This is a genomic window from Cupriavidus numazuensis (genome assembly GCF_905397435.1).
GTDB lineage: Bacteria > Pseudomonadota > Gammaproteobacteria > Burkholderiales > Burkholderiaceae > Cupriavidus > Cupriavidus numazuensis.
The window spans coordinates 1-57,052 of the sequence record NZ_CAJPVI010000054.1 but is presented as its reverse complement, the minus strand read 5'-3'; the positions used below and the strand labels follow the sequence as shown (position 1 = coordinate 57,052).

The 57,052-nt window shown below is 64.7% G+C and carries 50 protein-coding genes and 5 pseudogenes (1 of these 55 cut by a window edge); 26 read left to right on the top strand and 29 right to left on the bottom strand.

Annotation, left to right across the window (positions count from 1 at the left end):
- The 4 genes and pseudogenes from KHO41_RS32195 to KHO41_RS42015 all read left to right on the top strand — a co-directional run.
- Positions 1–1,978: the 3' portion of a type VI secretion system Vgr family protein gene (locus tag KHO41_RS32195; RefSeq protein ID WP_211957287.1), read on the top strand. 803 nt of this gene lie to the left of the window's left edge; the window shows 1,978 of its 2,781 coding nt (coding positions 804–2,781); its start codon lies beyond the left edge, outside the window; the stop codon is at positions 1,976–1,978.
- Positions 1,979–2,036: 58 nt separating this feature from the next.
- Positions 2,037–6,929, top strand: a complete 4,893-nt coding sequence (locus tag KHO41_RS32190; protein WP_211957286.1) for an RHS repeat-associated core domain-containing protein — start codon at positions 2,037–2,039, stop codon at positions 6,927–6,929.
- The gene (locus KHO41_RS32185) at positions 6,926–7,426 is read left to right on the top strand and encodes an Imm21 family immunity protein (RefSeq protein WP_211957285.1); all 501 of its coding nucleotides are present in this window, start codon (positions 6,926–6,928) and stop codon (positions 7,424–7,426) included. The genes KHO41_RS32190 and KHO41_RS32185 overlap by 4 nt, the downstream gene beginning before the upstream one ends.
- Before the next feature lie 81 nt (positions 7,427–7,507).
- Positions 7,508–7,761: pseudogene (locus KHO41_RS42015) on the top strand (PAAR domain-containing protein).
- On the opposite strand, the gene KHO41_RS41730 reads toward KHO41_RS42015, so the two are convergent.
- Positions 7,743–7,877, bottom strand: a complete 135-nt coding sequence (locus KHO41_RS41730; RefSeq protein WP_280519722.1) for a hypothetical protein — start codon at positions 7,875–7,877, stop codon at positions 7,743–7,745. The pseudogene KHO41_RS42015 and the gene KHO41_RS41730 sit on opposite strands and share 19 nt — an antisense overlap.
- A gap of 98 nt (positions 7,878–7,975) precedes the next feature.
- On the opposite strand from KHO41_RS41730, the gene KHO41_RS41425 reads away from it, so the two are divergent.
- The 10 genes from KHO41_RS41425 to KHO41_RS32130 all read left to right on the top strand — a co-directional run bounded on the left by KHO41_RS41425 (position 7,976) and on the right by KHO41_RS32130 (position 13,674).
- Entirely contained in the window at positions 7,976–8,806 is an 831-nt protein-coding gene (locus KHO41_RS41425; protein WP_244874138.1) for a colicin E3/pyocin S6 family cytotoxin, read from the top strand.
- Positions 8,803–9,060, top strand: a complete 258-nt coding sequence (locus KHO41_RS32170; RefSeq protein WP_211957284.1) for a DUF7683 domain-containing protein — start codon at positions 8,803–8,805, stop codon at positions 9,058–9,060. Before KHO41_RS41425 ends, KHO41_RS32170 begins: the two co-directional genes overlap by 4 nt.
- 251 nt (positions 9,061–9,311) lie before the next feature.
- A complete protein-coding gene (locus tag KHO41_RS32165) occupies positions 9,312–9,593 on the top strand; it encodes a hypothetical protein (protein ID WP_211957283.1) in 282 nt (93 codons plus the stop codon).
- 446 nt (positions 9,594–10,039) lie between these two features.
- Complete coding sequence (locus KHO41_RS32160) at positions 10,040–10,303, top strand: PAAR domain-containing protein (RefSeq protein ID WP_211957282.1); 264 nt, start codon at positions 10,040–10,042, stop codon at positions 10,301–10,303.
- Between the two features lie 240 nt (positions 10,304–10,543).
- Entirely contained in the window at positions 10,544–11,080 is a 537-nt protein-coding gene (locus KHO41_RS32155; RefSeq protein WP_211957281.1) for an RHS domain-containing protein, read from the top strand.
- Between the two features lie 56 nt (positions 11,081–11,136).
- The gene (locus tag KHO41_RS32150; protein WP_211957280.1) at positions 11,137–11,469 is read left to right on the top strand and encodes a hypothetical protein; all 333 of its coding nucleotides are present in this window, start codon (positions 11,137–11,139) and stop codon (positions 11,467–11,469) included.
- Positions 11,470–11,656: 187 nt separating this feature from the next.
- The gene (locus KHO41_RS32145) at positions 11,657–11,896 is read left to right on the top strand and encodes a hypothetical protein (protein ID WP_211957279.1); all 240 of its coding nucleotides are present in this window, start codon (positions 11,657–11,659) and stop codon (positions 11,894–11,896) included.
- A gap of 297 nt (positions 11,897–12,193) precedes the next feature.
- Positions 12,194–12,748, top strand: coding sequence for an RHS repeat-associated core domain-containing protein (locus KHO41_RS32140; RefSeq protein WP_244874137.1), 555 nt, complete (start codon positions 12,194–12,196; stop codon positions 12,746–12,748).
- A 294-nt stretch (positions 12,749–13,042) separates the two neighbouring features.
- A complete protein-coding gene (locus KHO41_RS32135) occupies positions 13,043–13,378 on the top strand; it encodes a hypothetical protein (protein ID WP_211957278.1) in 336 nt (111 codons plus the stop codon).
- Complete coding sequence (locus tag KHO41_RS32130; RefSeq protein ID WP_244874136.1) at positions 13,375–13,674, top strand: PAAR domain-containing protein; 300 nt, start codon at positions 13,375–13,377, stop codon at positions 13,672–13,674. The genes KHO41_RS32135 and KHO41_RS32130 overlap by 4 nt, the downstream gene beginning before the upstream one ends.
- Positions 13,675–13,746: 72 nt before the next feature.
- On the opposite strand, the pseudogene KHO41_RS42010 reads toward KHO41_RS32130, so the two are convergent.
- From KHO41_RS42010 to KHO41_RS32110, 3 genes and pseudogenes are all read right to left on the bottom strand, one after another.
- A pseudogene (locus tag KHO41_RS42010) lies at positions 13,747–14,867 on the bottom strand (CMD domain protein).
- A gap of 31 nt (positions 14,868–14,898) precedes the next feature.
- Complete coding sequence (locus KHO41_RS32115; RefSeq protein WP_211957275.1) at positions 14,899–16,359, bottom strand: SidA/IucD/PvdA family monooxygenase; 1,461 nt, start codon at positions 16,357–16,359, stop codon at positions 14,899–14,901.
- A complete protein-coding gene (locus tag KHO41_RS32110) occupies positions 16,352–17,350 on the bottom strand; it encodes a LysR family transcriptional regulator (protein WP_211957274.1) in 999 nt (332 codons plus the stop codon). Before KHO41_RS32110 ends, KHO41_RS32115 begins: the two co-directional genes overlap by 8 nt.
- 153 nt (positions 17,351–17,503) lie before the next feature.
- Here KHO41_RS32110 and KHO41_RS32105 point away from each other — a divergent pair, with 153 nt between their 5' ends.
- The 4 genes from KHO41_RS32105 (at position 17,504) to KHO41_RS32090 (ending at position 22,535) form a co-directional block, all read left to right on the top strand.
- Positions 17,504–19,021: a glycine betaine ABC transporter substrate-binding protein gene (locus tag KHO41_RS32105; protein ID WP_376989916.1), complete on the top strand. Its 1,518-nt coding sequence runs from the start codon at positions 17,504–17,506 to the stop codon at positions 19,019–19,021.
- A gap of 117 nt (positions 19,022–19,138) precedes the next feature.
- A complete protein-coding gene (locus tag KHO41_RS32100) occupies positions 19,139–19,324 on the top strand; it encodes a DUF2970 domain-containing protein (RefSeq protein WP_140953462.1) in 186 nt (61 codons plus the stop codon).
- A gap of 58 nt (positions 19,325–19,382) precedes the next feature.
- Entirely contained in the window at positions 19,383–20,681 is a 1,299-nt protein-coding gene (locus KHO41_RS32095) for a c-type cytochrome (RefSeq protein WP_211957273.1), read from the top strand.
- Positions 20,682–20,699: 18 nt separating this feature from the next.
- A complete protein-coding gene (locus KHO41_RS32090) occupies positions 20,700–22,535 on the top strand; it encodes a flavin monoamine oxidase family protein (RefSeq protein ID WP_211957272.1) in 1,836 nt (611 codons plus the stop codon).
- Between the two features lie 811 nt (positions 22,536–23,346).
- Here KHO41_RS32090 and KHO41_RS32085 read toward each other — a convergent pair.
- The 3 genes from KHO41_RS32085 to KHO41_RS32075 all read right to left on the bottom strand — a co-directional run bounded on the left by KHO41_RS32085 (position 23,347) and on the right by KHO41_RS32075 (position 25,925).
- Positions 23,347–24,327, bottom strand: a complete 981-nt coding sequence (locus KHO41_RS32085) for a glutathione S-transferase family protein (RefSeq protein WP_211957271.1) — start codon at positions 24,325–24,327, stop codon at positions 23,347–23,349.
- A 178-nt stretch (positions 24,328–24,505) separates the two neighbouring features.
- Entirely contained in the window at positions 24,506–25,510 is a 1,005-nt protein-coding gene (locus KHO41_RS32080; RefSeq protein WP_211957270.1) for an acyltransferase, read from the bottom strand.
- A 91-nt stretch (positions 25,511–25,601) separates the two neighbouring features.
- Positions 25,602–25,925 carry a hypothetical protein gene (locus tag KHO41_RS32075; protein ID WP_211957269.1) on the bottom strand — a complete coding sequence of 108 codons (324 nt, stop codon included), beginning with the start codon at positions 25,923–25,925 and terminating at the stop codon, positions 25,602–25,604.
- A gap of 568 nt (positions 25,926–26,493) precedes the next feature.
- On the opposite strand from KHO41_RS32075, the pseudogene KHO41_RS32070 reads away from it, so the two are divergent.
- A pseudogene (locus KHO41_RS32070) lies at positions 26,494–26,886 on the top strand (c-type cytochrome); the annotation flags it as partial.
- Between the two features lie 64 nt (positions 26,887–26,950).
- Here the strand turns inward: KHO41_RS32070 and KHO41_RS32065 are convergent.
- The 6 genes from KHO41_RS32065 to KHO41_RS32040 all read right to left on the bottom strand — a co-directional run bounded on the left by KHO41_RS32065 (position 26,951) and on the right by KHO41_RS32040 (position 35,515).
- Positions 26,951–27,901, bottom strand: coding sequence for a hydroxymethylglutaryl-CoA lyase (locus tag KHO41_RS32065; protein ID WP_376989917.1), 951 nt, complete (start codon positions 27,899–27,901; stop codon positions 26,951–26,953).
- 1 nt (position 27,902) lies between these two features.
- Complete coding sequence (locus KHO41_RS32060) at positions 27,903–29,927, bottom strand: acetyl/propionyl/methylcrotonyl-CoA carboxylase subunit alpha (protein WP_211957268.1); 2,025 nt, start codon at positions 29,925–29,927, stop codon at positions 27,903–27,905.
- 126 nt (positions 29,928–30,053) lie between these two features.
- Entirely contained in the window at positions 30,054–30,842 is a 789-nt protein-coding gene (locus KHO41_RS32055) for an enoyl-CoA hydratase/isomerase family protein (protein WP_211957267.1), read from the bottom strand.
- Between the two features lie 38 nt (positions 30,843–30,880).
- The gene (locus KHO41_RS32050; protein ID WP_211957266.1) at positions 30,881–32,488 is read right to left on the bottom strand and encodes a carboxyl transferase domain-containing protein; all 1,608 of its coding nucleotides are present in this window, start codon (positions 32,486–32,488) and stop codon (positions 30,881–30,883) included.
- 69 nt (positions 32,489–32,557) lie between these two features.
- Positions 32,558–33,739 carry an isovaleryl-CoA dehydrogenase gene (locus tag KHO41_RS32045; protein WP_211957265.1) on the bottom strand — a complete coding sequence of 394 codons (1,182 nt, stop codon included), beginning with the start codon at positions 33,737–33,739 and terminating at the stop codon, positions 32,558–32,560.
- Positions 33,740–33,778: 39 nt separating this feature from the next.
- Positions 33,779–35,515 (bottom strand): AMP-binding protein, encoded by a 1,737-nt coding sequence (locus tag KHO41_RS32040; RefSeq protein WP_211957264.1) that lies wholly within the window; start codon positions 35,513–35,515, stop codon positions 33,779–33,781.
- 269 nt (positions 35,516–35,784) lie between these two features.
- On the opposite strand from KHO41_RS32040, the gene KHO41_RS32035 reads away from it, so the two are divergent.
- Entirely contained in the window at positions 35,785–36,495 is a 711-nt protein-coding gene (locus tag KHO41_RS32035) for a TetR/AcrR family transcriptional regulator (protein ID WP_211957263.1), read from the top strand.
- Between the two features lie 9 nt (positions 36,496–36,504).
- On the opposite strand, the gene KHO41_RS41725 is transcribed toward KHO41_RS32035, so the two are convergent.
- From KHO41_RS41725 to KHO41_RS32015, 5 genes are all read right to left on the bottom strand, one after another.
- The gene (locus KHO41_RS41725) at positions 36,505–36,639 is read right to left on the bottom strand and encodes a hypothetical protein (RefSeq protein ID WP_280519721.1); all 135 of its coding nucleotides are present in this window, start codon (positions 36,637–36,639) and stop codon (positions 36,505–36,507) included.
- 322 nt (positions 36,640–36,961) lie between these two features.
- Positions 36,962–37,762: an ABC transporter permease subunit gene (locus tag KHO41_RS32030; protein ID WP_244874140.1), complete on the bottom strand. Its 801-nt coding sequence runs from the start codon at positions 37,760–37,762 to the stop codon at positions 36,962–36,964.
- 115 nt (positions 37,763–37,877) lie between these two features.
- Entirely contained in the window at positions 37,878–38,654 is a 777-nt protein-coding gene (locus KHO41_RS32025; RefSeq protein ID WP_211957262.1) for a taurine ABC transporter ATP-binding protein, read from the bottom strand.
- A gap of 122 nt (positions 38,655–38,776) precedes the next feature.
- Positions 38,777–39,775 (bottom strand): taurine ABC transporter substrate-binding protein, encoded by a 999-nt coding sequence (tauA, locus tag KHO41_RS32020; RefSeq protein ID WP_211957261.1) that lies wholly within the window; start codon positions 39,773–39,775, stop codon positions 38,777–38,779.
- 1,202 nt (positions 39,776–40,977) lie between these two features.
- Positions 40,978–41,637, bottom strand: coding sequence for a ProQ/FinO family protein (locus tag KHO41_RS32015; protein WP_211957260.1), 660 nt, complete (start codon positions 41,635–41,637; stop codon positions 40,978–40,980).
- Between the two features lie 115 nt (positions 41,638–41,752).
- Here KHO41_RS32015 and KHO41_RS32010 point away from each other — a divergent pair, with 115 nt between their 5' ends.
- Entirely contained in the window at positions 41,753–42,220 is a 468-nt protein-coding gene (locus tag KHO41_RS32010; RefSeq protein ID WP_376989918.1) for a cupin domain-containing protein, read from the top strand.
- A gap of 6 nt (positions 42,221–42,226) precedes the next feature.
- Here KHO41_RS32010 and KHO41_RS32005 read toward each other — a convergent pair whose 3' ends face one another.
- Positions 42,227–44,236 carry an acyl CoA:acetate/3-ketoacid CoA transferase gene (locus KHO41_RS32005; protein ID WP_211957258.1) on the bottom strand — a complete coding sequence of 670 codons (2,010 nt, stop codon included), beginning with the start codon at positions 44,234–44,236 and terminating at the stop codon, positions 42,227–42,229.
- A 58-nt stretch (positions 44,237–44,294) separates the two neighbouring features.
- Entirely contained in the window at positions 44,295–45,356 is a 1,062-nt protein-coding gene (locus KHO41_RS32000) for a patatin-like phospholipase family protein (protein ID WP_244874135.1), read from the bottom strand.
- A gap of 210 nt (positions 45,357–45,566) precedes the next feature.
- On the opposite strand from KHO41_RS32000, the gene KHO41_RS31995 reads away from it, so the two are divergent.
- Entirely contained in the window at positions 45,567–45,932 is a 366-nt protein-coding gene (locus KHO41_RS31995) for a hypothetical protein (protein WP_211957257.1), read from the top strand.
- A gap of 56 nt (positions 45,933–45,988) precedes the next feature.
- Here the strand turns inward: KHO41_RS31995 and KHO41_RS31990 are convergent, their stop codons facing one another.
- Positions 45,989–47,665, bottom strand: a complete 1,677-nt coding sequence (locus KHO41_RS31990) for a thiamine pyrophosphate-binding protein (RefSeq protein WP_211957256.1) — start codon at positions 47,663–47,665, stop codon at positions 45,989–45,991.
- Positions 47,666–47,972: 307 nt separating this feature from the next.
- On the opposite strand from KHO41_RS31990, the gene KHO41_RS31985 reads away from it, so the two are divergent.
- The 4 genes and pseudogenes from KHO41_RS31985 to KHO41_RS31970 all read left to right on the top strand — a co-directional run bounded on the left by KHO41_RS31985 (position 47,973) and on the right by KHO41_RS31970 (position 51,761).
- Positions 47,973–49,067 (top strand): malate/lactate/ureidoglycolate dehydrogenase, encoded by a 1,095-nt coding sequence (locus KHO41_RS31985; RefSeq protein ID WP_211957255.1) that lies wholly within the window; start codon positions 47,973–47,975, stop codon positions 49,065–49,067.
- Positions 49,068–49,082: 15 nt separating this feature from the next.
- Positions 49,083–49,891, top strand: a pseudogene (garL, locus tag KHO41_RS31980) (2-dehydro-3-deoxyglucarate aldolase).
- Between the two features lie 23 nt (positions 49,892–49,914).
- Complete coding sequence (locus KHO41_RS31975) at positions 49,915–50,814, top strand: 2-hydroxy-3-oxopropionate reductase (protein WP_211957254.1); 900 nt, start codon at positions 49,915–49,917, stop codon at positions 50,812–50,814.
- A gap of 8 nt (positions 50,815–50,822) precedes the next feature.
- Positions 50,823–51,761 (top strand): LysR family transcriptional regulator, encoded by a 939-nt coding sequence (locus KHO41_RS31970; RefSeq protein WP_211957289.1) that lies wholly within the window; start codon positions 50,823–50,825, stop codon positions 51,759–51,761.
- A gap of 93 nt (positions 51,762–51,854) precedes the next feature.
- Here KHO41_RS31970 and catC read toward each other — a convergent pair whose 3' ends face one another.
- The 8 genes and pseudogenes from catC to KHO41_RS31930 form a co-directional block, all read right to left on the bottom strand.
- On the bottom strand, positions 51,855–52,130 hold the full coding sequence (catC, locus tag KHO41_RS31965) for a muconolactone Delta-isomerase (protein ID WP_211957253.1): 276 nt from the start codon (positions 52,128–52,130) through the stop codon (positions 51,855–51,857).
- 40 nt (positions 52,131–52,170) lie between these two features.
- Positions 52,171–52,512 (bottom strand): EthD domain-containing protein, encoded by a 342-nt coding sequence (locus KHO41_RS31960; protein ID WP_211957252.1) that lies wholly within the window; start codon positions 52,510–52,512, stop codon positions 52,171–52,173.
- A gap of 66 nt (positions 52,513–52,578) precedes the next feature.
- Positions 52,579–53,865, bottom strand: a complete 1,287-nt coding sequence (locus KHO41_RS31955; protein WP_211957251.1) for an MFS transporter — start codon at positions 53,863–53,865, stop codon at positions 52,579–52,581.
- Positions 53,866–53,949: 84 nt separating this feature from the next.
- Positions 53,950–54,612: a 3-oxoacid CoA-transferase subunit B gene (locus KHO41_RS31950; protein ID WP_211957250.1), complete on the bottom strand. Its 663-nt coding sequence runs from the start codon at positions 54,610–54,612 to the stop codon at positions 53,950–53,952.
- A 4-nt stretch (positions 54,613–54,616) separates the two neighbouring features.
- Positions 54,617–55,315 (bottom strand): 3-oxoacid CoA-transferase subunit A, encoded by a 699-nt coding sequence (locus KHO41_RS31945; protein ID WP_211957249.1) that lies wholly within the window; start codon positions 55,313–55,315, stop codon positions 54,617–54,619.
- A 126-nt stretch (positions 55,316–55,441) separates the two neighbouring features.
- On the bottom strand, positions 55,442–56,356 hold the full coding sequence (locus KHO41_RS31940; RefSeq protein WP_211957248.1) for a LysR family transcriptional regulator: 915 nt from the start codon (positions 56,354–56,356) through the stop codon (positions 55,442–55,444).
- A gap of 117 nt (positions 56,357–56,473) precedes the next feature.
- The gene (locus KHO41_RS31935; protein WP_244874133.1) at positions 56,474–56,875 is read right to left on the bottom strand and encodes an MBL fold metallo-hydrolase; all 402 of its coding nucleotides are present in this window, start codon (positions 56,873–56,875) and stop codon (positions 56,474–56,476) included.
- Positions 56,876–56,958: 83 nt separating this feature from the next.
- Positions 56,959–57,052: pseudogene (locus tag KHO41_RS31930) on the bottom strand (IS5-like element ISCARN85 family transposase); the annotation flags it as partial.

The following is a 57,052-nucleotide window of genomic DNA, read 5'->3' as shown; positions in this document are numbered from 1 at the left end:
CACGTATGGCCAGTCCTACGTCTTTGGCACCCACCACCTGGACGCGGCGGGCGCGAAGTGGGAGGCGCAACTGCGCCATGAGGCGGCGCTGGCAGGCCAACTCGTCTATGCCGGGCAAAGCAATGTCCTGAGCCTGCGGCCGGCCCGCATCCTGCGCATGGACATCGATTTGCCCGATGCGCCCAATGGGCAGGTGATTACCGAAGTCTCTCACTTCGGCGGCCGCGATCAGGCCTACCGCAACGCCTACCAGGCCATTCCTTCGGATCGGCGCTACCGCCTGCCCGTAGACGAGCGCCAATGGCCGCGCATTGCCGGGACGTTGAGTGCAAGGATCACGTCGCCCAGCCGGTACAAATATGCCTACCTGACGCAGGACGGGCACTACGTGGTGCGCTTCGACCTGGATTTCGACGAGTGGCCCCATGGCGGTGAGAGCGTCCCCCTGCGTCTGGCCAAGCCGTTTGCGGGCGCGCTGCAGACCGGCTTCCACTTCCCGCTGATCGACGGCACCGAGGTCGCAATCGGCTTTCATGACGGCAACCCGAACCGGCCGTACATCGCGCATGCGCTGCACAACAGCCAGACCTCGGACCTGATCACCAGCCAGCGGCGCTGGATGTCGCGCAATGTGATCCGCACGCAGGCCAACAAGCTGCGCTTCGAGGACTGGGAGGGTCAGGAAGGCATCAAGGCGGCCACCGACTACGGCAAGACCCAGCTCAACCTGGGCTATCTGGTCGACAACAAGCTCGGCCGGCGCGGCGGTGGCTACGAACTGCGCACCGATCTCAAGGGCGTGCTGCGTGCCGGCGAGGGCATCTTCATCAGCGCGGACGCGCAGCGCGGCGCCGACGGCCAGGCGCTGGACATGCAGGCGGCAAAGCAGCAACTGGACACGGCGCAGGCACGCATGAAGACCCTCGCCGAAGCGGTGACGCGGGCCAAGGCTGTAGTCGCTGCCTGCGAGGCGCAGCAGGCGCTGCTGGAGCAGCAAGTTGCCGGCCTGCAGGAAGCGGTGCTGCTCGCGTCCGCTCCCCGTGGCATGGCGCTGACCAGCGGTGAGCACATGCAACTGGCCGCAGGCGGGCATCTGTTCACGACGGCGGGCGGCAATGCAGATACGGCAGTCGGCGGCAACTACACGGTCGCCGCTGGCAATGCCGTGTCGCTCTATGCCAATGCGCAGGGCATGAAGCTATTCGCCGGCAAAGGGAAGGTCGAACTGCAGGCACAGGCCGACGGCCTGGAGCTGACCGCGCTCAAGGGCGTCGCCATCGCCAGCACCGAAGACGGCATCACGCTGAACGCGCGCAAGTCGCTCACACTGCTGTGCGGCGGCGCCTATATCAAGCTCGAAGGCGGGCAGGTCGAGATCGGCAGCGCGGGCGCAATCATGCTCAAGGGACCACTGCGCATCGACGGCTCGGCCACGCGCCAGGGGGCTTTGCCGCTGCTGCCCACGCAGCAGGAATCGGGCATGGAGTTGTGGCACACCTACCCGAACGGCCAGCCGGTCAAGAACGCACCGTTCTTGGTCACGTTTGCCGATGGCAGTACCCGCCAGGGGCGGCTCGACGGTAATGGCAAGGCCACGCTCGCACAGGTGCCACGCGGCGGCGGCCAGGTGCAGTACTTCGAGGAAGACAGCCGGATCCAGGACCCCGAGCGCAAATTCGCTGAAGCCAAGGGCGATGCGCAGACAGCGAAGGCGTCCAGCAGTGGCGAGTCGTCGGCACTGCCAAGCATGACCGGGCCGGTCTTGTGTGCTACCCCCGCCTTTGCTCAGGCGGCTATGACCGGTGGCGGCGCAGCGGCGGTGGAACATCTGGCGGTGAACGTGGCAACGAATTTGGCAACGAAAGCCGCGGGCGGCAGCGTTGCCAGCCTTGTAGGCAAGCCCCTCGCCGCTGCGTCCACCGCCTCGCTGGCCAGCCCGACTGCGACCTTCGCTGCGCTCAACAAGAACCTCCTCTGATCGCTTCTGACGCCGCCGTTTCGCCGGCGGAGTACTGACACGTCCGGATTTCCTAGACATGCCATCACCGACCACTGCGCAACCCGCCCAAGTCCCGCGTCCTGTCGCTGCGCCCATTGCCACCAACGCCGAGCAGCGCCGCGTCATCGTGAGCCCGGCCAGGCCCGTCCCAACCCGGCCCAACATGCAGGCCGTTGCCGCCGACTCCATCCAGAACCACAGCCACGAACTCTTCATTCAGTGTCTGTACATGCTGCCGGTGGTCGGCAATGCCATGTCGCTGTGGGATGTCGGGACGGACATTTACCACCTGTGCAAGAACGAACGCGATCCCCAGACCGGCAAGGGCTACGCCGAGAGTGCCTTCAACTGGGGGATCCTGGCCATTGACGCGATTGGCGTGGTGCCGGCGGCGGGTAATGCGAGCCGGCCTGCACGGGCCGTGGTCAAGGAAGTGCTGCTGGCCTTTGCCAAGGGGCTCGGCGGCGCCGTGCTGGTGGACATTTTCTGGGCCACCGCGAGCGGAGACGTGATCGCCTTCATGTCGGAGCTCGACAAGCATCTCCAGAACTGGAGGGAGGACATCATAGCCGGCGTGCAGAAGGCGAGCCGGACGGTGCGGCGGTTCGTGGAGAACCCGGTATCGGCGGGATACCAGATGGGTGTGCTGCAGAAGAAGGAGGGCTTCCTGTCCTGGGTGCCATCCACCGAGGAAGTGGCGCTGGTAGGTATCGACCAGTTATTGAAGCTCTCGGGAGAGCGCAATGCGATCCTGGCGTGGCTGACCGAATTCGACCGCAACGCCCCGGCGATGATCCATCGTGCCATTGGCGATGTCACCAAGGCTGGCTCGCTCATGGCGATGGCGGCGGCGATCGTGATGGAGATCAAGGCGCGCCGCGGGCCGAAACTGGCGACGGCCACCAGTCCGGCAGGCGGATTGCGCACGGACGGGAAAGCTCCTGGGCACAGCAAGCCAGCATTGCGCGCGCCCTCGCATCAGGCTCACGCGTCCACCGGGGCGCGCGCACAGCCGCACACCAAGCCGGGCGAGCACCGGGACACCACGCAGAAGCCGGCGCAGCCCAGCCATACGCCGGCGAAAGATGGTTGCGGCTGCCCGCCCACGGCGTCCAGAAAGCCCGTCAACTTTGCAATGGGCGACGAGAACCTGGAGCAGGTCGACTTCGCGCTGGACGGCGTGGTGCCCATCGTCTGGACACGCCGCTACCGTTCCAGCCTCGCGGCGTACGACCGCAGTTCGCTAGGCGCGCGCTGGAGCAGCCCGTACCACCTGTCGCTGGCCGAGCAGGACGGCGTCCTGACGTTCTTCGATCCGGACAACCGCGCGGTTGTCTTGCCCGTGGTAGCGGTGGGCGAGTCGGTGGCCGTCGAGCGCGAGAAGCTGACGGTGACCCGCCCCGATGCGCGCCGCGTGCAACTGCACTATCCCGACGGCTCGCGTGAGGACTACGCGCTGCACCGGACGCCCGCAGGCGAGCGCTTTGTCCTGACGAGGCGCACCGGACAGGACGGGCTGGGCCTGACCTTCAGCTATAGCCCGGCGGGCGAACTGACGGGCCTGACCGACAGCTACGGCCTTTGGCTGCGCCTGGACTACAGCGAGGGCCGAGTGTCGAGCATCACCCGGCTGGACCGCACGGGCGAGGTCATCGATTTGCTGGCACGCTATGAGTACAGCCGCGAGGGCGACCTGATCGCGCACACCGATGTGCTCGGCCACCGCCGCAGCTTCGCCTACACGCAACACCTGCTGACGCGCTGTACTGACTTCAACGGCTTTGCCGCCCATCTCGAATGGGACTGGCCGGGCAAGGCCAGCGGCACGCCGGCGCCGGCCGACGCCCGCTGCGTGCATACGTGGCGTTGCAACGACCGCTACCCGGCCGAGCGTTACGACGAGACGTTCTTCGCGTATCACCGCGAACACTGGTACACCAAGGTCACGGACGGTGAGGGCAGCGCCACCCTCTACCGCTACGACTGGCATAACCAGATCATCCTGATCGAGCAAGCTGACGGCACATCGGACAGCTATGAGTGGGACGCGCGCGGCAATCTCGTCGGCATGAAGAATGCCGCCGGCGAGGTGCAGCGCTTCGGCTACGACGAGGCGGGACGTGTGACCGAGGTCACCGATGCGCTGGGCAACACCACGCGCACTGAATACAACGAAGCCGGCCTGCCGGTGAAGGTGACCAGCGCTGCTGGGGACGTGACCCTGACCGACTATGACGCGCAGGGCCGCCCGGTGGCCGTGACCGATGCGGCGAAGCGGACTACGCAGTACCAATGGAGCGGCAGCGGCCTACTGCTCGGCGTCACTGATCCGAAGGGAGGTACGCGCCAGTTCGACTATGACAGCGGCGGGCGGCTCGTCGCGGCGCGCGACTGCTCGGGCTACGAGACGCGCTATGGCTACGATCTGCGGGGGCACCTGCTGACGCGCACCGATGCCGAAGGCCAGGTCACGCGGTACCGGCATGATGCGCGCGGACAACTGCTGGAGGTGACCGGACCCGATGGCATCCGGGAATGGTTTGCCCACGACGGCGAAGGCAACCTGACGGAGTACACGGACGGCGCCGGCCAGGTTACTAGCTACGGCTACAACGGCAACCACCAGCCCCACAGCCGCGTCGACGCGGCGGGTCGTCAGCTGGCCTACACCTACGACCGCCATTGGCGGCTGGTGCAACTGCGCAACGAAAACGACCAGTTGACCACCTTCCGCTACGACAAGCTCGGGCAGCTCGTCGAGGAAACCGGATTCGACGGCAAGGCGGTGCGGTATGCCTACGATGGTGCCGGGCGGCTGGCCGAGACCCGCAGCGGTGATATCTGGACCGAGTACACCCGCGATTCGCTGGGCAGGCTCACGCAACGCGACATCCACGGCACGGGACGGAAAACGACCGAATTGTTCTATTACGACCAGCGCGGGCGGTTGACCACGGCGGAGACCGAGGGCAGCAAGGTACGGCTGCACTACGATGACGCCGGCAACCTCGTGGCCGAGGAACAGCATGTCCGCGCCAGTTTCGTGGGGAGCTACCTGACCGTCACCCGCCACGAGTATGACGCGCTGGGCAACCGCACCCGCACGACGCTGCCCAACACGCGCACCGTGGACTGGCTGCGCTACGGCTCGGGGCACGTGCACGGCGTCCAGTTAGACGGGAAACCCCTGCTGGACTTCGAGCGGGACAAGCTGCACCGGGAGACGGGACGCAAGCATGCGGCCTTCCTCCAGCAGCGGGAATACGATCCGGCGGGACGGCTCGCAAGGCTGGTGGTGAAGCCCGCGCACCCGGCCACGCCGCACGACCGGATTGCCGAGCGGCGCCTGCGCTACAGCGCGGCGGGGCACCTCACGCGCATCGACGACCGCGCGCGGGGCGTAACTGAGTATGGCTATGACCCGGTGGGCCGGCTGCTCCAGGCGGTCACGCCGGACCAGACGGAACGATTCGCCTTCGACCCGGCGGGCAACCCGATCGACCCGGCCCGGATGACCGACCCGCCCAAGGTCGAAACGCCGCAGGAACGGGCCGCGCGACGCTCCATCGAGGATGCCGCCTGGCGGCGGGACCATCCGGACGACCCGAACGCACCGCGCTACGACGAGCGGGCCGCCGATGAATGGTTGAAGTTCCAGGCTTGGAAAAAATCCCTGCCGAAGTGGCTTGGCAACGTGATGCAGGAGTACCTGGGCACGCGCTACGAGCATGATGCGCAGGGCAACCTCACGCGGCGCAGTGAGCCGACGGGCCTGACCTGGCTGTACGAGTATGACGCGGCCAACCGGCTTACATGCGCGCGTCGGTACGCCAGCGCCGCCGCCGCGAACGAGGACTCGCGCGGCAAGTACACCGGCCAGGTTCACGCCGAACTCACGGTGAACTTCCAGTACGACGCCTTCGGGCGCCGCACGCTGAAGGAAGTGGAGCATCCCGACCGCAGCGTGGATCGCACCGTCTTTACGTGGGACGGCGATGTGTTGCTGCTCGAGGAGCGGTTCCATGCCGCGCCGCGTTTGCCGGGCGAACCGATGGAGCGGGCGAGCCGCTTGCAGAGTTTGATACGTGAAGACCCAGCGGACCCGTATTCGTTACCGGTGGCGCAGCGCCAGCACACGTTGCGCGACGCGTGGCAGGCGGTGTCGCTCTACCTGCACGAGCCGGGGACGTTCGTGCCGCTGGTGAAGCTGGACGAAGTGCTGGTGGAGGCGGCGCACTTTGCGACGGGCACGGATGGGCGCTTCATCGAGTACCCGGCGACGACACGGCATGCCACTTACCTGTATCAGAACGACCATCTGGGCACGCCGCAGGAACTGCTGGACGAGTCCGGCAAGGTGGTGTGGCTGGGGCGGTACCGGGCGTGGGGCGCGCTGAAGGGTACGAAACTGCTGCACGGTGAGGAGGCGTTGACCGGCAACGCGATTCGCGCGCAGGGGCAGTACCATGATGAGGAGACGGGGCTGTATTACAACCGGCACCGTTACTATGATCCGTATTCGGGGCGGTTTATTACGCAGGATCCGATTGGGTTGGCGGGTGGGGTAAACCTCTACCAGTACGCGCCTAATTCGACTGGATGGGTTGATCCACTTGGGCTAACCGGAGACGATACATTGAAGCCCGGCCCCTACGCTACAGAGTCTATTCCTGCGAGAGGCCCCGAGCGTAACTTTACTGTGGACGAAAGAAACAAAATCAATGCGATCGGTCGACGGGATGGTTGTCATACTTGCGGCACTAAAGATCCGGGGAAAAAGAGTGGCGACTTTATTTTGGACCACCAAACCGCAAATGCACTTAACGAGGATGGAAAACCACAGCGACTATATCCACATTGCCTGCTATGTAGTCGAAAGCAAGCCGGACAAGTAACGCAAGCTAAGAAGCGACGAAAGGGGGCGGCATGAGCAAGTACAGATTCTCAAGATGGATATCGAGTACAGGCGGACCGTTAGTCGTAATGGAGAAAGGGAAGGCACGGCAGTGGACTGGCATTGATGGTAGTCCGTCCGATTATGACCTGTCATGTCAAATAAGCGACTACGCCGGGAAGATTCTTGTGCATGGCACCGAGACATTGATACTTGGCGATGAGCCGTTGAGGACCGCAGTGGCTACGGGAAATGGTATTCAACTATTAGTTCGGTGGAAATGGGCAGACAGTGACTCGGATGTTTACGCAGAGGTGGAGCGTATTGATCCGAAATCAGTGAAAATCAATGAGAAACTGATAATCGACTGGCGCAGTGATACGCTTGTCATGTTCGATGGTGCCGATTTTTTTAGCCAAACAGATAGCGTGCAGTTCTCGGTAAGACCGGGCGAGAACGTTATCTCGACCTTTGTGGTTCAGCCCACGGCCAGGACTGCAATACTAGTTCACGCAATCTGTGCGAAACAGTAATGCGCAAAGAACAACTTTGTTGCTTCTTGAAAGGTCAGGCTAAAGGGTATCTAGGAAGGATACGAGCATTCTACGTCTTCTATTGCATGTGAAGGTGACAAACTCAGCAGCGGCGCTTTCATCGCCTCCGGTTCCGACACGATGACCATACTCGGGCGCCGGGTGGCGCGCGTGGGCGACCTTGTGTCTTGCCCGCTGCCGGGCATGGCGTTAATCAGCTTATCGAGGGATCAAGCATGGTGACGGACAATGGCAAGGCCGTTGTCATGCATGGGCACCGGGCCGCTTGCGGTTGTTTCGTACTTGCCCATGGCGATCATGGGATGGTGTTGTAGTCGGCGGGGGCGCTGGCGCGGCTGCGCGGGAAGTACACCGGCCAGGTCTGTGTCGAACGCACGGTGACTTCCAGTACGACGTCTTCGGGCGCCGCACCCTGAAGGAAGTGGAGCATCCCGACCGCAGCGTGGACCGGACTATCTATACCTAGGACGGAGATGTGTTGCTGCTGGAAGAGCGGTTCCATGCTGCGCCGCGTTTCCGGGCGAACCGATGGAGCGGGCGAGCCGCTTGCAGAGTTTGATACGTGAAGACCCAGCGGACCCGTATTCGTTACCGGTGGCGCAGCGCCAGCACACGTTGCGCGACGCGTGGCAGGCGGTGTCGCTCTACCTGCACGAGCCGGGGACGTTTGTGCCGCTGGCGAAACTAGACGAAGTGCTGGTGCAGGCGGCGCATTTTGCGACGGGCACGGATGGGCGCTTCATCGAGTACCCGGCGACGACCCGGCATGCCACTTACCTGTATCAGAACGACCATCTGGGCACACCGCAAGAACTGCTGGACGAGTCAGGCAAGGTGGTGTGGCTGGGGCGGTACCGGGCGTGGGGCGCGCTGAAGGGTACGAAACTGCTGCACGGTGAGGAGGCGTTGACCGGCAACGCGATTCGCGCGCAGGGGCAGTACCATGATGAGGAGACGGGGCTGTATTACAACCGGCACCGGTACTATGATCCGCACGCTGGGCGGTTCATTACGCAGGACCCGATTGGGTTGGCGGGTGGGGTGAATCTGTACAAGTACGCGCCGAATCCGACTGCTTGGGTTGATCCGCTGGGGCTCAACAAGTACGTCCCGGCCCCGAGTTCTCTCCCCGGGTTTCCAACTGCGCAACGAGCAAAGCCTAAAACTTCGGTTCAAGGCGGTGGTGGACTTCGCAAGCGTTGGCGCTTGCCAGACGGCTGCATCTGCGAGTGGGATTCGCAGCACGGGGAGGTGGAGAAATACGACAGGCACGGTCGTCACCAAGGGGCATTTGACCCAGGCAGCGGCGAAGCGATTCCCGGAAAAGGACCAAATCCTACACGAAGGATAGAACCATGATTGCTGTAAATGTGCGTCGGTATATTTCCGCATTCGCCAAAGCGGGCGATCACTATATCGGAGATTTGAATTTTATAAAACAACCGAGCGTCGAGATGCTACGCACGATTTTTCCGTTTGTTGATGAAAAAGATCCGATGTATGACGAATATCCAATCGATGCTGCTGCGGAACTCATGCTCGCGCCATTAATTGATGGAAAATTCGATCTTTATGAAAATTATTATTTCTTGTCATGCGATAAGCAAGGCTAAAAACGAAAAGGATTGCCCTCAAAATGGATGATGGCATTGTTCTCGTCGGCGACATGACAGACCACGGTGGCGTCGTGCAAGACGGCATCCTCGGCGCGCAGACATCAACGACTACCCCTTCGCCGGGATGGGCAACATGGTGCTGTGCAAGAGGTGCCTGGGCGAGTTTCCGATCATCGAGGGCAACAGCGGACGGTTGCACGCGTCCGGAGGACGTTCCGGTACGATCAGCGGGGTTCGCTTAGTAAGCCATGACAGATAAAAGGGTTGCTCTCCTCGCACAATTGAACAGGGTCGTTGCGGAGGTTTCGCAGCTTGCTGATCAAGATGGGGTGTCAGTTGAACAACGTGAGCATGTGCTTGCGGTGCTCAGGGAATATGCTGCCTCTCTCGAGAATCCTCTCCCGACCACGATCGATTGCAACCGAGTTGCGCGCTTTGTCGTTGAGTATTGGCCAATGAATCTTGCGGTTGGCGAGCGCGTAATCAGCATTGAACAGGAGTTGCGTGAGTTTAACGGGAAAGCGAGGTGAGTCCTCGGAGAGGTTGCTGATGTAGCCGTTCGCTATCTATGCAGTGCTGCAGACAAGGCTGCATCAGAACCGGCATCGCTATGACGATCCGTTACAGGTTGCTTCTCGAAGTACCCGATCGGGTTGACGAGTGGCAACGTCTACGGAGCAATCGCCAGAAAATCAACAATCGTGAGTTCTGAGCGCAGTGAGATGGATTGGACTAGGGTTCAAGCAACGGAAACGGAGTTTAACGGATACGCTGGCCCCTGTGATCTGAAGAAACTACTAGCGCTAGCCAGCTATTGATTGGATCCGGCAGATATCCAAACAAAGCGCTGCTGACGCGGCGCTCAGTGGCAGTGATGGACCGCCCATGCTCAACATTGATCTATATGCACTGCATTAGCGTGGTCAGCGTCCTGATCTCCATCTTTGGGGCGCCAAATAGCACGAAGGAAAAACAGATGTCTTCAATCGCTTGTGAAGGTGACAAACTCAGCAGCGGTGGCTTCATCGCTTCCGGGTCCGAAACGATGACCATACTCGGACGCAGGGTCGCGCGTGTTGGCGACCTTGTGTCCTGCCCGCTGCCAGGGCATGGCGTCAATCAGCTCATCGAGGGATCAAACATGGTGATGGACAACGGCAAGGCCGTCGTCATGCACGGGCACCGGGCCGCCTGTGGCTGCTTCGTACTCGCCTATGGTAATCATGCAATGGTGCTGTAGCAGGCGGGGGCACTGGTGCGGCTGAACTGTCGCGCCCGTCGCAACTGTCGCTGTCGCAAAGGCGAAGGATCGACTTCCGAAGTGGGACCTGAAGTCTTGGACGGTTGCCACTCGTCCCGGCGTATGGCTTGGCGCCTTCACACGGCGCAAGTGCGCGGTGAACTTACTGGACGAGTACGACCCGGTCGACCGGCTTACGTGCGCGCGTCGGTACGCCAACGCTGCGCCGCGAACGAGGATGTGCGCGGCAATACCACCGGCCAGGTCCACGCAGAACTGACGGTGCGCCTCCAGTACGACGCCTTCGGGCGCCGCACGCTGAAGGAAGTGGAGCGTCCCGACCGCAGCGTGGATCGGACCATCTTTACCTGGGACGGCGCGTGTGTCTGCTGGAAGAACGGTTCCATGCCGCGCCGCGTCTGCCGGGCGAGCCGCTTGCAGCGTTTGATACGCGAAGACCCGGCGGACCCGTATTCGTTGCCGGTGGCGCAGCGCCAGCATTCGCTCAAGGACGCCTGGCTGGCGGTGTCGCTCTACCTGCACGAGCCGGGGACGTTCGTGCCGCTGGCGAAGCTGGACGAGGTGCTGGTGGAGGCGGCGCATTTTGCGACGGGCACGGATGGGCGCTTTATCGAATATGCGGCGACGACCCGGCATGCCACTTACCTGTATCAGAACAACCATCTGGGCACACCGCAGGAACTGCTGGACGAGTCAGGCAAGGTGGTGTGGCTGGGCGTGGGGCGGGCTGAAGGGTACGAAACTGCTGCACGGTGAGGCGGCGCTGACCGGCAATGCCACCCGCGTGTGTCATCAATAGAAAGGATAGATTGATGGGAAAGGACTATGAGCTCTGGAACATTGATGAACTCCTCAAGGCGTATGCCAACGTTCCAGACATGGCTATAAGCGTGCAAGCCGCGATGGAGCACTTGTTTCTGTTCCTTGAAAAGAGTGCGTTGTTGACGTGCACCATCAGTGACGGTCATGGGGTTGTGACTAAGAGTTCTATTCTGAAAAGCGAGCTGACCGATGAAGGGCGTCTCTTAGCAAGTGGTCCGAAGAATCCTGTGGATCGGTGGTTAGGATCGAAAGGCCCGCAAAAAAGCCCGCCGGATATGAGAATGCTAGAGAAGGCGCTGACCGAGATAAGGGGCAGATATTGAAAGACTGAGAAGCTGGGCAAAGTGGAACCAGGATATGTCTTTCAATCGCGTGCGAAGGTGACAAGCTCAGCGGCGGCGGCTTCATCGCCTCCGGGTCCGACACGATGACCATTCAACCGAGCGAAAGCATGTCTCTATCTGATTACCAAGCGGCCCTTGGTTCGACTCGTGGGAAATGGGTGAGGCAATGATGACCGAACTTGATGGTGAATTAGATAGCGAACTGCGCGACGCATTGAAAAGTTGTGAGCTTGATTTTTTGCGAACAATCCTTGTTAGATACAGAGAGAAAGGCTTTGACTCCGAATCTGTGTATGGGCTGCTTGAGGCAATGAGGAATAACGTGTCGGATGATATTGAAGACAAAATCCTCGAACTTATGGATATTGTGGCTGGCTTCTGCGCTCCTGGTATGCGAGTGTGGTAAATGAAGGGCCGTTTGCCCCGGCGCCGCCGCGAACGAGGACCTGAGCGGCAAGACCACCGGCCAGGTCCACGCAGAACTGACGGTGAGCTTTCAGTACGACGCCTTCGGGCGCCGCACGCTGAAGGAAGTGGAGCATCCCGACCGCAGCGTGGATCGGACCATCTATACCTGGGACGGAGATGTGTTGCTGCTGGAAGAGCGGTTCCATGCTGCGCCGCGTTTGCCGGGCGAACCGATGGAGCGGGCGAGCCGCTTGCAGAGTTTGATACGCGACGACCCAGCGGACCCGCGTTGCCGGTGGCGCAGCGCCAGCACACGTTGCGCGACGTGTGGCAGGCGGCGTCGCTCTACCTGCACGAGCCGGGGACGTTCGTGCCGCTGGCGAAGCTGGATGAAGTGCTGGTGGAGGCGGCGCGCTTTGCGACGGGCACGGATGGGCGCTTCATCGAATATCCGGCGACGACCCGGCATGCCACTTACCTGTATCAGAACGACCATCTGGGCACACCGCAGGAACTGCTGGACGAGTCAGGCAAGGTGGTGTGGCTGGGGCGGTACCGGGCGTGGGGCGCGCTGAAGGGTACGAAACTGCTGCACGGTGAGGAGGCGTTGACCGGCAACGCGATTCGCGCGCAGGGGCAGTACCATGATGAGGAAACGGGGCTGTATTACAACCGGCACCGTTACTATGATCCGCACTCGGGGCGGTTCATCACGCAGGACCCGATTGGGCTGGCGGGTGGGGTAAATCTGTACCAGTACGCGCCGAATCCGATTGGCTGGATCGATCTGTTAGGTCTGGAGCGGATCAGGAACGCAATTGACGGTGATCGCCGTCCCTCAGATTTTTAATACGAGGATGAGAGCGCAGCATCCGAACGCGACGATCCAATGCGAGTGCTATCTGCGGGACGCTCAAGGGAAGTCGGTTAAAGACCTCCGCACGGGTGAACGACGCCGAATTGATACTGCTGCAATTGAGAGTGGAAAAGCTCAGGTCTTTGAAGTAACCAGCCCGACAGCGAACAAATTTGAGCAGTTAGCGAAGGAGGGCCGCATTCTTCAGAATGGTGGAACATACATACGTGATCGAGGCACTGGAGATCTAGTTCCTGTTAGCAGCCTGTCGAAGGTGGAGAGAGTTGAGTGATGTCGAAAGATTATTCAGTTTGGAGTATTGATGAATTGGCTGCAGCGTATGCCAGCGTCCCTGAACTAGCCGAAACCGTGAAAACGGCAATGGAAGAGTTGTTCAGGTTTTTGGAGGCCGAAGGATTGCTTACCTGTCGCGTCACCGACGAGCAGGGTCACGTTATAAAGCGAAAAATTATGGCTAGCGAGATTACAAGCGAAGGCGATCGACTGAGCAGCGGCCCCAAAAATCCGGTGCATAGATGGTTGGGTTCTAAAGGCGCGCAGAGAAAGCCGCCGGACTTGAAGATGCTGGAGAAGGCACTGGCGGAAATTCGTGCCGGTAAGTGATAGCGATTTCCGCAGTTGAAAGGCATTGTGAATGCCCGTCAATCGCATGTGAAGGTGACAAACTCAGCAGCGGCGGTTTCATCGCCTCCGGTTCCGACACGATGACCATACTCGGGCGCCGGGTCGCGCGCGTGGGCGACCTCGTATCCTGCCCGCTGCCGGGGCATGGCGTTAATCAGCTTATCGAGGGATCAAACATGGTGACGGACAACGGCAAGGCCGTCGTGATGCACGGGCACCGAGCCGCCTGCGGCTGTTTCGTGCTCGCCTATGGCGATCATGGGGTGGTGCTGTAGTGGGGTGGGGCACTGTCGCCGGCTACGCCGGCGAAACAGCGGCACCTGTCAAGCACGCCCCTCCAACCAATATCAGCCAACCGCCTCCGGAAACACCGGTTCCCCCAAATTCAACATCAACCGATTCGCCCAGGCAAAAATCGCCACGGAATGAATCAAATCCAGTATCTCGGCATCGCCGATCCCCGCCTCACGCAGCGCAGCCAGACTCTCCGCCGACACACCAGCAGGATTCTCAGTCAACTCGACCGAAAACTTCGCAATCGCCTTCTCCCGCTCCGTCGTGCCAGCCGTACGCGGATCCTCGAACACTTCCTTGATCACGTCATTCCGCTTGGCAAGCTGTTCGAAGCGCTGCGCATGCACCGACGCGCAATAAACACAGCCATTGAGCCGCGACACCACCGTGGTAGCCAGTTCACGTTCCGCGCGCGGCATGCCGCCGGGCGCGTACATGATCGCGTTGAACGCGGTGGAGCGCTGGCGCAGGATTTCGGGCTGATGCACGAGGAACCGGTAGTAGTCCTGTACCCGGGCTTTGGGGTGGCTCTCGTCGAGCACGGCGACCTGCTCGGGCGTGGCCTGGTCCAGTTCGACGACGTCGAGCCAGGCCTTCCAGTCCAGCACTTCGTTGGTAAAGCCGTGGGATTGGATGATTTCGCTCATGCCTGTGCTCCTGCGTTGTCGTTCAGTGCCTTCAGTGCATCGAGGCCGGCGACGAGCCTTACCTGGTACGACAGGAAGGCGATCAGCTGCGCCAGCGTGACCACGGCGGGTGTGGTCAGGCCTGCGGCCGGCAGCGCTTCGAGCGCGGCCTTGTCGCCTTCGATGGGCTTTTCGATCAGCGTGCGCGTGAACGTCAGCATGGCGCGCAGGCGCGGGTCGGTTGCATCGGCGGGCGTGCCTTGTTCGGCGATGGCAATGGCTGCGGCATCGGCGCCGGCCACGGCCAGGCGTGCGCGGTAGTGGTTGGCCAGCTTCGGCGACGGCGTAAGACGCGCGGCGTAGAGCGCGACCAGCAGGCGCTCGACCAGCGTCAGGCCGGGCAGCGCCGGGTCGAACAGCGCGTCGTAGCTGCCTTGCGTGGCTGCCACGACCTTCTCGCGCTGGTGGCGCAGCGCGTGCGTCGCGCTGCCGGGTTGCAGGCCGGAGATCGCGTCGATCAGGTCCGGCGGCGTGGGGGCTTGGCTCATGGTGCTTGTGAGGTTCCGGTCGGGTTCAGAATCAGGATTTCAGTGCGGGCGGCGGTGCCGGCACCCATTCGTCGCCAAACACTTCAGGCTCGGCATAGGCCTGCAGCGCGGCGTAGTGCAGTTCAACGTCTTCCTGGTAGAGCAGGCCGGCAATGCCCTGGCCCAGGCGCCTTGCGCCGTCGCTGATGGCCGGGATGTCTCCCGACACCGTGCCGTGCGACAGCGCGGCCGGATAGCAGAACGCGTGGATGCGCGACAGCCCCGGACAAGCGCCCGGCATCTTCTCCTGGAATTCGAAGACCGGGCCGAGATCGGGGGAGTCGGACAATTCGCCGTCTTCCTGTCCGGGCCGAGGATCGAAACGGTCGCGCCAGAAACGGATATGCGGCGCGAACGCGGTGAACTCGGGGCGGGTCTCCAGCGCGATGCGAAAACCTGTCGAGAAGATCAGGAAGTCCAGTTCGAATACACCCTTGGGCGTGCGCACGCGCAGCACATCGCCGTCTACGTCGACCGCGTCGAGCGCACAACCGAGGTTGAAGCGTGCATTGGCATGGCGCGAGACGCGCAGCGTGCTGCCGCGCGGCGGCGGTACCTGCTGGCTGTTGATGTAATGGCGCAGGCGCCATTTCCATTCGTCGGACAGGCCATTGTGGCCAAAGGTCAGGCCGGGATTTCCCGCGCCCTTGCTCTTGTTGACACGGGGGATATCCGCGCGGCGGATCAGCATGTCGACGCTCGCGGCGCCTGCCTCCAGCGCGGTGGCAGCACTATCCATGGCTGAGGCGCCGGCGCCGACCACGCCCACGCGCTTGCCGCGAAGACTGGTGTAGTCCATGTCGTCGGACGAATGGGCCCACAGCTTGCGCGGCAGGTTTTCGGCGAGCGGCGGCACATACGCGCCGCCGAGGCCGTCACGGCCGGTGGCAAGCACCACGCGGCGGGCCAGTACCGTGCGCGGGCCGTCCGGCGTCGCCATCGACAGCGCGACAAGGCCGTCGGCGCGCGGCAGCACCTGTTCGACGCGGTGCCCGTTGCGGATATCGAGGTCGAGCACCTGCCGGTACCAGCGCAGGTAGTCCATCCACTGCAGCCGCGGGATCTTGTCGAGCGATTCCCAGGCCTCGCTGCCGAACTGCGCTTCGAACCACGCGCGGAAGGTCAGCGCGGGCAGGCCCAGCGCGGGCCCCGTGAGTTGCTTCGGCGAGCGCAGGGTCTCCATGCGTGCCGTGGTAGCCCACGGTCCCTCGAAGCCTTCCGGCGACTGGTCGAACGCGCAGGCCTGGATGCCCAGGTGCTTGAGCGTGGCGCTGACGGCCAGGCCGGCCATGCCGCTGCCGATCACGGCGACGTCGAGCACGGCTTGTCCTTCGTGGTTGCGCGGCATGGTCCAGGCCTTGGCCGGCAGTTCCAGCCAGGCGAGATCCTGGCGCAATCGCGCTTCAAGCGCGGCCAGGCTAGCCGCGCCGCGTGGGATGTTGGTGTCAGTCATGACTCAGGGACTCGATATCTTCAGTTGGGGCGGTGCCGTCGCCATACAGCGATTGCAGCAGCGCGCCGTGCTCGGTGGGATCGCGGCGCACGAAATCGGGCAGCAGCGCGGCGGACGCCTCCGCCAGCAGGTCGACCAGTCCGAGCACGACGGCACTGGCGGGGCGCGCTTGCGGCGTGATCACGCCGAAATAGAACGGGATGTCCGCGTCGACCGGGCGCACGGCGATGTCGGCGAGCGGCAGGCCGCGCGCGGTTACGGGTTCCAGCACGGCGATGCCGAGCCCGGCGCGCACCAGCGTCAGCGCGTTGATCGAGGTATTGGTGTCGATCACGCCCGCCGGTCCGATGCCTGCGCGCGCAAACGCGGCATCCGTGCGCCGCCGCAGGCGGTAGGGGTTCTGCATCGTGACGATGCGGCGGTCGCGGCAGTCCGCGAGACGCACGGTCTTACAGGCGGCGAGCGGATCGTCGGCGCGCATCGCCGCCACGCAAGCGGCCTGTCCGATCCAGTGGACGTTCACGCCGCGATGTTCCAGCGGCAGGCTGTTCACGCCGATCTCGGCGGCGCCGGTCAGCACCGCATGCACGACCTGCTCGGGCGACACACTCTGCACTTCGACGCGCTCCGGCGCACACAACCCGCGCCCGAAGGCCAGTGCGAGCGCCGCGGGCAGCAAGCCGGCCGACAGCGCCGGCGTGGCGGCAATGCGTAGCGGCCGGCCATCGCCGCGCGCCAGCGCCGCGGCACGGTTGCGGATCTGCTGCAGCCCGGCCAGCGTCTGTTCCACCTCGTCATAGAGCAGAAAGCCTTGCTCGGTGGGGCTGACGCGCGGACCGCTGCGCGTGAACAGCGCGAAGCCCAGTTCGCCTTCCAGCTCCTGGATCAGCCGGGTGATAGCCGGCTGCGAGCGGCCGAGCAGACGGCCGGCGGCGGTGACGCTGCCGGTCGTGACGACTGCCGCAAAGGCTTCGAGTTGCCGGATTTCCATGAACTGCGAACGTGTTTGTATGCGAATTATGGATTCTGCATGCTTGATCATGCGAATGGCAAATACTATTTCGCTATGACGTCATGTGCACGCGCGCGCCTATGATGTAGAGATGCCGGATGCACATCGGCCAACGAGAGTCGGAGCCGCCGTTTGCCTTTCTTCCGCCGCAGGGGTGCGTTTCCGGGCGCGGCAGCCTGGCTGGCCGGGCTGCTGCTGGCGCTGCTGTGTGTGTGCGAGACACGGGCAGCCGACACGCTCAGGGTCGGCTCCAAGCGCTTTACGGAGTCCTACATCCTCGGCGAGTTGCTGACGCAGGCCGTCGGCAATGCGCGCCACCAGGCCGGACTAGGCAATACGGCAATCGTGTTCGAGGCGCTGCGGTCCGGCAGCATCGACCTCTATCCCGACTACACCGGCACGCTGGCGAGCGAGATCCTCAAGCTGCCGCCGGGAGCGACGCTCGCGCAGATCAATGACGCGCTGGCGCCGATGGGGCTCGGCGCGGGCATCGCGCTCGGGTTCGAGAACACCTATGCGCTGGCCGTGCGGGAAGCGCATGCCTCCGGATTGCGGCGGCTGAGCGACCTCGCGAAGCAGCCGCAGTTGCGTCTGGGCCTCTCGCACGAATTCCTTGGGCGCACCGATGGATGGCCGGGGTTGGCCCGGCGTTACGGGCTGCCGCAGAAACCTGTCGGACTGGACCACGGCGTGGCCTACGAAGCGCTTGCAGCAGGGCAGGTCGATGTGATCGACATCTACTCGACCGACGCCAAGATCCGCAAATACCAGCTGCGCGTACTGGAAGACGACCTGCACTTCTTTCCGCGCTATGACGCCGTGGTGGTCTACCGGCTGGATGTACCGCGCCGGTTTCCGGCCGCGTGGCAGGCGCTGCAGGCGCTGGCCGGACGCATCAGCGCGGCGGACATGGTGACGATGAACGCGGAGGCCGAAATCGACGGCCAGTCGTTCGCGGCGATTGCGCGTGACTTCCTGTCCGGCCATGCTGCGAAGGGGCCAGCACGCGCCGGCCTGATGCAGGCGCTGCTTGATGACGACACGCTGCGTCTGACGCGCCGCCATGTAGCGCTGGTGGTCGGCGCAGTCGGCGCCGCCACGATCGCAGGGGTCCCGCTCGGCATCGTGTCGGCGCGGCGCCGGCGGCTGGGGCAGGGTGTGCTCGGTGTGGTCAGCATGCTGCAGACGGTGCCGTCGCTGGCGCTGCTGGCCATGCTGATCCCGTTGCTCGGCCGCATCGGCGTCTGGCCCGCGATGATCGCGCTGTTCCTCTATGCGCTGCTGCCGATCGTGCGCAATACCTGCACGGGGCTGCAGCAAGTGTCCGCCGGCATGCGCGACGCGGCGCGCGCGCTGGGGCTGCGCGACGTGCAGGTGCTGCGCTACGTCGAACTGCCGCTGGCGCTGCCAGTCGTGCTGGCCGGCGTGAAGACCGCGGCGATCATCAGCGTGGGGACCGCGACCATCGCTGCGTTTGTCGGCGCGGGCGGCTATGGAGAGCGCATTGCCACCGGACTCGCGCTCAACGACACGGTGCTGCTGCTCGCCGGCGCCATTCCCGCCGCCGTGCTGGCACTGGCCGTCCAGGCCGGTTTCGAAGCGCTGGAATGGGCGCTGCGCCGGAAACGGCACGCCGGGTCGCCCATCTGATATGCAAGAATTCGCGATATCTGCTGCTGTCATGTCCGCAGGCTGGCGCCGATAATCGGCGCCAGGGACTGGCAGCGCAAGGGCGGCTGCCACCCGGAGACAGACCAAGGAGTGGCAATGAACCCGTTGAGGCTTGTCCGCACTGTGCTGTGGGGCTTTCTCGGCCTGCGCAAAGGCCAGGAACACCAGCGCGACCTGGAGAACATGCGGCCGGTGCCGCTGATCCTGACCGGCGTGTCGCTGGCGGCCGGGCTGGTGTTTTGCCTGCTGATGGTGGCAAAGTTCGCAGTAGCCGGCGCCTGAGGCTGACGCAGCGGCAGGCTGCCGTGCAACCCGAGAACAATAAGACCTGGACGGACCTATGTTTTTCCCCGCAAGGCGGCTGCTGAGCGCCGCCACGCTGCTCGCAGGCCTGTTCGCCGGCTTGCCGGGCAGCATCGCTCCCGCTGGCGCAGCGGATGCAGCCTCGGCCGACGTGGAGCGCGGCCGCTACCTCGCGCGCGTCGCGAACTGCGTGGCCTGCCATACGCACGAAGGCGGCAAGCCTTTCGCCGGTGGCCTGCCGATCCGCACCGAAGCGGGCACGCTTTACTCGACCAACATCACCCCGGATGCCACGACCGGCATCGGCGGCTACACGCTCGCCGAGTTCGACCGCGCAGTGCGCCAGGGCGTCGCGCGCGACGGCAGACGGCTCTATCCCGCCATGCCTTACCCGTCTTACGCGCGCATGCGTGCCGAAGATGTGGCCGCGCTCTATGCCTACATGCGGGCCGGCGTGACGCCCGTCACCCAGCGCAACACGGATGCGCAGATGCGCTGGCCGTACAGCATGCGCTCGCTGCTGATCGTGTGGAACGCGCTGTATGTGAGCGGGTCACCCGTGCGCACCGATGCCGCGAAGGGCGCGGAGTGGAACCGCGGCGCTTACCTGGTGCAGGCCGTCGCGCACTGCGGGGCGTGCCACACGCCGCGCGGCTGGCTGTATGGCGAGAAGGGCCTCGACGAGCGCAGCAAGCGGTTCCTGTCCGGTGCCGGCGTGGAAGGGTGGTCAGCCACCAATCTGACCGGCGACCAGATCACGGGCCTGGGCGCCTGGTCGCGCGCGGAAATCGCCGAGTTCCTGCGCACCGGACGCAATGCGCACGCTACGTCGTTCGGGCCGATGTCCACGGTGATTTCCACGGCCACGCAATACATGACGCCGACCGATCTCGATGCCGTGGCCGCCTACCTGAAGTCGCTGCCCGGCGCCCGCGGCGAAACCCAGCCGTTCCGACATGACGCAACGACTGCACCAAGCCTGCTGCAGGGCCGCTACGACAGCCCCGGCGCGCGCCAGTATTCGCAGTTCTGCATGCCTTGCCATGGCGCCGACGGCAAGGGCTTTGCGCGCGTGTTTCCGCCGCTGGCCGGCAACCCGACGGTTGCGGACCCGGACCCGGCCTCGCTCGTGAACCTGCTGCTGAACGGCGCGGTGACTGCGCGCGTCAACACCGCGCCCACCGATTACCACATGCCGGGCTATGGCTGGACCCTGGACAACCAGGAACTCGCCAACGTGCTCACCTTCATCCGCGGCAGTTGGGGCAACCGCGCCGCGCCCGTCAGCGAGGCCACCGTGGCCGCGCGCCGGCGCGAACTTGAAGCGTCCCGCTGACTCCGCCACGATCCTCCCATGACGATTTCGCGCAGAGATTTCCTCAACGGCACCGCGCTCGCCATCGCCGCCGGCATGGCGCCCGCGCAACTGCTGGCCGCCGCAGGGCAGCCGGGCTCCGCTTATCCGCCCGCGCTGACAGGCTTGCGCGGCAACCATGCCGGTACCTTCACGCTCGCCCATAGCCTCGCGCGGGAAGGCGCCAAGTATCCGACCGTGATGGCCCACGAGGCCTTCGATCTCGTGGTGGTGGGCGGCGGCCTCAGCGGCCTGGCGGCTGCGTGGTTCTACCAGCGGCGTTTCGGTCCCAACCGGCGCATCCTGATCCTCGATAACCACGACGATTTCGGCGGCCACGCCAAGCGCAATGAATTCACTGTGCGTGGCAAGCGGCTCGTGACCTATGGCGGCAGCGCAGAGATGCCGCCGTCGGCCGCGACCGACGCGGCCGTGCGCGAACTCTTCACCGGCCTGGGCGTCGATGCCGCGCGCACGCCGCCGGCCGAACAGGCGGACCCTTACGCCGCGCTCGGCATGGGCCGCGCGGTGTTCTTCGACGCCGACCACTTTGGCCGAGATCAGTGGCTCGCCGGCGACCCCTTCGGCGAATACGTCGATGCACGCGGCGGGCGGCAGGGCACCACGGCGCCTGACGCAGCGGCCGTGCGGCGCTTCCTCGATGCCGCACCGTTACCGCCGCAAGACCGCGCGGCACTGGCCCGGCTGGTCGACGGCGCCACCGATTACTTGCCGGGCATGCCGGCCGGTGAACGCGCGACGTACCTGCGCAGTACGCGCTATGCGGCGTTCCTGCGCGACAAGGCCGGTATCGGCCTCGCCGGACAGCGCTTCCTGCGTAGCCGCAGTAACGACGCCTACGCGCTCGATGCCGACGGTATCAGCGTGGCCGATGCGATCGGCATCGGTCTGCCGGCAGGCGCGGGCATGCCAGCGCCTTCGCCAGATCCTCGCCTTGGAAAGTCGCCGGCCTCGCGGCTGTGGTTCCCGGACGGCAATGCCTCGCTCGCGCGGCTGCTGGTGCAGCGCTTGATTCCGGGCGTAGCGCAGCTCTCGCGTCCATCGGACATCATGAACGCGGCCTTCAATTACGGACGTCTCGACCAGGAAGGGGCGCCGGTGCGGCTGCGCCTGGAAGCCACGGCCATCGCCGTCGATCCGGACGGACCGATCACGCGTGTCACCTATGGCTGGCGCGGCAACCTGCATCGCATCGAAGCGCGCCACGTGGTGCTGGCCGGCTGGAACATGATGGTGCCTTACCTGATGCCGTCGCTGCCCGCTGCGCAGCGCGACACCATGCGTGCCGAAGTCAAGGCGCCGCTGGTCTATACCAAAGTTGCGCTTGACCACTGGCGCGCGTTTGCCGCGCTCAAGACGCGGCGTATCCACGCGCCGGCGATGGCCTACACCGATCTGTGGCTGGAGCCGCCTGCCGGGACGAGTCCGACCCATCCGGCGGTGCTGCATATGCTCTACGTGCCGACGGTGCCCGACAGCGGCATGAGTGCACGCGAGCGGTTCCGCGCGGGGCGTGCGTTCCTGCTCGGCACGCCGTTCAGCGAACTGGAGCGTGGTATCCGTACACAACTGGACCGCATGCTCGGGGCTGCGGGGTTTGCGTCAAAGGATGTCATTCGCGCGATCACCGTCAACCGGTGGGCGCACGGCTACAGCTATCGGCCTGACAGCCTTGCCGGGGAAGATCAGGCTACGTGGGCTTCGCCCGCGGGGGTGGGTAATGTGAGTTTTGCTGGGAGCGACAGTGCGGGGAGTCCGTCACTGACGGGGGCGATTGCGCGGGGGCGGAGTGCTGTAGAGCGATTCGCCGGGTAATCGCGAAATGCGGGGGATATCGTGCTTGGCGGGCGCCGCTGTTTCGCCGGCGTAGCCGGCGGGAGCTTGTCGTTCGGGCTGGGTTATCGCTCTTGGCAGGCGCTGCTGTTTCGCCGGCGTAGCCGGCGACCTACTTTTACCCGAGCGGTAAAAGTAGGCAAAAGCGCGTTTACGTGGTCAACCAAAGGCTCAATGCCATTGGGGCATCAGAGGTCCGCTGGACTGCCTGCCGCGTAGATGATCGGGGTGGGACAGCGCGTACGAGCGAACCCGGATTACGGAGTGGTCCCTTCTAATATCGCCCTCACGGGGACGCCTACGGCTGCGCTACGCGCGGCTCGGAGTAAGACCGCGAAGGTCTGACCCGAACGGCGCTCCAGTGACGATGCCTTGGGCGCATTGCATGCGCGTAGAGAAAGGAAACAGGCCTCGGGCGCCAGCGACGTTGATGAGCTCGCATCCAGACGACGACGTGCGCGCAGCGCAGCCGAAGGCGTCCCACCACTGACTTGGTTGAAACGCTGTACCCGAGTCCGTCTTGGGGATCGTCCAAAAGCCGTGCCGCGCAAGGCACAGGTTCTGACTCACATGGCGTAGCAGGTTGGAACGGCCGACCACCATCGCAGGCGTCCAAAGCCGTTTGAATGACTGCCGCCGTGGAATTGATGGCCAGCGGCAACGACGCGCTTTTCTGCCTACTCTTTTGTCGCTCGGACAAAAGAGTAGGTCGCCGGCTACGCCGGCGAAACAGCGGCGCTAGTCAAGAACGACACCCCATTCCCGACCATAAAACCCCCAGCCCCAACAAACCTCAACCACCCCCCTCCCGCCCATGCGGCGCATCAAGATCCATCACCGGCCCTGCGGGCACGATACCGGCCGGATTCAGCGTACGGTGGCTCTCGTAATAATGGTGCTGGATGTGCTGGAAATTCACAGTCTCCGCAATACCCGGATGCTGATAGAGATCCCGCACAAACGCGAACAGGGCAGGGTAATCGGCAATCCGCCGCAGATTGCATTTGAAGTGCCCGACGTAGACCGGGTCAAAGCGAACCAGCGTGGTGAACAGCCGGATGTCGGCCTCCGTCAGGCGGTTCCCGACAAGATAACGCTGCGTCGACAGCCGGTTGTCGAGCCAGTCGAGCGTCTCGAACAGCGGCCACACAGCTTCTTCGTAAGCATCCTGCGTGGTGGCGAAGCCGGCCTTGTACACACCGTTGTTGACCGTGTCATAGACGCGCGCGTTGACCGCGTCGATTTCCTCGCGCAACTCCACCGGGTAGTAATCCCCCGGCCTGGCGCCGATCGCGTCGAACGCGCTGTTCATCATGCGCAGGATTTCCGACGACTCGTTGCTCACGATGGTGGCCCGCTGCCGATCCCATAGCACGGGCACAGTGACCCGACCCGTGTATTGCGGATCGGCCGCCGTATAGACCTGGTGCAGCACGCGCGCATGATTGACCGGGTCCGGCACCACGCCGGGACCGTCGGAGAAGGTCCAGCCTTCTTCACGCATCAGCCAGTGCACGACCGAGACGCCGATCATGTCATCCAGCCCCTTGAGGCGGCGCATGATCAGCGTGCGGTGCGCCCACGGACATGCAAGGCTGACGTACAGATGGTAGCGCCCGGCCTGCGCCGCGAAGCCGCCGTTGCCCGACGGGCCCGGCGCGCCATCGGCCGTGACCCAGTTGCGGAATGCTGAGTCCTTGCGCACGAAGCGTCCGCCGGTGGAGTCGGTGTCATACCACTTGTCCTGCCACTGGCCATTTACCAGAAGTCCCATTTGCAGCTCTCCTTGATGGCTGCGCGCGATGCATGTGTTGCGGGCGCGCCTACGCCACCATGGTGAGCGCTTTCGGACGGCTTTCCCTACGATTTTCCAGAGCAACTCGTTCGACTGCGTTGAACAAGTTGCCGACTGATTCACTTGCGCGAGCGCTGGCTCGGAATGGAAAGGTGCTTCAGTGATCCGTCGACTGTGCCAGCAGGACGTCGATCTCCGCATCCTTTTCCTGCCAGCGCGCGTCGAGCCAGCGATGGAAATCGCCACGGAATGTGGAGTCGGTGCCGTAGTCTGCGTTGCAGAATGCGGCAGGAATGGGCACCTGCCGCACGCGTACGATCACCGGGCCAGTTCGCCCGCACGCAAACTGCCAGAAGCTCGGCGCACCGTGCGGATAGACGATGGTCGCGTCGAGCAACGCGCGAAAGCGGCTTCCCATGCTGTTGATCGTCACCGCAAGCCCGCCGGCGCGCGGCTTGAGCAGGTGGCGGTACGGCGACGCCTGCGCCGCGCGCTTGGCTTCGCTGAAGCGCGTGCCTTCGGCAAACACCATCACGCTGGTAGGCGACAACGAGAACTTGTCGCAGGCGCGTCGCGCGGTTTCCTGGTCCTCGCGCCGCAGTTCGGGCTTGCGGCGCAACTGCGCCCGCGTGTGGCGCTTCATGAACGGAAAGTCCAGCGCCCACCATGCCAGGCCGATGAACGGCACATAGAGCAATTGCTGCTTGAGGAAGAACTTCAGCAGCGGCACGCGACCGTTGAGTGCGCGCTGCAGCACGAAGATGTCCACCCACGACTGGTGGTTGCAGTTGACCAGGTACCAGTCGGAACGCGCCAGGCCCGTTACACCGTCGACGTCCCACGCGTGCCGCTGGATCACGCCGAACCAGGCGCCGTTGCATGTGATCCATGCGCGCGCGACGGCGTTGAGGATCGGGTCGAGGCGCCGCCTTGCGCCGGGCATCGGCAAGGCCAGCTTCAGCAGCGCCAGCGGGAACAGCAACAGGCACCAGAACACCGTGTTGAGTCCCAGCACAAGCAGGCTGGCGACGCCCAGCGGCCAGCTATGCGGCGGTGGGCGCGATGTGCGCTGGTGGACGGGGCGGACGTTGGCTTCGTGGTGACCGGGTTGACCGGCAGCGATGGCGCTGCCGGCGTCGGCTTGGGAGGGAGTCGATGTCATGCGCGCCAGTTTGGCGGCGCAAAGCGCCCGATGACTTGCGCGGGATCAAGTCCTGTCCGATGCGATCCGGAAATCAACGATTGTCGCCGGATCACTCGGCGTTCTTCTTGGCTGGTGCCTTCTTTTGGCTGTGTGACTTGCCCGACGATTTCGGCTGCGTGGATTTGTCATCTACCAGCGACGAGGCCGTACCTTGCTTTGCGCCTTGCGTGTACGGATCGAACTTGTCACCGGCGCGCTGCGAGTCTGGAACGTAGCCGTCCTTGTTGGTGGCTCGCTGCGTATCGGGAACGTAGCCGTCCTTGTTGGTGCTGCGCATGTTGTAGTCGTAGCGGTCCGCCGGATTGGCGGGCCCCGCGGCGTAGGCGGCCATCGGGACAAGAGCGGCGATGGCCAGTGCGACAACGGCTTTCATGAGGGCTCCTTGCGAATCGGGATCACGCGGATCCATCGGAGTGACGGCGGCGCGGGAACGTCCGCCGAGTGCGCCAGACCCTAGCCTAGGCGTATCGAACACAAAGTTCCAGTGCCCGGCAATGCTGCATGTGGCGTGAGCGTTTCCCGACCTGTCTCAATTTGAGACACCCTGACCGTCGACGGCAATCACGCCGCCTGTCTGCAGTGAAATTGCGCCGCCAGTGGTCTCGTATTCGCGGGAATGCTCCCCTAAAGTACCGTCCAGCTTACGCGCGGGTCGCCAGTGGCGGCGTGGCGCGAAGACCGACCGGTCTCACGCGAAGGCCGGCATCCCGCTGTCGTGCCCGCTGCGCACGCTGGCCAACGCAGACAAAGCAATGCCACTTGCACCCACTGCCCTTGCACGCGACGCCTCGGCCGCGCGGCAGAGTTTCCTCGATGGAAAGGATGTGCCCGCCGGCATGGTCCCCGAGCCGATCATGCGTTCGTGGCAGCGTGCGGCGCAGGCCGGCGTGCGGCCGGAGCAGCGCCTGCTGTTCTCGGATGTCGTCACGCGCAGCCAGTGGCGTCGCGCTGAAGACCGGCAAACGCCGGGCACGGCGTACACCTTTGCCGTCGGGGGCAAGGCCAAGGCACCGGCATTCACGCCGTATCCGATGGCCGAGCTGGTGTCAGGCGTCAAATACGACGCGGGCAAGGTGCAGGAAGGGCAGAAGCTCTACGTCAACAACTGCGTGTTCTGCCATGGCGTGCCGGGCGTGGACAAGGGCGGCAACATTCCCAACCTCGCTTACGTCGGTGCTCCGGTCATCGAGCACCTGGACAAGTTCGTGTTCAACGGGCCGTTCGTGCAGAAGGGTATGCCCGACTTCACGGGCAAGCTGACGGTTGAAGACGTGGCCAAGATCCAGGCCTTCATCCTTGGTACCGCGGATGCCGTGCGGCCGAAGAGGCCGTAACAATGTAAAACGCCCGGGACGCGGCTGGCGTCCCGGGCGATGTGGGCCGGCGCGAGAGTCAGGCTCAGGCGCCTTGCTGCTGGCAGTTGCGTTCGAGCAATGCCTTGCCAACGCGCGAGCCGTACGGCCGCCCGATTGCCTCGGAGATGAAGGCGCCGGCCTGGATCACCTGGCCAAGATCGATACCGGTATGGATGCCCATGCCGTGCAGCATGTAGAGCAGATCTTCCGTCGCCACGTTGCCCGATGCGCCCTTGGCGTAAGGGCAGCCGCCCAGGCCCGCGACCGACGCATGGAAGATGCGGATGCCGACCTGCAGGCTGGCCAGGATATTGGGCAGCGCCTGGCCATACGTGTCGTGGAAATGTCCCGCCAGCCGTTCGCGCGGAAAGACTTGCGCTGCGGCGTTCATGACGGCCTGCGTGCGCAGCGGCGTGCCGACGCCGATGGTATCGGCGATATCGATCTCGTCGCAGCCAAGATCGCGCATGCGCGATACCACCTCGGCGACCTTTTCGATCGCGATCTCGCCCTCGTACGGACAACCGAGCGCGCACGAGATGCTGGCGCGAAGGCGCAGGCCGGCCGCTTTGGCTGCCGCTGCCACGGGCTCGAAACGCGAGATCGATTCGGCCACCGAGCAGTTGATATTGCGCTGGGAGAACGCTTCGCTCGCGGCACCGAAGATAACCGCCTCGTCGGCGCCTGCTGCCAGCGCGGCCTCGAAGCCCTTCATATTGGGCGTCAGCGCCGAATAGGCGGTGCCAGTCCGGCGCGCGATGGCGCCCATGACTTCGGCGCCGTCGGCCATCTGCGGCACCCACTTGGGCGAGACAAACGACGCGGCCTCGATATTGGCGAAGCCGGCCTCGCTCAGGCGATTGATGAGTTGGACCTTGACCGCGGCCGGCACGTGGCGTGCTTCGTTCTGCAGGCCGTCGCGCGGGCCCACCTCGACGATCTTGACGACGTCAGGCAAGGGCAGTGCCTGCAGGGAAGGGGCGTTGCGTTCCATGTCAGGCGGCCTCCTGTTCCAGCGTCACGAGCTGCGCGCCTTCCTGGACCTGGTCGCCCACGGCGTAGAGCACCTCCTGGACCTTGCCGCCGGCCGGAGCGGTCAGCGTGTGTTCCATCTTCATCGCTTCCATGACGATCAGTGCATCGCCCTTGTTGATGGTGGTGCCGGCTTCGACCATGACGGCGATGATGCGTCCCGGCATCGGCGCGGCCAGCTTGCCGCCTTCGCCTTCAGACTCGCCTGCATGCATCAGCGGATCCACGAGCACCAGCGAGCACTGGCCTTCACCGCTGAAGACGTGCAGGGTGTCGCCTTCGAGATGGCAGCGGCCCTTGACGGTGCGCTCGCCGAGATCGACGGTATGGACTTCGTCGCGCAGCGATGTGCGGAACGGCAAGGTCTTGCCTCGCACGGTCAGCGACTGGCGGCCAGCGTTGCTTTGCACGGCGACATCGATGTCGCCATCGGGCGTTTGCAGGCGATATGCAGTGCGGCCTGCGCCGTTCAGTCGCCACGCGCCGGCATGGGTCCACGGCGAATGCTGGTCGGCCGCGTCGATGCGGCGCTCGCGCGCTTCACGATCCAGCAGCGCGGCGGCGGCCAGCGCGATGGTTTCCATGCTGACCGGCGCGGGTGGCGGGAACAGCGTCGCTTCGTTGCGCTCGATGAGTCCCGTGTCGAGGTCAGCCGTGCGGAACGCTACGGACTTCACCAGCCGCTGCAGGAAGGCCACGTTGGTCGACAACCCGACTACGTGATACGCCGCCAGTGCCTGCTGCATGCGCGCAAGCGCTTCGTCGCGGTCTTTGCCCCAGACGATCAGCTTGGCGATCATCGGGTCGTAGTACGGGCTGATCGTGTCGCCTTCACGCACGCCGGAGTCAATGCGGACACCGGCCGGGCCATGCGCATCGCCGCCGCGCATGAACTGCACGGCAGGCGGCGTACGCAGGAAGCGCAGCGTGCCCGTGGACGGCAGGAACTGCTTGTCGGGGTTTTCGGCGTAGATCCGCGCTTCGAGCGCGTGGCCGTGAATGTGGAGTTCTTCCTGCTTCAGCGGCAGCGGTTCACCCGCCGCCACGCGCAGTTGCCATTCGACCAGATCCTGTCCCGTGATCATCTCGGTAACCGGATGTTCGACCTGCAGGCGCGTGTTCATCTCCATGAAGTAGAACGAACCGTCCTGGTTCGCGATGAACTCGACTGTGCCGGCGCCGACGTAGCCGACTGCCTTCGCAGCGGCAACCGCAGCTTCGCCCATCGCGCGGCGGCGCTCTTCAGTCATGCCCGGTGCGGGCGCTTCTTCCAGCACCTTCTGGTGGCGGCGCTGTACCGAACAGTCGCGCTCGAACAGGTAGACGCAGTTGCCGTGCGTATCGGCGAACACCTGAATTTCAATGTGGCGCGGACGCGTCAGGTACTTCTCGACGAGCACCTTGTCATCGCCGAAGCTGGCCGACGCCTCGCGCTTGACCGAGGCGAGCGCTGCTTCGAACGCGTTGCCCGATTCCACCACACGCATGCCCTTGCCACCACCACCTGCACTGGCCTTTAGCAGCACCGGGTAGCCGATACGGTCGGCCTCGCGGCGCAGCAGCGCCGGGTCCTGATCCTCGCCGTGATAGCCCGGCACCAGCGGCACCGAGGCCTTTTCCATCAGTTGCTTGGCCGCGCTCTTGCTGCCCATCGCATGGATGGCCGAAGCCGGCGGGCCGATGAAGACCAGGCCGGCCGCGGCGCAAGCCTCGGCAAACGCCTCGTTCTCGGAGAGGAAGCCGTAGCCGGGGTGGATTGCCTGTGCCCCGGTCTCCTTCGCCATCTCGATGATGTGCTCGGCGCGCAGGTAGCTGTCGCGCGCTGCGGCGCCGCCGATATGTACCGCTTCATCGCAGAACGCGACGTGGCGCGCATCGGCATCGGCGTCCGAGTACACCGCGACGGTGCGGATGCCCAGTTGGCGGCACGTGGCAGCGACGCGGCACGCGATCTCGCCGCGGTTGGCGATCAGGATCTTGTTGAACATGGTTTCTCCTGGAATGGGGGCGGGCGAGGGCAGCGGCATCGGGCCGACCGCTGCCGCATGCGGGCGGCAGGCAGGCGCCGCCTCGGCATGCTGCCGGGGTTCGTTATGTCTGGGTGTCGGAAGCGCTTACGCGGGCTTCCACGCTGGCGAGCGCTTCTCCAGGAACGCGCGCACGCCTTCGCGGCCTTCGTCCGAGGCGCGGATGGCGGCGATGCGGTCCGCCGTGTCGGCCAGCAGGTCGTTGTCGACCGGGCGGCCCGCCACTTCCTGCACGAGTCGCTTGCTCTCGCGCACGGCGTTGGGACTGTTGCCGACCAGTGCCGAAGCGATTTCCGTCACCTTGGCATCAAGCGCATCTGCCGGTACCACGGCATGGACGAAGCCGAGGCGCAATGCTTCCGCTGCATCGAAACGCTCGGCCGTAATGAAGTAGCGGCGCGATGCCTGTTCACCCATGGCGCGGATCACGTACGGGCTGATGGTCGCGGGCAGCAGGCCCAGGCGCGCTTCGGACAGGCAGAAGTGCGCGTGGTCGGCGGCCACCGCGATATCGCACGCGGCGGCAAGGCCGACGCCGCCGGCATAGGTGTCGCCCTGGATGCGGGCAATGACCGGGCGCGGGCAGGACCAGATGGTGTGCAGCATCTGCGCGAGCGCCAGCGCATCGGCACGGTTCTCGTCGTTCGAGTAGCCGGCCATCTTCTTCATCCAGTTCAGGTCGGCGCCGGCGCAGAACGCGGGGCCGTTGCCGGCGAGTACGATCGCGCGCACTTCGTCCATGTCACCGAGGGCGCGGAAGGCGCCGGTCAGTTCGGCGATGACGGTTTCGTTGAACGCATTGCGCACGTCCGGGCGGTTCAGCGTCACGGTCGCGACATGCCGGGCGATGGTGACGTTAAGCGTGGTGAATTCCATGGTGGTATGGCTTGAATGAGCGTTGGTCGGTGGCAGGCTTACATGCGGAACACGCCGAACTTCATGTCATCGATCGGCGCGTTGAGGCTGGCCGACAGGCCCAACCCCAGCACCGTGCGCGTCTGCGCGGGGTCGATGACACCGTCGTCCCACAGCCGCGCGCTTGCGTAGTACGGGTGACCCTGGTGTTCGTACTGGTCGCGGATCGGCTGCTTGAAGGCGTCTTCCTCCTCCGCACTCCACTTGCCGCCCTTGGACTCGATGCCGTCGCGGCGCACCGTTGCCAGCACGCTGGCCGCCTGCTCGCCGCCCATCACGGAGATCCGCGCATTCGGCCACATCCACAGGAAGCGCGGAGAATACGCACGGCCGCACATGCCGTAGTTGCCCGCACCGAATGAGCCGCCGATGATCACCGTGAACTTCGGCACCTGCGCTGTGGCAACCGCCGTCACCATCTTGGCGCCGTTTCGCGCGATACCCTCGTTCTCGTACTTGCGGCCCACCATGAAGCCCGTGATGTTCTGCAGGAACACGAGCGGAATCTTGCGCTGGCAGCACAGTTCGATGAAGTGCGCACCCTTGAGCGCCGACTCCGAGAACAGGATGCCGTTGTTGGCAATGATGCCGACCGGGTAACCCCAGATGCGTGCGAAGCCGCAGACCAGCGTGGTGCCGTAGCGTGCCTTGAACTCGTCGAACTCGGAGCCATCGACGACGCGCGCGATGACTTCGCGCACATCGAACGGCTTGCGCGTATCGGTCGGGATCACGCCGTACAGTTCTTCGACCGGGTACAGCGGATCGGCCGGCTCGTGCAGGCGGATCTGGTCGGGCTTGCGGCGGTTCAGGTGCTGCACGATGTTTCGGGCCAGCGACAGCGCGTGGTGATCGTTCTGCGCGAAGTAGTCCGCCACACCGGACAGGCGCGTATGCACATCGGCGCCGCCGAGGTCTTCGGCAGTGACTTCTTCACCAGTCGCTGCCTTCACCAGCGGCGGACCGCCGAGGAAAATCGTGCCCTGGTTCTTCACGATGATCGATTCATCGCTCATTGCCGGCACATACGCGCCACCAGCCGTGCACGAGCCCATCACCACAGCGATCTGCGGAATGCCCTGCTTGGACAGGTTGGCCTGGTTGTAGAAGATGCGGCCGAAGTGGTCGCGGTCGGGGAACACATCATCCTGGTTCGGCAGGTTCGCACCACCCGAATCGACCAGATAGATGCACGGCAGGTTGTTCTGCTCGGCGATCTCCTGCGCACGCACGTGTTTCTTGACCGTCATCGGGTAGTACGTGCCGCCCTTGACGGTGGCATCGTTGCAGACGATCACGCATTCCTGCCCGGCTACGCGCCCGATGCCCGTGATGATGCCCGCGCCCGGCGCGGCGTCGTCGTACATGTCGTACGCGGCGAGCTGCGACAGTTCCAGGAACGGCGTGCCAGGATCCAGCAGTTGCTGTACGCGATCACGCGGCAGCAGCTTGCCGCGCGACAGGTGCTTGTCGCGCGCGGCGTCGCCACCGCCTTCGGCCAGCTTGGCGACCTTGGCCTTGAGGTCGGCGACCAGCGCCTGCATGGCTTCGACATTCGACTTGAACGATTCGGAGCGCGCGTTGAGTTTGGTTTCTAAGGTCGGCATACGATCTTGGGCAGTCTTGTTCTGGTCAGGCCGCCGGCAGGGCGGGGCAGTGGGGGCGTCGGTTGCGGATCAGGCCGTTTCGGCAAACAGCTCGCGGCCGATCAGCATGCGGCGGATTTCCGAGGTGCCGGCGCCGATCTCGTACAGCTTGGCATCGCGCCACAGACGGCCGGCCGGGTATTCGTTGATGTAGCCATTGCCGCCGAGGATCTGCACGGTTTCGCCCGCCATCCACGTGGCCTTCTCGGCGGTGTACAGGATCACCGCGGCGCAGTCCTTGCGCACCTGGCGCACGTGGTCGCTGCCGAGCGAATCCAGATTCTTGCCGACCGTGTACAGGTAGCTGCGCGCCGCTTGCAGCGTGGTGTACATGTCGGCGACCTTGCCCTGAATCAGCTGAAATTCGCCAATGCTCTGGCCGAACTGCTTGCGGTCGTGGATGTACGGCGTGACCACGTCCATGCACGCCTGCATGATGCCGATCGGGCCACCCGACAGCACGGCGCGCTCGTAGTCGAGACCGCTCATCAGCACCTTGGCGCCGCCGTTCTCCGCGCCGAGGATATTCTCGGCGGGAACTTCCACATCCTCGAACACCAGCTCGCCCGTGTGCGAGCCGCGCATGCCGAGCTTGTCGAGCTTCTGCGCGACCGAGAAGCCCTTCATGCCTTTCTCGACGATAAACGCGGTCATGCCGCGTGCGCCGAGTTCCGGTTCGGTCTTGGCGTAGACCACAAGCACGTCGCAGTCCGGGCCGTTGGTGATCCACATCTTGGTGCCGTTGAGGACATAACGGTCGCCCTTGCGCTCGGCGCGCAGCTTCATGCTGACCACGTCGGAGCCCGCGTTGGGTTCGCTCATCGCGAGCGCGCCGATCCAGTCGCCCGATACCAGCTTGGGCAGGTACTTCGCCTTCTGTGCGGCCGACCCATTGCGGTGGATCTGGTTCACGCACAGGTTCGAGTGCGCGCCGTAGGACAGGCCGACCGATGCCGAAGCGCGGCTGATTTCCTCCATCGCCACCATGTGGGCCAGGTAGCCCATGTTGGCGCCGCCGTATTCTTCGGCCACCGTGATGCCGAGCACGCCGAGGTCGCCCATCTTCTTCCAGGCGTCCATCGGGAACTGGTCAGTGCGGTCGATCTCGCCCGCACGCGGCGCCAGTTCGGCCTGGGCCCAGTCGCGCACGGCGCTGCGCAGCATCTCGATGTCTTCGCCCAGGTCGAATCTCAGGCCAGGGAGTTGGGTCATGATCGTGTTCTTCCGTAGATGTGTGTGGGGCGCCGTGGGTCAGGCGGTCTTGCTTTCGGTGAGGTTCAGTTCCTTCGTCATGCTTTCGCGCATGACGAACTTCTGCACCTTGCCCGTGATGGTCATCGGCATTTCGTCGACGAAGCGGATATAGCGCGGGATCTTGTAGTGGGCGATCTGGTCGCGGCAGAACGCACGGATCTCGTCTTCCGTGGCGCTCTGGCCGGGCTTGAGCACGACCCAGGCGCAGATTTCCTCGCCGTACTTCTGGTCCGGCACGCCGAACACCTGCACGGCCTGGACTTTGGGGTGGCGGAACAGGAACTCCTCGATCTCGCGCGGATAGACGTTCTCGCCGCCGCGGATCAGCATGTCCTTGACGCGGCCGACGATGTTGCAGTAACCCTCGGCGTCGATCGTGGCCAGGTCGCCGGTGTGCATCCAGCCGTCGCGGATCGCTTCGCTGGTGCGCGCCTCGTCGTCCCAGTAGCCGAGCATGACGGAGTAGCCGCGCGTGCATAGTTCGCCCGTTTCGCCGACCGGCACGGTCTGGCCCGTGGCATCGACCACCTTGCATTCCAGGTGTGGCTGCACGCGGCCGACCGTGGAGACGCGCTTGTCGAGCGGATCATTGGTCGAGCTCTGGAACGACACCGGGCTCGTTTCGGTCATGCCGTAGGCAATGGTGACGTCGGCCATGTGCATGTCGGCGACGACGCGCTTCATGACCTCGATCGGGCAGGGCGAGCCGGCCATGATGCCGGTGCGCAGCGTCGAAAAATCGAAGCGGCTGAATTCCGCGTGGTCGAGCTGCGCGATGAACATGGTCGGCACGCCGTGCAGGGCGGTGCAGCGTTCCTCGCTGACGGCCGACATGGTGGCCACCGGTTCAAACGCCTCGCCCGGGAAGACCATGCACGCGCCGGTGGACACGCATGCCAGCACAGCCAGCACCATGCCGAAGCAGTGGTACAGCGGCACCGGAATGCAGAGCTTGTCCTGCTCGGTGAAGCGCATCGCGGCGGCGATGTAGCGCGCGTTGTTGAGGATGTTCCGGTGTGTCAGCGTGGCGCCCTTGGGTGCGCCCGTGGTGCCGCTGGTGAACTGGACGTTGATCGGGTCATGGCGGTCGAGCTGCGCCGTGATCGCGTCGAGGTCGGATACCGGTACGCCGGCGCCGCGCGCGTGCAGTTCCTGCCACGTCAGCATGCCCGGCGTGGGCTTGTCTTCCATGCGGATGACCCAGCGCAGTGCCGGCAGGCGCGCAGCCTGCAGCGCGCCCGGTTCGCTCTGCTGCAGCTCGGGTGCCAGCGTCTGGAGCATCTCCAGGTAACGCGACGTCTTGAACGACTCCGGCGCGATGACGGCCTTGCAGCCGACCTTGTTCAGCGCGTATTCGAGCTCGGACAGGCGGTAGGCCGGGTTGATATTGACCATGACCAGGCCGACGCGCGCGGTGGCGAACTGGGTCAGCAGCCATTCCACGCGGTTCGGCGACCAGATGCCGACGCGGTCGCCGCGGCGCAGGCCCAGCGCGTGAAGGCTGGCAGCCAGCGCATCGACGGCCGCCGCGAATTCCTGCCAGGTCCAGCGGATGCCCTGCTCGCGGAACACCACCGCCGGGAGCTGGCCGAAGCGGGCGACCGTATCGGCCAGCATGGCCGGGATCGTCTGTTCGCTGAGCGGGGAGGTGGTGTCGCCCTTGACATAGGACAGCCCGTTGGCGGGCAGGGTTGTATCGGGCACGGGCCGGGAAGTCCCAGGCTGCATCGTCATGCTCGTCTCCAGAGTGCGGCGTTCGGTGTCGTTCTTCCCGTATCTTGAGCTTCGCTCAAGTTGTCGATGGGAAGCTTTGATTCGGTTTGGCGCTGCTTTTTTCTTGCTGTGCGGTAAAGTTATACCTGCGCTCAGAAAAAATCAACAAAAATTGAGTGTTGGTCAACTATCGTATAAAGTGGATCGACAGGCCTGCTGCGGCAGCGCCTGAGAAGGACACCGCACTTATAATGCGGCCGTCGCAACTATCACCACGCAAGGACACGTCGATGCAGCAAATTGCGGGACAGCGCCGGGTGCCGGCACGGGCCAAGGCCGAGCAGCGCATGCGCGACATCCTGCGGGTCGGGCGCGAGGTGTTTTCCGAGCTTGGCTACGAACGTGCGACCACCACCGAGATTGCACAGCGGCTTGGCATCTCCGAAGGCACGGTCTTTACGTACTTCCACAGCAAGCGTGACCTGTGTGTCCGGGTGATCCAGGACTGGTATGACGAGATCATTGCCGCGATGGAGAATGGCCTGCCGCGCGAACAGAGCACCAGGGTGCAGCTCGAGTTCTTCGTGCGCACGCACCTGCGGCTGTTCCTGATCCAGGGCACCGGGCTGTGCGCGCTGGTGCTGTCGGAAGGGCGGGCGAAGGGCCAGGGGCTCGATGAAGTGTTCGTGCCGCTGCAACGGCGCTACACGGCGCCGCTGATGGACCTGCTGGCGCGGGCCCAGGCACGCAAGGAGATTCGGACGGACCTGTCGCTGCGGCTGTTGAGGTCGGCCATCCTCGGGCCGATGGAGCACGTCCTGTGGGATGCGGTGGTCAGTGGACGCCCGGTCGACATCGACCGGACCGCGAGCGACCTGATCGCGCTGCTGTGGCCGGCGCTGCAGCCGCCCGATCTGGACGCGGTCGCGCTCAAGCAGTTCTACGGTGAGGTGGGTGCCGCGCTGGCGCGGGTCAAGCAGGCAGAACCGCCGGCGGAGTAAGGCGGCGTCTTACCACGCGGTCTGGATCATGTCCGGCAACTGCGCCCCGAAATCCTCCTTGATGGTGTCGGCCTCGCCGGCGAGGAAGAGGGTCGCCAGCGCCGCGGTCACTACTGCGATCAGGTAGACAAGTCTGGCATTCATGGCGGCTCCTTTCGGGATAGGGCTGGCACGCGTGGCTCGCGGTTGCCTTTCCTACGCACATGGCATGCCATGTCGGGAAACGGCCTACAGACGGGCGATCAGGCGTCGAAAAGCCGGGAAACTGGCGGCCTGGCGCCGACATCTGCAGCCAAAATGTTGGGTCCGCCCAGACTTTGCGTGGTTCGTGTTGTAGAGCCGGAAATGCTGGATATCCCAAAAATGCTTTCGGCGATCCCATCCGTCAATGCCAGGCGCCCGCCTGAACCGCTGCTGCGGCACAGGCGGGCGCCTTGTCTTCTTGTCGATGAAACGGCGGGCGTTCTTACATGCGGCCCTTCCAGGGCACCAGCCACGTTTCAGACTTGCGCATCAGCAGGTCGAACAGGAATGCGATCAGCCCGATCAGCAGGATGCCCATGATGACCACGTCGGTGCGCAGGAAGTTGGACGCATTGAGCACCATCTGGCCGAGGCCGGCGGTCGCTGCCACCATCTCGGCGGCAACCAGCGTGGTCCAGCCGAAGCCGATGGCGATGCGCATGCCGGTCAGGATGTCGGGCAGCGCGGCGGGCAGCACCACATGGCGGATCACCTGCCACGGCGTGGCGCCCATCGAGTAGGCCGCGTTGATCTGCTCGATCGTGACCGAACGCACACCGGCGCGGGCCGACATGGCCAGCGGCGCGAAGCAGGCCAGGTAGATCAGCAGGATCTTGGAGGTCTCGTCGATGCCGAACCAGATCACGATCAGCGGCAGGTAGGCCAGCGGCGGCAGGGGGCGGTAGAACTCGATAGGCGGATCAAAGACACCGCGGGCGATGCGCGACACGCCCATCAGCACGCCAATCGGCACCGCGGTGAGCACGGCCAGCGCGAAGGCGCCGAACACACGCACCAGGCTCGCGTGGAAGTGATCGAGCAACGGCAGGCCGCCTTGCACATTGCCGTTCCAGGCATCGAGAAAGGCCCGGATGATGGCCTCCGGCGTGGGCAGGAACAGCGGCGGCAGCCACTGGAGGTGGCTGGCTATCCACCACAGCGCCAGCAGCGTCACCACGGTTACGGTGGCGATGCGCGAGCTGGAGCCTTCACCCGGCATGCGGTAGCCGGAGACGGTGCGCATGGCGCGGCGCGGTGCAGCGGGCTGGCCAGCCGGAGCCGTGCTCCGGGCCGCGACTGCGGGGGCCGCCACGGCGGCGGCGTCGACCTGTTGGGCGGGTACGGTCATGGCTTTGTCCTCAGGGCGTGGCATGGATCAGGTCGACGATTTCTTCGCGATAGCGGATGAATTCCGGATCGGACTTGACGGCGCGCGCGTCACCGCATTCGATGTAGCGTCGCGCGAACGGCAGGTCGTAGCTATGCGCGATGCGGCCCGGCGACGGCGTCATCACGATGAGCCGCGTGGCGAGGAACAGCGCCTCTTCCACGCTGTGCGTGATGAAGAAGACGATCTTCTGCTCGCGCGCCCACAGCCGCAGGATCAGCGCCTGGATCGATTCGCGCGTGAGCGCATCCAGCGCGCCGAGCGGCTCGTCCATCAGCATTACCTCGGGGTCGTTGGCCAGCGCGCGTGCAATCCCTACGCGCTGCTGCATGCCGCCTGAGAGCTGGTAGACAGGCTTGCTGGCGACTTTCTCGAGACCGACCTGCGCCAGTTTTTCATGCGCGATGCGCAGGCGCTCGGCACGGCTCACGCCGCGCAGCCGCAGGCCGAGCGCGACGTTGTCGACCACGTTGAGCCACGGCATCAGCGCGTGCTTCTGGAACACCACGCCGCGTTCCGCGCCGGGGCCGAGCACAGGCTTGCCGTCGAGGCGGATTTCGCCTTCCGACGGCTGCATGAAGCCGGCGATGCAGGACAGCAGCGTGGTCTTGCCGCAGCCCGAGGCGCCGAGGGCAACCACGAAGTCGCCGCGTTCCATGGTCAGGTTCACTTGGGACAGGGCCAGCGTCTGCGCGCCGCCGCGGCCGCCGTAGTTGACGCTGACCTTGTCGATTTCCAGCCGGGACATGACAGTCCTCCTGAAGATTTGGGGTGTGGCTTGCCACGTCGCCGGCCGCATGGGCGGCGGGCGAGGGCAGGTGCTGCAGCGGGGCCGGGGCCGGCACCGCCGCGTGCTTCACGGAACCGCGGTTACTGCGCGGCGCGTCGGACCCATTCGGCGTTGACGCCGCCGCTGTAGTCGGGCAGCACGGTCTGGATCGTGCCTTGTTCCTTCAGGAAGACTGCTGCCGAGCGCAGGGCGCTGGCCGCGCCGCCGCCGAGCCAGCGCGGCGACGCCTGTTCCTGCAGCGTGGGGAAGCTGTACAGCGCCATGCTTGCGGGCACTTCCTCGGCCTTGGCGCCGGTGAGGCGGGCGACGGACTTGATGGGCGGGGAGTCAGGTGTCCATGCCGCCTTGTTGTTGCGGTAGTTGTCGTCCGCGGCGGCCAGCACGCGCACGAACTTGACCATGAAGTCCGGGTTCTCGCGCGCGAACTTCTTGTTGGCGATCATGCCGTCGAAGGTTGCCTTGCCGGTCTGTGCGGCGATCTGGCCCGACGTGGTCAGCACCTTGCCGGAGCGCTTGACCTTGGCCAGTACCGGATCCCAGATAAAGGTCGCGTCGATGTCGCCACGCTCCCACGCCGCGGCAACTTCCGGCGGACGCATGTTCATGATCTTGACGTCCTTCGGATTGACCTTGGCCTGCTCGAGCGCCACCAGCGTGTGGTAGTGCGTGGTCGAGACGAACGGCACGCCGACGCGCTTGCCCTTCAGGTCCGCGATGTTCGTCACCTGCGCACCATTGCGGGCTACGAATGCCTCGGCCGCGTTGATGTCGTCAAGGATCCAGAACAGCTCCACATCGAGCCCCTGCGACAGCGCCGAGGCGATGGGCGAGGAACCGGCCTCGCCAATGGCGATCTGGCCCGACGCCATCGCGCGGATCACGTCGCCGCCGCCGGTGAACTGGCGGAACGAGACCTTGTAGCCGGTCTGCTTCTCGACCTCCTTCATATCCTGCGCGTAGCGCCACGGCACCACCATGTCCTGGTAGGCGATGATGACTTCCTTGGCCTGTGCGTGGGCGGCGGGGGCCAGTACGGCCGCGAGCGCGATGCCTGCTGCCAGTTGCTTGATCCAATGCATGGTCGGACTCCTCGAGAGTTGAAACTGCTTGCATGCCGCGCGTGGGACGGCACGGTGGGTCGGCACCGGCGCAGTGCCTGCGTGTGGTGCCTAAACGAGGAGGAGAGGAAGTTGAGCAAGAGGCATGCCAGTCTCCTTGGCTGGGGTGTCGTTGCACCCTCTGTTGGATGGGGCTCCCCGCAACTGCTGGGGAGCGCCGGCACATGACGCATGGCGCGGCATGTGAGCGCCATGGTAGGGAAGGGCGTTTTGCGGGGTTAGTGCCAGTGGGGGGCTTTCGTTGGGTCCAGCCAGTGGGCTCTTGCGGGGGAGATGGTTTTTGGCGGGCGCCGATGTTTCTGCTGGCTTAGCCGGAGGGTTTTTGTGGTTGGGGGGTGTCGTTCTTGGCAGGCGCCGCGGTTTCGCCGGCGTAGCCGGCGAGTCACTTTTTGTCCGAGCGACAAAAAGTAACCAAAAAGCGCGTCGTTGCCGCTGGCCATCAATTCCACGGTGGCAGTGGTTCAAACGGCTTTGGAAGCCTGCGATGGTGGTCGGCCGTTCGACCCTGCTACGCCATGTGAGTCAGAACCTGTGCCTGGCGCGGCACGACTTTTGGACGATCCCCAAGACGGACTCGGGTACAGCGTTTCAACCAGGTCAGTGGTGGGACGCCTTCGGCTGCGCTGCGCGCGCGTCGTCGTCTGGGTGCAAGCTCATCAGCGTCGCTGGCTCTGGAGATTTTTTTCCCTTCCGCTGCTTCGCGCATGGCCATGCGCGCGGGGCATCGTCGCCGAGGCGTGGTTTGCCCTGGCCCTGTGTGCCCAGACTAGAGCTCCGCGCGTAGCGCAGCCGAAGGCGATTGCACGATGCCGTTGGCAGCAGGGGCCACGAACGCTTGCAGGGCTCGTTCAATCAGCGCCGTATTCCCGGCCACGGTGGTGCCCCACGCGGCAGGCAGCGGAAATCCCCTCTGAAGCCCATACCCGTACAACACCCCTGGCACACTACGATAAAAATTCGCCCCTTTGGGGCAACCAAAACGCGTTTTTGGTTACTTTTGTCGCTCGGACAAAAGTGACTCGCCGGCTACGCCGGCGAAACAGCCACGCCTGCCAAGAGCGCTAACGCATCTTCTTTCACAAAGAACCGCGCCGGCTACGCCGGCGAAACAGCGGCGTCGGCCAAGAACGATCACCTGCAATTCGGCAAAAGATCTTTCCGCGTTATTCCGGCTTGGTGGCTTCGTCCACGGCCGGTTGCGCGTTCGCGGATTCACCGTTGGCCGCTTCGGCCACTGCGGCCGCTTCTGCCGCAGCTTCTACCGCAGGTTCCCCCGCAGTCTGCTGCTTCGCCTTCTGCGCACGGCTCGCGCGATGTTGCTGGCCACGCTGCTGTTGCGCGCGCTTGGCGTCAGCCAGCGTCACCTGGCCAGCCGGCTGGCCCGCCAGGTCGACGCGCTCGACGCCTTCGACCATGCACGTCCAGTAGCGCGTACCGCGGCACCACGTCCGCACGGCTTCGCGCAGCATGGCTTCGTCCAGCGCCAGGGTCGATGCATGCTGGAGCAGATCCTCGAAGATACCGACCTTGAGCGGCAGCTTCGGCGCAGGGTTCTTCGGGAAGGCCAGCGGGAAGCGCTTCTGCAGCTTGCCGATCGCCTGGATCACCGGATCCACGGGCTTGGCGGGCGCAGTCGGGGCGGCAGGACGCGCGCGCTGGGGCTTGGTCGGTCGTGCGTCCTTGGCCGGTCGTGCATCCTTGGCCGGCCGGGCGTCCTTGGACTGCTTTGCCGGGCGGGCTTCCTTTGCCGGGCGCGCTTCCTTTGCTTCCTTGGCCTGCTTGGCCAGTTGTGCCTTCAGTGCTGCGAGTTGTTCGAAACCCATCTTGTCCTGCCAATTGTGAAATTTGGCGTGATTTTAGCAGTCCCGGCCCGGCCCCCGCCCGAGGGGCTTTCACGATCGCCAGCAGCGTGCCCTATGCTGCAATAGCGGCCGGGCGATGCCGCCCGCTCCGCACATGAAACCATCGAACGGTATCGAAGGAGGGCCTGTGTCGGACGATTCCCATGAGGCGCCGCAATCCGTGGTCGTAGTGCATCCCGATCGGGAGATTTCCACGATGCAGAAGCTCCCGTATTTCCTGGGCATTTCCCGGCAAACAGCCGGCGCCAGGAGCCTGTCGATGTCCATCGTGGTCGTGCCGCCCGGCGGCCACGCCGAGCCGCATATCCACCATGGCTATGAGACCGGCATCTACGTGCTCGAAGGGCGGGTGGAAACCCGCTATGGACCGGGCCTGCGCCAGTCGGTGGTGACGGAAGCTGGTGACTTCCTGTTCATTCCGCCAGGCGTGCCGCACCAGCCGTTCAACCTGAGCGAGACGGCCCCGGCCCGCGCGATCGTCGCGCGTGACAGCGCGGACGAGCGCGAGGAAGTTGAACCTTATGATCCGGAAGCCGGTGTGTAGGCAGTGTCAGCCGTCCTCCGGCTGATCCCGCAGGGACGCCTTTGCCTCGGCCTCGGTCTCGTAGACATAGGGGGCTAGCCCGCGCCGGGCGAGCGAGTCGCCAAGCTTGGCGCGCATGAAGCCGCTGGTGGTGAAGCGCGTCACGCCGATATAGAAGCGATGCACCATTTCCGCGATCATTTCGACATAGGCGTCTTCCACGCTGCGGTCAAGCACGAAGCCTTCGTAGTTGACCACGGTATAGACCTTGTGGCCCAGTGGCTCGCAGACGCGGCATACCTGTTCGCGGATCGCCGCGATGTCCTCCGCGCGCTTGACTTCCAGTTGCTCGAAGTTCAGGAACAGGATGTTCTTGTCGTCGTCGTAGTTGACGCGCGCTTCCAGCGGCAGGCGCAGCACGTCCGCGCGCAGCCCCATCGGCTCGGGGCTGAAGATCCGCGCATCCATGAGAGCCGGCGAACGCACGATCGGCGCAAAGTCCATCCTGGCGAGAATGTCGCGCTCCAGGTCTACGCCGGGCGCAATCTCAATGAGTTCCAGCCCTTGCGCAGTGAGTTCAAATACGCACCGCTCGGTGATGTACAGGACCGGCTTGTTGGCCGCTGCCGCGTGCGGTCCGGAAAACGTGCGGTGCTCCACTTCCTGGACGAACTTCCTGGCGCTGCCATCGCGGTGGATCTGGAGCTTGCCATCGGCAATCGCGATCTCGCTGCCGCCCGCCATGAAGGTGCCGACGAATACGACCTTCTTCGCGTTCTGGCTGATGTTGATAAAGCCGCCCGCGCCAGCCAGGCGCGGCCCGAACCGGGATACGTTCAGGTTGCCCATGGCATCGGCCTGCGCCAGCCCGAGGAAAGCGAGATCGAGCCCGCCGCCGTCGTAGAAGTCGAACTGATAGGGCTGGTCGATGATCGCGTCGGGATTGGTGGCCGCGCCGAAGTTCAGCCCGCCGGCAGGAATGCCGCCGATCACGCCTGGCTCGGCGGTTAGCGTCAGGAGGTCGAGGATCCGTTCCTCGTTGGCGATGCTGGCGACTCCTTCCGGCATGCCGATGCCAAGATTCACCACGCTGTTCGGCTTGAGTTCCATGGCCGCGCGCCGGGCGATGATCTTGCGCTCGCTCATGGGCATCGGCGCCACGCTGCTCACCGGCACGCGGACTTCGCCGGAGAAGGCAGGGTTGTAAGGGGTGGAAAAGGTCTGCTGGTGGTTTTCGGGTCGCGCCAGCACCACGCAGTCCACCAGCACGCCGGGAATCTTCACCTGCCGCGGATTGAGCGAGCCCCGTTCCGCAATGCGCTCCACCTGGACGATCACGAGGCCGCCGCAGTTGTGAGCGGCCATGGCGATCGCCAGCGCTTCCAGCGTCAGCGCTTCGCGCTCCATGGTGATATTGCCGTCCGGATCGGCGGTGGTGCCGCGCACGATGGCGACGTGGATCGGGAAGGCCTTGTAGAACAGATACTCCTGATCCCCGATGCGCATCAGTTCGACCAGGTCCTCGGTGGTGCGCTCGTTCAGCTTGCCGCCGCCAAAGCGCGGATCGACGAAGGTGCCGAGTCCGACGCGCGAGAGATGGCCCGGCTTGCCGGCCGCGATATCGCGGAACAGATGGGTGATCACGCCTTGCGGCAGGTTGTAGGCTTCGATCTGGTTGCCGACCGCGAGCTGCTGCAGCTTCGGCACCAGGCCCCAGTGTCCGCCGATCACCCGCTTCACCAGGCCGGGCAGCGCGAGATGGTTCAGGCCCCGTTCCTTGCCGTCGCCCTGTCCGGCGGCGTAGACCAGGGTCAGGTTGCGGGGCTTTGTCAGGCCGACCGGCGATTCGTCTTCCTGCGCCAGGCAGAGTTCCTCGATGGCGATGGCAATTTCTTCCGCAAAGCCGATGCCGACGAAGCCGCCGGTCGCCACGGTATCGCCGTCGCGGATCAGGCGCACGGCTTCGCGTGCCGAGACCAGTTTGCCGTTCTCGCGCGAGTGGACGGCCAGACGAATCGCGCTTGCTTGCGTGCTCATGTTGGTTACCTTGGCAGTGGTGGATGTAGAGCGCCGGCTGCGCCGACGTGAGCGCTCGTCAAAGGAACTCTTCGCGCAGATCGACGCTGCAGCGTTCGCCGATCGCGCTGTAGTTCTGCGCCAGCCAGTGTTCGGCCTCATTGCGTCCCTGGTCGCGCAGGTGGCAGAGAAAGTCCCAGTCCGCATTGAGCTTGCTGGAGACACCGAGCGCCGCCATGGTCTTGTCCGAGCGGATCGCGTGGATCAGCATCTCCTTCATATCGGCCCGGTCGACCTTGCCTTCCTGGATCAGCGTGGTGACGAAGCTGATCGCGCGGAGTTCGCGGATCAACGAAGAGTTGAAGCTGACCTCATTGATGCGGTTGAGAATCTCCGCTGTGGTTTTCGGCACGCCCTTGCGAACGATCGGATTGATATGGACGATCACTACATCGCGCGTGGTGCAGTGGTAGATCAGCGGAAAGATCGCCGGGTTGCCGACATAGCCGCCGTCCCAGTAGTGCTGGCCGTCGATCTCCACGGCCTGGAACAGCGATGGCAGGCAGGCCGAGGCCAATACGGCTTTCAGGCTGATTTCCTCGCGCGAAAACAGGCGAACCTTGCCGGTCTCGACATTGGTGGCGCACAGGAACAGCTGGACCGGGCAATCGTGGCGCAGCGCGTCAAAATCGACATGGCGGGCCAGGACGTCGCTCAGGGGGTTGAGGTTGAGCGGATTGAACTGGTAGGGCGAGAGCACGCGCAGCAGCAGGTCCGTCATCACGTACATCGGCGAGTTGTCGAGCCCGTAGCCGCCACGCATCCAGATTTCCCATGGCAGTTTGCGGAACGGGCTGTAGAGCCGTGCGGTGCTGGAAACGTCTTGCCAGAACCGGTGCAGCGCCATGCGGGCGCCGGGCGGCCCGTCCTTTAGCAAGCCGTAGGCGAGAACCGCGGCATTCATTGCGCCCGCACTGGTGGCGCTCACGCCTTCGATGGCGAGCCGATCATCCTCCAGCAGGCGGTCCAGCACGCCCCAGGCGAAAGCGCCATGGGAACCCCCGCCTTGCAAGGCGAGCGTGATGCGCTTCACGGGGCCCTTGGCGTCGCCTGCATCGCGCGTTCCCGGGGTGGCAGACATGTCGCGTCCCTCCAGTGCTGGATCCAGCCGCCGCCCCTCGCGGTCTCAAGCGTCGGGCTCTTGACGAGAATAGACTCTGCCGTCGCTTGCGAACGGTGCGAAGTATGGGGGATCGTGCCAATCCCTCGTGCGCTGTGTTGAGTGCTGCACTTTTTTCGGCGAGCCGTGCGGTATATTCCGGGCTTCGACAACATCGCTCAAGCAGAAGGCATGGCCAAGAAATCGATTCGGGTAGCGCACGTCGGGGTACCCGGTGACCTGAGTGTCCTGAAACTGAAGGGCCATCTGAAGTCCGCGCTGGCTGAAGTGGCGGAAGGTACGAGCGAGGAAGAGATCCTGCTGGTCAAGGTACTGGTGCCACGGCCACTGGGCCTGCGGGCCGGCGAAAAGCTGTTCGACAAGGTCTTGCAAGGGATCGTCGACAAGGATCCGCGCGTGTCTCGCGTATCAGTGGAGTTTGTCGACGGTGGGGTGACGCCCGAGAAGATCGCGGAAAGCGAGGCGCGCACGCAGAAGGAAATCGACGCGTACGGGCATTTGCTGCAGGAGTCGACGGACGACGAACAGCCTGGCTGACCGTGTTGTGGCCGGGACCGTGACCTGCGTGGTCAGGTTGCCCGGCTCGATATTCCTTATTGCGGCAAATCACTGACCCGCATCGCCGGCGTAATCTGCAGCGGGTCCGTCACCAGTTCCAGCACGGCTGGCTTGCCCGCCTGCCGGGCACGCTCGAATGCCGCCGCAAAATCTTCCGTCCGTTCCACGCGCTCGGCCCAGGCACCGCACGACGTTGCCATGGCCACGAAATCCGGGTTGACGATGGTCGTGCCGCTCTGGCGGCCCGGGTAGCGGCGTTCCTGGTGCATCCGGATGGTGCCGTACATGCCGTTGTTCACCACGATCACGACCAGGTTCACGCCATGCGCGGCGGCCGTGGCGATTTCCTGCGGGTACATCAGGAAGCAGCCGTCGCCGGCCAGGCAGACCACGGTCTTTTCCGGATGGCGCAGCTTGGCCGCGATGGCCGCTGGCAAGCCATAGCCCATCGCGCCGCAGGTCGGCGCCAGTTGCGTGCGTGACTGTTTGTAGGCGTAGAAGCGGTGCAGCCAGACCGCGTAGTTGCCAGCGCCGTTTGTCACGACGGCATCCTCGGGCAGGACCTGGCTCAGGTGCGACATCGCCGCGATCATATCCACGCCCGCCAGTTCGGCATGGGGCTTCGGTGGCGCGACGAACGCCTCATGGTCGGCACGCGCGCCGGCGGTCCAGTCCTTCCATGGCAGGACAGCCGGCGCGGGCAGGGCGGCCAGCATCGCGGCGGCGGGCGCCACGCCCGCGTGGATCGGCAGCGCAGCCTGATACACACGCCCCAGTTCCGCGCTGTCCGCATGGATGTGCACAAGCTTCTGCGTCGGCACCGGTACCTGCAACATCGTGTAGCCGTCCGTTGCGATATCGCCAAGCCGCGTGCCGACCGCCACGATCAGGTCGGCCGTCTTCACGCGCTCAGCCAGCTTCGGGTTCACGCCCAGGCTCAGGTGGCCGACGTAGTGCGGATCGCGGTTGTCGATCACGTCCTGGCGGCGGAACGCACAAGCCACCGGCAGATCCCACGCCGTGACGAACGCGGCAAAGTCGCTGGTCGCTTGCTCGGTCCAGTTCGCGCCGCCGGCGATGACCAGCGGACGCTGCGCGGCGCGCAGGGCAGTGGCCAGTGCTTCGGCATCTTCGGCACGCGCTGCGGCGGCAACCGGCCGGTACGGCGCGGCATCGGCGCATTCCACGAGGCCGTCGAGCACGTCTTCGGGCAGCGCCAGCACCACGGGGCCGGGCCGGCCCGATGTGGCGACCTGGAACGCACGCGCCACCATCTCCGGAATCCGTGCCGGATCGTCGATCTCGGCTGCCCACTTGGCCATGGAGCCAAACACGGCGGCGTAATCCACTTCCTGGAACGCCTCCCGGCCCTTGTGCTCGCGCGCGATCTGGCCCACGAACAGGATCATCGGCGTGGAGTCCTGCTGGGCGATATGCACGCCGATACTGCCATGCGTGGCGCCCGGTCCGCGCGTCACGAAGCAGATGCCGGGGCGACCCGTCAGCTTGCCGTCGGCCTCGGCCATGTTCGCGGCCGCGCCCTCGTGCTTGCAGACGACGAGGTCGATGGCGGGCTGGTCGTGCAGTGCGTCCAGCACGTCGAGAAAGCTCTCTCCCGGCACACAGAAGATGCGCTCCGTGCCGTGGATGCGCAGTTGATCGACAAGAACGCGGCCGCCGGTGCGGGCAGCCTGGGCAGGAGTGGAGGTCATGGCGAGGTCTGGTCGGGTGAATGTCTGCAATTGTTCCGTTTGACGCGCGGGGTCGTGCGGCCTATCGTGCATTTCTGTTATGCGTTTTCTGCAAGTCAGTCGGGCGGCTGTCCGTGTAGATTTGCTGGGTGGGCTTCGCGTGGAACCGCGCAGCCTGCCAAGGGTTTTCTGCCGGAAGCCTTCACGCGAAGCCATAACGATACCGCAATGGCGCACCCGAATATTTGCGTGAACAGGAGACAAAGGATGCATTTTTCACATCTCGGGATGCGGCCGGTACTGGCCGCGCCTGGTACCCGGAGCCAGCATGAGTGATCACCGAATTCCCACCGCCGGCCTGCATCGATGGGTGATCGACCTGTGGCTGGCGGCCGGGTCCGATGAACGCGAGGCCGCGCTGACCGCCGATCATCTGGTGGGCGCCAACCTGTCAGGCCACGATTCCCATGGCGTGGGGATGATTCCCAAGTATGTGATGTCGTGGCAGGCCGACCAACTGCAACTGAACCAGCAGGTCAGCGTGGTGCACGAGTCGGGCGGCATCCTGAGTCTCGACGGCAACCGCGGCATGGGCCAGGCCGTGACCGAGCAGGCCATGCGGCTCGGCATCGAACGCGCGCGGGAACATGGCGTATGCGTGCTGGGGCTGCGCCGTTCGCACCATCTGGGCCGCGTGGGCCATTGGGCGGAGCAGGCCACCGCCGCGGGCATGATCTCGATTCACTTCGTGAACGTGCTGTCCAAGCCGATCGTCGCGCCGCATGGCGGCTACGATCCGCGCTTCGGCACCAATCCGTTCACGATCGGCGTGCCGGTGCCCGGCCAGCCACCGCTGGTGCTGGACTTTGCCACCAGCGCCATTGCGCTGGGCAAGGTACGCGTGGCCAACAACAAGGGCGTGCCTGTGCCGCCGGGCTGCCTGATGGACCCGAACGGTTATCCCACCGCCGATCCCGGCGTCATGTTCCCGCCCCCGGGTATGCCGCAAGGCGCGCTGCGCACATTTGGCGAGCACAAGGGCTATGTGCTGGCCGTGATGTGCGAGCTGCTGGGCGCGGCCGTGACGGGCGGCCACACGATCCGGCCGGAAACGCTCACGCACGAGCACGCGGTCTGGAACAACATGCTGGCGATCATCTTCGATCCGGCGCGGCTTGGCAGCAGCACCACATTCGGCCACGAAGTCGAAGCGTTCGTCGAATGGATGAAGGCTTCGCGGCTGCAGCCAGGCAATGACGCCATCCGGCTGCCCGGCGACCCCGAGCGCGCATGGCGCCAGGCCCGTGCTGAATTCATCCCTGTGGACAGTGGCACGCTCTCCCAGCTCGACGATGCCGCCGCGCGCGTGTTGCAGGCGCGCGGCAAGTCACCCGGTCCGCTTTCCGCCCTCGCGGTCGACTGAACAGGAGTCACGACGATGACCACCGCCTCCACTACCTCCACCACCCCGCATCTGCCCCAGATCCATCCGCTGCCCAACCGGTTTCGTGCCGACATCCTGGCGCGCAAGCGCCTGATCGGCTTGTGGAGTTCGCTGGGCCAGCCCGTGACCAGCGAGATCATTGGCCTGGCCGGCTTCGACTGGCTGCTGCTCGACGGCGAACATTCGCCCAACGACGTGCTGACGTTTGCGCCGCAGCTGATGGCGCTCAAGGACAGCGTCAGCGCGCCCGTGGTGCGGCCGCCGTGGAATGACCCCGTCATGATCAAGCGGCTGCTTGATATCGGCTTCTATAACTTCCTGATCCCGTTCGTGGAATCGGCCGAAGAAGCACGCCGCGCGGTGCGCGCCACGCGCTATCCGCCGGACGGCATTCGTGGCGTGTCGGGCGTGCAGCGACAGAACCGCTTCGGCACGCTGCCCGATTTCTTCAAGACCATCAACGACAATATCTGCGTGCTGGTGCAGATCGAAAGCCGCAAGGGCGTGGAGGCCGTTGCCGAGATCTGCGCGGAACCGGGCGTCGATGGCATCTTCATCGGCCCGAATGACCTGGCCGCCGCCTATGGTCACCTTGGCAACCCGAACCACCCCGATGTGCAGGCGGCCGTGCGGCAGATCTGCGATGCGGCCACCACGCCGGCAAGGCCATCGGCACCCTGACGCCCGTGGAAGCCGATGCGCGCCGCTACCTCGACATGGGGGCGCATTTCGTGGCTGTCGGCCTCGACCACGTACTGTTGCGCGATGCGGCGCGCGCGCTGCGCGAGCGCTTCGCGTCCTGACACGACTTCAACCGGACACAGACATGAGCAAGATCGGATTCATCGGACTCGGTGTCATGGGCAAGCCCATGGCGGAACACCTGCAGGCAGGCGGCCATACCGTCTACGCCCACACGCGCAGCGGCGTGCCACAGGATCTGCTCGACAAGGGCATGCAGTCCTGTGCCAGTGCCACCGAGGTGGCGCAGCAGGCGGAAGTCATTTTCCTGATGCTCCCGGACACGCCCGACGTGGCCCGCGTGCTGTTCGACAAGAACGGCGTGGCGGAAGGCCTGAGCCAGGGCAAGATCGTCGTGGACATGAGCTCGATCTCGCCGATCGAGACTCGCGAATTTGCGGCGAAGATCGAGAAGCTGGGCTGTGACTATGTGGATGCGCCGGTGTCCGGCGGGGAAGTGGGTGCCAAGGCCGCCACGCTGTCGATCATGGCCGGCGGCAAACAGGATGTGTTCGACAAGGTCCTGCCTATGCTGCAGCTGATGGGCAAGAACATCACGCTGGTGGGCAATGCCGGTGACGGGCAGGTGGCCAAGGTGGCCAACCAGGTGATCGTGGCGCTGACGATCGAGGCCGTCAGCGAGGCACTGGTGCTGGCCGCCAAGGCCGGCGCTGATCCGGCACGCGTGCGCCAGGCCCTGATGGGCGGCTTTGCGAGCTCCAAGATCCTGGAAGTCCACGGCGAACGGATGATCCAGCGCACGTTCAACCCGGGCTTCCGCATCGAACTGCACCAGAAGGACCTGAACCTGGCGCTGTCGACGGCAAAGCAGCTTGGGCTGGGCTTGCCGAACACGGCATCGACCCAGCAACTGTTCAACGTCTGCGTAGCACAGGGCGGGGCTGGCTGGGATCATTCAGGGCTGGTGAAGGCGATCGAGCATCTGTCGTGCTTCGCCATTGGCGATACGCCGAAAAAGGCCTGATGTCGGCGATGACTTCCGCGCTGAATTCCGACGATCTGGCGTGCTTTGTCTGCGTGGCCAACGCGCAGAGCATTTCGCGCGCCGCGCTGGAGCTCGGTGCGGACCAGTCGACGGTGAGCCGCCAGATCGCGCGGTTGGAAACCGCACTCGATACGCGGCTGTTCCATCGCAGCGGACGCGGCGTGGTGCTGACCGAAGCGGGCAGTACGCTGCTCGGCTATGCGCGACAGGTGGCGACCACGCTGACCGAGGCACGCGATGCCGTGCGCGCTTCGGCCGCGCAAGGTCCGGCGCAACTGGTCATCGCCGCGCAGCCCACCATCGCCAATACGGCGTTTGCGGCGATCGGCACCGCGCTCAAGGCGCGTTTTCCGGCGACGAAACTGCGTTTCGTGGAAGGGCTGGCCAGTCCGGTGCTGGCGTGGCTGGCGGCGGGCGAGATCGACGTAGCCTTGCTTTACCTGCCGGAACAGCAGGGCGCACTGAAGGTGGATGTCCTGCTGGAAGAAGATCTGACGCTGGTCACGCCGACATCGTGGAGCCATCTGGGGCCGACGTTTCCGGCGCGGCGCCTTGGCGAGATTCCGCTGATCCTGCCGAGCACCGCCAACGGCCTGCGCGTGCTGGCCGAATCGCTCGCCACGCGCGTCGGCACCACGCTGAACATGGCAATGGAATGCGATGCGTCGAATACGGTGGCAATGCGGCTTGTGGAAGACGGCTGCGGCGCCACGTTGCTGCCGTTCGCCGCGGTGGCCGATCGCGTGGCCCAGGGGCGGCTGCACTCGGCGCGCGTGGTCGATCCTGTCATCACGCGTCAGGTGGCACTGACAACGGCGCGCAATCGTGCGGTCGTGCCGGAGCTGTGGGACATCATGCAGACCGTGCGGCAGTCGGTGCGCAGTATCGTGATGTCGGGGGCGTGGCCGGGGGCGCGGCTGATCTAGGGAAAGGCGCACCGCTTCTGGCAGTCTGGGGTCCAGCCAGCACGATGCCACGGTTGCATGGCATCGTGCCGCGTATTGCCTCGCTGTGCGCGATCAGATTGCTGAAGGATGACGCGCTAATGGCGTGACCTGAATGTTCATGTACGGGAACAGCGGCAACGACGACAGCAGTTCGTGAAGCTCGTCATGGCTGTCGACGTCCAATATGCTGATATTCGCATAGCGCCCGGCCACGCGCCACAGGTGCGGCCACTTTCCGGCTTTCTGGATCTCCACGGCGCGCGCCTTCTCGGCGGCCTTGATGGCCTCGGCGCGCTCTGCCGGCAGGGAATCCGGGATATTCACTTCCATCTGTACGCAGTAAAGCATGGGGTCTCCTTTGTGTTGGTTGTCCTGTGCATCCAAACGCTCAGCTTGCCGTGTCGTCGCCAGCGACCGGCGCGGTACGGAAGGGCTTGAGCTGGCCGATGAAGGTCTTGCCGTGCTCGAACCAGGCCTTGCGGATGTCCGAGGCCATGTACGCCGCATAGGCGGCGTCATCCTTGAACCAGCATTCGCCGATAGCATCGACATGGCCGATATCAAAGAAGGGCACGTGAGTGTCAGTGGGCTGCTCGGCGACGAGCCGGACTTCATACTCGTGCAGGCCCGGCACCTCGTGCGACATCTCGTAGTGGCGCAGGCACTCCGCGCGGAACGTCTCGTCGGACATGCCGGCTGGTTTGACCAGCAGGTATAGCAAGCGAATCATGTTGGCTCCTCTTGTCGATGTGTTGGTGTTCGTTTGTATCAGCCGCCGGTGCTGGCGCGGCGCCATTCAGGATCGAGCGCTTGCCGGCTGGGCCAGCGGTGCGGCGGGGGAGTGTGCATCGGCTTCGCCGATGTTCTCGATGGCAATGCCGCGCGTCTCCGGCAGCAGCATGATGCCGAATACCGCAAAGGCGTAAGCGACCAGGCAGAACGTGCCCATGGCGTTGGCCAGGCCGATATGCGTAGACAGCACGCCGACGCCGACGACAGACCCCGCACCTATCGACTTGCCGACGTTGTACGCGAATCCCATGCAAGTGGTGCGCACATGGGTAGGGAAAAGTTCGCTGAGGAAAGGGCCCAGCGCGGCGAACATGCCGATGGCGGAGAAGCCGACCAGGAAGCCGAGAATTGCCGTCAGCGTGGAGTTCAGCGGCAGAAGCATATAGCTCACCGTGACGATCCATGCGCAGACGGACAGCAGGATCAGCGTGGGGCGCCTTCCGATGCGATCCGAAAGATCTGCGGTCACCGCGAAGCCGCAGAACGAGCCGAAGGCCATGATGAATACGGTGACGATCATCGAGCTGGCCGCGACCTGCCGCTGGTTCAGCAGTGACGGCAGCCAGACCAGGATGGCGTAGCAGCCGGCCTGCAGGCCGATAACCAGCACGCTGGACAGCGTCAGCGTGCGTGCGTACCTGCGATTGAACACCGAGGCCAGCGAGGCGCGCGGGGCGCGGCTCTGGCGTGCCCGCTCGAACATCGAAGAGTCTTTGACATGGCGCCGGATGAACAACACGATCAGCGCGGGAATGATGCCGCTCCAGAACGCCACCCGCCACGCCATTTCCTTGGGCAGCCAGGCCAGCAGCAACGTGGCGACCACGACCGCCAGCGCCCAGCCGAGCGCGAAGCCGGACTGCACGAAGCCGATGGCCTTGCCGCGATGCCTGGGGTCGATGACTTCTGCCATCAACGCGGCCCCGACCGCCCATTCGCCGCCGAAGCCAAGGCCCTGCAGCGTACGCGCAATCAGCAGCTGTTGATAGGACTGGGCGAAGCCGGCCAGCACGCCGAACAGCGTAAACCAGATGATTGCCAGCACCAGGATGCGCGCGCGGCCGTAACGGTCGCTGAGGATGCCGGCGCCCCATCCGCCAATCGCGGTGACGACCAGCGCAACGGTGCCGAGTACGCCTACCTCGGCCTTGGTCAGGCCCCATGTGAGCGTGAGGGCCGGCAGCAGGAAGCTGAACATCTGCATGTCGAACGAATCCAGCGCCCAGCCGGAGTAGCAGGCCCAGAATGTCTTTTTCTGCTGGGGCGATCCAGCCTTGTACCAAGCAAACATGGTTGTCTCCTGAGTAAGTCTTTTTCGTTGTCAAAGCGGAACCGGCGTCCGAATGAACCGACCCACTGGCCCCGGCATTGGCGGCTAGGCAAGCTCGGCCGTCGCCAGGGTGGTGAAATCAAGCGCCACGTCCGTAACCGACTGCAGTGCCTGTGGGGACATATCGCCGATGATCTCGATGACGGCCACGCCCCGCGGGCCGATGGCGAAGGTGCCAAGCTCGGTGTAGACGCGGCTGACGCATGCCAGCCCGGTCAGCGGATAACTGCACTGGCGGCGCAGCTTGCTGGCGCCATCGCGGGTCATGTGATCCATCATGACGAACACGCGTCGGGCGCCGATCGCGAGGTCCATGGCGCCGCCCACCGCGGGAATGGCATCGGGGTCTCCGGTGTGCCAGTTGGCCAGGTCACCGTGCCCGGACACCTGGAACGCGCCCAGCACGCAGATGTCGAGATGGCCGCCGCGCATCATGCCGAAGGCGTCCGCGTGGTGGAAGAACGCCGCGCCTTTTTCCAGCCGGATCGGCTCCTTGCCCGCATTGATCAGATCCGGGTCTTCCTGCCCGGGCTCGGCGGCCGACCACTGGCCCAACACGCCGTTTTCACTGTGCAGGATGACTTCACGATGCCGCGGCAGATGATTGGCGACCAGCGTCGGCAGGCCGATGCCGAGGTTCACATACGATCCGTTCGGGATATCCCGCGCCACGCGCGCGGCCAGCAAGTTTTTTGCGACTTGGTCCATGGTTTCAGCTCGCGTGCATGGGGTTTGCCTGCATGGCAGCGCTGTCGCGCAGCACCACGCGGCTGACGAAGATACCGGGTGTTACGACGGCTTCCGGGTCGAGTTCGCCCAGTTCGCAGACGCGTGCCACCGCGGCAACGGTCTGGCTGGCAGCCATCGCCATTACGGGGGCGAAGTTGCGCGCGGTCTTGTTGTAGACGAGATTGCCCCAGCGGTCGGCAGCGGCTGCGTTGATCAGTGCGACGTCGACATGGAGCGGGTACTCCAGCACGTAGCCGCGTTCGTTGATCACGCGCGTCTCCTTGCCTTCCGCGAGCAACGTGCCGTAGCCAGTGGGGGTGTAGAAGGCACCGATGCCGCTGCCCGCGGCGCGCAGGCGTTCGGCCAGCGTGCCCTGTGGAACGACCTCCAGCTCGATCTTCCCGGCGCGGTACAGGGCTTCGAATACGTGGGCGTCGCGCTGGCGTGGAAACGAACACACCAGCTTGCGAACGCGGCGCGCCTTGAGCAGCGCCGCGAGTCCGGTTTCACCGTTGCCGGCGTTGTTGCTGACGACGGTAAGGTCCGTTGCGCCGTGTTCGATCAGTGCATCGATCAGTTCGTCGGGCATGCCCGCGCCACCGAATCCGCCGATCGCGACGGTGGCGCCGTCCGGCACCTCGTTCACGGCGTCGCGCGCTGTCCCATAGAGCTTGTCAATCATGTCTCGCCTTCGTGGTTGTCTGGCGAAACAAGGTTGCCACGCTGCCCGGCGGTTCACAATTTCGACTTCCGCAAGCGCCCTTAGCGTTGGCTTAAGTCAGCCGGCGCAGGACCGGCACGCCGTGGACTAGCGTCTTTCCGCGTCGGGCGCGTAGTGGCCGATCAGCAGGTTGGCGAATTCGCGCGCAAAGCTGGACAGGCCGTCCAGATCGCGCGCACAGACCTGGAACGTGCGCACGGCCCAGTCATCGCGCAGGTTGCACGCGCCGATCTGCTGCTGGCCTTTCAGGCGCACGAAGGCTGCCTTGGGCATGATGGCAACGCCGGCGCCCGCGGCCACCATGCGGCAGATGGCGTCGTAGCTTGCGACATGCACGCGGATGGTCATGGGTTTGTGCAACGCGCCGGCCGCGCGCGTCATAAACATCTGGAAGGCGCTGCCTTCGAGCAACGCGACGAAGGCGTGGTCAAGGACCTGCCCGAACCACACGTCCTGCTCGGCCAGCAGCGGGTGGCCCAGTGGTGCGACCACGATCAGCGAGCTATTGACGAACGGTACCGACTGCAGCCCCGAGGTAGGGATGTTGCCCGAGATGATGCCGAGATCCGTGCCGCCTTCGCGCACCAGACGCACGATATCGTCGCTGAGCCGCTCGCGCACTTCGATGCGGACATCGGGATGGGTGGCGAGGTAGTCGCCGATGACCGGCGGCAGGTATTCCGTGATGGCCGTGGTGTTGGCCACCAGCTTGAGTTGCCCGCTGAGGCCCGTGGTGAACGGTTGCAGGTTGCCGGTCAGGCGTTCCAGTTCGGCCAGCACCACCCGCGCGTGCTGCAGGTAGACCTCGCCGGCGGCGGTCAGCGTCACGCCCTGCGGCGAGCGTTCCAGCAAGCGCAAGCCCAGCGTATCTTCGAGGTTCTTGATCCGGTTGCTGACGGCCGGCACGGACAGGAACGATCGCTCGGCACCGCGGGTCAGGCTGCGCGTTTCTGCCACGTTGACGAACAGGCGGAAATCGGTGATGTCAAAGGGGACCGGCATTCTGCGAACTCTCGCGGCAAACTCGCTGGGCCACGACGGTAACCGCGTAACCGTCGAATCGCAGCCGGCTGCCTGTGCCGCGCGGCTGCATCGAAAACGGCGGCAGGCACGCGGTGCTTACCACGTGGCCGGCTCGAAGCGGAAGCCAGTGCCCTGGCGCCTGACGTAGCCGCAATAGGGCTCACCGAAGTGCACCGGCAGGATCAGCGCGCCACTGTCGGCTGCCTGGTTGAGGAGGGCGAGCCGCGTGCTGCGCGCCAGGTCCGGGCGTATGCAGTAGCCGGAATTCACATCGGGGCGCACGATCTGCAGCGGGCTATGCAGAATGTCGCCGCAGAAGATTGCCTCCTCGCCGCGGGAGCGTACACGGAACGCGACCTGGCCGGGGCTGTGGCCTGCCGCGGCTTCGACCTGCAGGCAACCGGCAATTTCCTGCCCGGGCATCATCATCTGCGCCAGGCCTTCGTTGACGACCGGCATCACGCTGTCGAAGAAGGACTCGCCGAATACGTCGACCACGCCCGGCTCCTTGTTGCGTCCTTCTTCGCAGAAGACGAAGTCGTCCCGGGGAATGTAGTAGCGCGCGTTAGGGCCTGTTCACACTATCTGAGCCCGTCGACGATGAGCGCAAAATTGATGAAGGCGATGAACATCACGTCCAGCTTGTCGAACCGGGAGAAGATGCGACGAAAGCCT

Excerpts from the sequence above, each read along its gene's own strand:
- KHO41_RS32085 (WP_211957271.1), bottom strand. The coding sequence starts at position 24,327 with ATGGGACTTCTGGTAAATGGCCAGTGGCAGGACAAGTGGTATGACACC.
- KHO41_RS32045 (WP_211957265.1), bottom strand. The coding sequence starts at position 33,739 with ATGACCCAACTCCCTGGCCTGAGATTCGACCTGGGCGAAGACATCGAG.
- KHO41_RS31995 (WP_211957257.1), top strand. The coding sequence starts at position 45,567 with ATGGCCAAGAAATCGATTCGGGTAGCGCACGTCGGGGTACCCGGTGAC.
- KHO41_RS32050 (WP_211957266.1), bottom strand. The coding sequence starts at position 32,488 with ATGCCGACCTTAGAAACCAAACTCAACGCGCGCTCCGAATCGTTCAAG.
- tauA (WP_211957261.1), bottom strand. The coding sequence starts at position 39,775 with ATGCATTGGATCAAGCAACTGGCAGCAGGCATCGCGCTCGCGGCCGTA.
- KHO41_RS31955 (WP_211957251.1), bottom strand. The coding sequence starts at position 53,865 with ATGTTTGCTTGGTACAAGGCTGGATCGCCCCAGCAGAAAAAGACATTC.
- KHO41_RS32150 (WP_211957280.1), top strand. The coding sequence starts at position 11,137 with ATGGGAAAGGACTATGAGCTCTGGAACATTGATGAACTCCTCAAGGCG.
- KHO41_RS32025 (WP_211957262.1), bottom strand. The coding sequence starts at position 38,654 with ATGTCCCGGCTGGAAATCGACAAGGTCAGCGTCAACTACGGCGGCCGC.
- KHO41_RS32095 (WP_211957273.1), top strand. The coding sequence starts at position 19,383 with ATGTTTTTCCCCGCAAGGCGGCTGCTGAGCGCCGCCACGCTGCTCGCA.
- KHO41_RS32185 (WP_211957285.1), top strand. The coding sequence starts at position 6,926 with ATGAGCAAGTACAGATTCTCAAGATGGATATCGAGTACAGGCGGACCG.
- KHO41_RS32055 (WP_211957267.1), bottom strand. The coding sequence starts at position 30,842 with ATGGAATTCACCACGCTTAACGTCACCATCGCCCGGCATGTCGCGACC.
- KHO41_RS32115 (WP_211957275.1), bottom strand. The coding sequence starts at position 16,359 with ATGACTGACACCAACATCCCACGCGGCGCGGCTAGCCTGGCCGCGCTT.
- KHO41_RS32040 (WP_211957264.1), bottom strand. The coding sequence starts at position 35,515 with ATGACGATGCAGCCTGGGACTTCCCGGCCCGTGCCCGATACAACCCTG.
- KHO41_RS31950 (WP_211957250.1), bottom strand. The coding sequence starts at position 54,612 with ATGGACCAAGTCGCAAAAAACTTGCTGGCCGCGCGCGTGGCGCGGGAT.
- KHO41_RS32065 (WP_376989917.1), bottom strand. The coding sequence starts at position 27,901 with ATGGAACGCAACGCCCCTTCCCTGCAGGCACTGCCCTTGCCTGACGTC.
- KHO41_RS41730 (WP_280519722.1), bottom strand. The coding sequence starts at position 7,877 with ATGCTCCACTTCCTTCAGGGTGCGGCGCCCGAAGACGTCGTACTGGAA.
- KHO41_RS31960 (WP_211957252.1), bottom strand. The coding sequence starts at position 52,512 with ATGATTCGCTTGCTATACCTGCTGGTCAAACCAGCCGGCATGTCCGAC.
- KHO41_RS31975 (WP_211957254.1), top strand. The coding sequence starts at position 49,915 with ATGAGCAAGATCGGATTCATCGGACTCGGTGTCATGGGCAAGCCCATG.
- KHO41_RS32190 (WP_211957286.1), top strand. The coding sequence starts at position 2,037 with ATGCCATCACCGACCACTGCGCAACCCGCCCAAGTCCCGCGTCCTGTC.
- KHO41_RS32165 (WP_211957283.1), top strand. The coding sequence starts at position 9,312 with ATGACAGATAAAAGGGTTGCTCTCCTCGCACAATTGAACAGGGTCGTT.
- KHO41_RS32160 (WP_211957282.1), top strand. The coding sequence starts at position 10,040 with ATGTCTTCAATCGCTTGTGAAGGTGACAAACTCAGCAGCGGTGGCTTC.
- KHO41_RS32080 (WP_211957270.1), bottom strand. The coding sequence starts at position 25,510 with ATGACATCGACTCCCTCCCAAGCCGACGCCGGCAGCGCCATCGCTGCC.
- KHO41_RS32090 (WP_211957272.1), top strand. The coding sequence starts at position 20,700 with ATGACGATTTCGCGCAGAGATTTCCTCAACGGCACCGCGCTCGCCATC.
- KHO41_RS32010 (WP_376989918.1), top strand. The coding sequence starts at position 41,753 with ATGCCGCCCGCTCCGCACATGAAACCATCGAACGGTATCGAAGGAGGG.
- KHO41_RS41725 (WP_280519721.1), bottom strand. The coding sequence starts at position 36,639 with ATGAATGCCAGACTTGTCTACCTGATCGCAGTAGTGACCGCGGCGCTG.
- KHO41_RS32100 (WP_140953462.1), top strand. The coding sequence starts at position 19,139 with ATGAACCCGTTGAGGCTTGTCCGCACTGTGCTGTGGGGCTTTCTCGGC.
- KHO41_RS32035 (WP_211957263.1), top strand. The coding sequence starts at position 35,785 with ATGCAGCAAATTGCGGGACAGCGCCGGGTGCCGGCACGGGCCAAGGCC.
- KHO41_RS41425 (WP_244874138.1), top strand. The coding sequence starts at position 7,976 with ATGGAGCGGGCGAGCCGCTTGCAGAGTTTGATACGTGAAGACCCAGCG.
- KHO41_RS32170 (WP_211957284.1), top strand. The coding sequence starts at position 8,803 with ATGATTGCTGTAAATGTGCGTCGGTATATTTCCGCATTCGCCAAAGCG.
- KHO41_RS31985 (WP_211957255.1), top strand. The coding sequence starts at position 47,973 with ATGAGTGATCACCGAATTCCCACCGCCGGCCTGCATCGATGGGTGATC.
- KHO41_RS32015 (WP_211957260.1), bottom strand. The coding sequence starts at position 41,637 with ATGGGTTTCGAACAACTCGCAGCACTGAAGGCACAACTGGCCAAGCAG.
- KHO41_RS31970 (WP_211957289.1), top strand. The coding sequence starts at position 50,823 with ATGACTTCCGCGCTGAATTCCGACGATCTGGCGTGCTTTGTCTGCGTG.
- KHO41_RS32145 (WP_211957279.1), top strand. The coding sequence starts at position 11,657 with ATGATGACCGAACTTGATGGTGAATTAGATAGCGAACTGCGCGACGCA.
- KHO41_RS32000 (WP_244874135.1), bottom strand. The coding sequence starts at position 45,356 with ATGTCTGCCACCCCGGGAACGCGCGATGCAGGCGACGCCAAGGGCCCC.
- KHO41_RS31940 (WP_211957248.1), bottom strand. The coding sequence starts at position 56,356 with ATGCCGGTCCCCTTTGACATCACCGATTTCCGCCTGTTCGTCAACGTG.
- KHO41_RS31945 (WP_211957249.1), bottom strand. The coding sequence starts at position 55,315 with ATGATTGACAAGCTCTATGGGACAGCGCGCGACGCCGTGAACGAGGTG.
- KHO41_RS32060 (WP_211957268.1), bottom strand. The coding sequence starts at position 29,927 with ATGTTCAACAAGATCCTGATCGCCAACCGCGGCGAGATCGCGTGCCGC.
- KHO41_RS32110 (WP_211957274.1), bottom strand. The coding sequence starts at position 17,350 with ATGGAAATCCGGCAACTCGAAGCCTTTGCGGCAGTCGTCACGACCGGC.
- KHO41_RS32075 (WP_211957269.1), bottom strand. The coding sequence starts at position 25,925 with ATGAAAGCCGTTGTCGCACTGGCCATCGCCGCTCTTGTCCCGATGGCC.
- KHO41_RS32030 (WP_244874140.1), bottom strand. The coding sequence starts at position 37,762 with ATGCGCACCGTCTCCGGCTACCGCATGCCGGGTGAAGGCTCCAGCTCG.
- catC (WP_211957253.1), bottom strand. The coding sequence starts at position 52,130 with ATGCTTTACTGCGTACAGATGGAAGTGAATATCCCGGATTCCCTGCCG.
- KHO41_RS31990 (WP_211957256.1), bottom strand. The coding sequence starts at position 47,665 with ATGACCTCCACTCCTGCCCAGGCTGCCCGCACCGGCGGCCGCGTTCTT.
- KHO41_RS32005 (WP_211957258.1), bottom strand. The coding sequence starts at position 44,236 with ATGAGCACGCAAGCAAGCGCGATTCGTCTGGCCGTCCACTCGCGCGAG.